At 68.9% G+C, this 57,270-nt stretch carries 46 protein-coding genes and 3 tRNA genes (1 of these 49 only partly in view); 12 read left to right on the top strand and 37 right to left on the bottom strand.

Translation table 11 applies throughout. The features are described 5' to 3' along the window. Both FMQ63_RS11270 and FMQ63_RS11265 read right to left on the bottom strand, forming a co-directional pair. Positions 1 to 2,745: the start of a hybrid non-ribosomal peptide synthetase/type I polyketide synthase gene (locus FMQ63_RS11270; protein ID WP_011553792.1), read on the bottom strand. Its footprint begins 40,080 nt before the window's first position; the window shows 2,745 of its 42,825 coding nt (coding positions 1-2,745); the start codon lies at positions 2,743 to 2,745; its stop codon lies off the left edge, out of view. Between the two features lie 142 nt (positions 2,746 to 2,887). Beyond that, entirely contained in the window at positions 2,888 to 5,206 is a 2,319-nt protein-coding gene (locus tag FMQ63_RS11265; protein WP_011553791.1) for a TIGR02266 family protein, read from the bottom strand. A 174-nt stretch (positions 5,207 to 5,380) separates the two neighbouring features. On the opposite strand from FMQ63_RS11265, the gene guaB reads away from it, so the two are divergent. After that, complete coding sequence (gene guaB / locus FMQ63_RS11260) at positions 5,381 to 6,838, top strand: IMP dehydrogenase (RefSeq protein ID WP_011553790.1); 1,458 nt, start codon at positions 5,381 to 5,383, stop codon at positions 6,836 to 6,838. Between the two features lie 122 nt (positions 6,839 to 6,960). Here guaB and FMQ63_RS11255 read toward each other — a convergent pair whose 3' ends face one another. Beyond that, a complete protein-coding gene (locus FMQ63_RS11255; RefSeq protein ID WP_011553789.1) occupies positions 6,961 to 7,608 on the bottom strand; it encodes a hypothetical protein in 648 nt (215 codons plus the stop codon). A gap of 86 nt (positions 7,609 to 7,694) precedes the next feature. On the opposite strand from FMQ63_RS11255, the gene guaA reads away from it, so the two are divergent. Further along, a complete protein-coding gene (gene guaA / locus FMQ63_RS11250; protein ID WP_011553788.1) occupies positions 7,695 to 9,248 on the top strand; it encodes a glutamine-hydrolyzing GMP synthase in 1,554 nt (517 codons plus the stop codon). Between the two features lie 122 nt (positions 9,249 to 9,370). Here the strand turns inward: guaA and FMQ63_RS11245 are convergent, their stop codons facing one another. Together FMQ63_RS11245 and FMQ63_RS11240 are read right to left on the bottom strand one after the other, a co-directional pair. Beyond that, positions 9,371 to 11,464 carry a S46 family peptidase gene (locus FMQ63_RS11245; RefSeq protein WP_171452228.1) on the bottom strand — a complete coding sequence of 698 codons (2,094 nt, stop codon included), beginning with the start codon at positions 11,462 to 11,464 and terminating at the stop codon, positions 9,371 to 9,373. A gap of 304 nt (positions 11,465 to 11,768) precedes the next feature. After that, positions 11,769 to 14,189, bottom strand: a complete 2,421-nt coding sequence (locus FMQ63_RS11240; protein ID WP_011553786.1) for an ABC transporter permease — start codon at positions 14,187 to 14,189, stop codon at positions 11,769 to 11,771. A gap of 465 nt (positions 14,190 to 14,654) precedes the next feature. On the opposite strand from FMQ63_RS11240, the gene FMQ63_RS11235 reads away from it, so the two are divergent. Beyond that, complete coding sequence (locus FMQ63_RS11235; RefSeq protein ID WP_225909274.1) at positions 14,655 to 15,077, top strand: hypothetical protein; 423 nt, start codon at positions 14,655 to 14,657, stop codon at positions 15,075 to 15,077. 28 nt (positions 15,078 to 15,105) lie between these two features. Here the strand turns inward: FMQ63_RS11235 and FMQ63_RS11230 are convergent, their stop codons facing one another. The 13 genes from FMQ63_RS11230 to FMQ63_RS11170 form a co-directional block, all read right to left on the bottom strand. Beyond that, entirely contained in the window at positions 15,106 to 15,921 is an 816-nt protein-coding gene (locus tag FMQ63_RS11230; protein ID WP_011553784.1) for a DUF3014 domain-containing protein, read from the bottom strand. Between the two features lie 156 nt (positions 15,922 to 16,077). Beyond that, the gene (locus FMQ63_RS11225) at positions 16,078 to 16,959 is read right to left on the bottom strand and encodes a ribonuclease H-like domain-containing protein (protein WP_026114125.1); all 882 of its coding nucleotides are present in this window, start codon (positions 16,957 to 16,959) and stop codon (positions 16,078 to 16,080) included. Continuing rightward, a complete protein-coding gene (locus FMQ63_RS11220) occupies positions 16,959 to 17,384 on the bottom strand; it encodes a (deoxy)nucleoside triphosphate pyrophosphohydrolase (RefSeq protein ID WP_011553782.1) in 426 nt (141 codons plus the stop codon). The genes FMQ63_RS11225 and FMQ63_RS11220 overlap by 1 nt, the downstream gene beginning before the upstream one ends. Then, positions 17,384 to 18,547 (bottom strand): PQQ-binding-like beta-propeller repeat protein, encoded by a 1,164-nt coding sequence (locus FMQ63_RS11215; protein ID WP_011553781.1) that lies wholly within the window; start codon positions 18,545 to 18,547, stop codon positions 17,384 to 17,386. The genes FMQ63_RS11220 and FMQ63_RS11215 overlap by 1 nt, the downstream gene beginning before the upstream one ends. Before the next feature lie 11 nt (positions 18,548 to 18,558). Further along, a complete protein-coding gene (locus FMQ63_RS11210) occupies positions 18,559 to 19,362 on the bottom strand; it encodes a tetratricopeptide repeat protein (RefSeq protein ID WP_011553780.1) in 804 nt (267 codons plus the stop codon). 71 nt (positions 19,363 to 19,433) lie between these two features. Further along, positions 19,434 to 20,813: a ribosome biogenesis GTPase Der gene (gene der / locus FMQ63_RS11205; RefSeq protein ID WP_011553779.1), complete on the bottom strand. Its 1,380-nt coding sequence runs from the start codon at positions 20,811 to 20,813 to the stop codon at positions 19,434 to 19,436. 1 nt (position 20,814) lies between these two features. After that, positions 20,815 to 21,759, bottom strand: coding sequence for a GTPase Era (gene era / locus FMQ63_RS11200; RefSeq protein WP_011553778.1), 945 nt, complete (start codon positions 21,757 to 21,759; stop codon positions 20,815 to 20,817). 121 nt (positions 21,760 to 21,880) lie between these two features. After that, the gene (locus FMQ63_RS11195) at positions 21,881 to 22,477 is read right to left on the bottom strand and encodes a peptidylprolyl isomerase (RefSeq protein WP_011553777.1); all 597 of its coding nucleotides are present in this window, start codon (positions 22,475 to 22,477) and stop codon (positions 21,881 to 21,883) included. Between the two features lie 3 nt (positions 22,478 to 22,480). After that, entirely contained in the window at positions 22,481 to 23,188 is a 708-nt protein-coding gene (locus FMQ63_RS11190) for a peptidylprolyl isomerase (RefSeq protein WP_020478133.1), read from the bottom strand. 47 nt (positions 23,189 to 23,235) lie between these two features. Next, positions 23,236 to 24,018: a ribonuclease III gene (rnc, locus tag FMQ63_RS11185; protein ID WP_011553775.1), complete on the bottom strand. Its 783-nt coding sequence runs from the start codon at positions 24,016 to 24,018 to the stop codon at positions 23,236 to 23,238. After that, positions 24,015 to 24,878, bottom strand: a complete 864-nt coding sequence (locus tag FMQ63_RS11180) for a hypothetical protein (protein WP_171452231.1) — start codon at positions 24,876 to 24,878, stop codon at positions 24,015 to 24,017. Before FMQ63_RS11180 ends, rnc begins: the two co-directional genes overlap by 4 nt. After that, complete coding sequence (locus FMQ63_RS11175) at positions 24,878 to 26,023, bottom strand: acyl-CoA dehydrogenase family protein (RefSeq protein WP_011553773.1); 1,146 nt, start codon at positions 26,021 to 26,023, stop codon at positions 24,878 to 24,880. The genes FMQ63_RS11180 and FMQ63_RS11175 overlap by 1 nt, the downstream gene beginning before the upstream one ends. A 71-nt stretch (positions 26,024 to 26,094) precedes the next feature. Next, positions 26,095 to 27,624 carry an acyl-CoA carboxylase subunit beta gene (locus FMQ63_RS11170; RefSeq protein WP_026114126.1) on the bottom strand — a complete coding sequence of 510 codons (1,530 nt, stop codon included), beginning with the start codon at positions 27,622 to 27,624 and terminating at the stop codon, positions 26,095 to 26,097. A 203-nt stretch (positions 27,625 to 27,827) separates the two neighbouring features. Here FMQ63_RS11170 and FMQ63_RS11165 point away from each other — a divergent pair, with 203 nt between their 5' ends. Continuing rightward, a complete protein-coding gene (locus FMQ63_RS11165; RefSeq protein WP_011553771.1) occupies positions 27,828 to 28,187 on the top strand; it encodes a YtxH domain-containing protein in 360 nt (119 codons plus the stop codon). Between the two features lie 98 nt (positions 28,188 to 28,285). Here the strand turns inward: FMQ63_RS11165 and FMQ63_RS11160 are convergent, their stop codons facing one another. Then, a complete protein-coding gene (locus FMQ63_RS11160) occupies positions 28,286 to 29,062 on the bottom strand; it encodes an enoyl-CoA hydratase-related protein (RefSeq protein WP_011553770.1) in 777 nt (258 codons plus the stop codon). A 105-nt stretch (positions 29,063 to 29,167) separates the two neighbouring features. Here FMQ63_RS11160 and FMQ63_RS11155 point away from each other — a divergent pair, with 105 nt between their 5' ends. After that, complete coding sequence (locus FMQ63_RS11155) at positions 29,168 to 31,132, top strand: TIM44-like domain-containing protein (RefSeq protein WP_011553769.1); 1,965 nt, start codon at positions 29,168 to 29,170, stop codon at positions 31,130 to 31,132. A 75-nt stretch (positions 31,133 to 31,207) separates the two neighbouring features. Here the strand turns inward: FMQ63_RS11155 and FMQ63_RS11150 are convergent, their stop codons facing one another. The 6 genes from FMQ63_RS11150 to FMQ63_RS11125 form a co-directional block, all read right to left on the bottom strand. Continuing rightward, positions 31,208 to 32,767 (bottom strand): methyl-accepting chemotaxis protein, encoded by a 1,560-nt coding sequence (locus FMQ63_RS11150; RefSeq protein ID WP_011553767.1) that lies wholly within the window; start codon positions 32,765 to 32,767, stop codon positions 31,208 to 31,210. A 155-nt stretch (positions 32,768 to 32,922) separates the two neighbouring features. Then, complete coding sequence (locus FMQ63_RS11145; protein ID WP_011553766.1) at positions 32,923 to 33,900, bottom strand: hydroxymethylglutaryl-CoA lyase; 978 nt, start codon at positions 33,898 to 33,900, stop codon at positions 32,923 to 32,925. Beyond that, on the bottom strand, positions 33,893 to 34,621 hold the full coding sequence (locus tag FMQ63_RS11140) for a class I SAM-dependent methyltransferase (RefSeq protein ID WP_011553765.1): 729 nt from the start codon (positions 34,619 to 34,621) through the stop codon (positions 33,893 to 33,895). The genes FMQ63_RS11145 and FMQ63_RS11140 overlap by 8 nt, the downstream gene beginning before the upstream one ends. Continuing rightward, positions 34,618 to 35,808 carry an aminotransferase class I/II-fold pyridoxal phosphate-dependent enzyme gene (locus FMQ63_RS11135; RefSeq protein WP_011553764.1) on the bottom strand — a complete coding sequence of 397 codons (1,191 nt, stop codon included), beginning with the start codon at positions 35,806 to 35,808 and terminating at the stop codon, positions 34,618 to 34,620. Before FMQ63_RS11135 ends, FMQ63_RS11140 begins: the two co-directional genes overlap by 4 nt. Before the next feature lie 36 nt (positions 35,809 to 35,844). Then, a complete protein-coding gene (locus FMQ63_RS11130; RefSeq protein WP_225909273.1) occupies positions 35,845 to 36,792 on the bottom strand; it encodes a phosphatase PAP2 family protein in 948 nt (315 codons plus the stop codon). Continuing rightward, on the bottom strand, positions 36,789 to 39,290 hold the full coding sequence (locus FMQ63_RS11125; RefSeq protein WP_216608700.1) for an RND family transporter: 2,502 nt from the start codon (positions 39,288 to 39,290) through the stop codon (positions 36,789 to 36,791). Before FMQ63_RS11125 ends, FMQ63_RS11130 begins: the two co-directional genes overlap by 4 nt. 431 nt (positions 39,291 to 39,721) lie before the next feature. On the opposite strand from FMQ63_RS11125, the gene FMQ63_RS11120 reads away from it, so the two are divergent. From FMQ63_RS11120 to FMQ63_RS11110, 3 genes are read left to right on the top strand one after another with little or no spacing between them, the layout of a single operon-like run. Further along, positions 39,722 to 41,260, top strand: a complete 1,539-nt coding sequence (locus FMQ63_RS11120) for an aminotransferase class I/II-fold pyridoxal phosphate-dependent enzyme (RefSeq protein WP_011553761.1) — start codon at positions 39,722 to 39,724, stop codon at positions 41,258 to 41,260. 7 nt (positions 41,261 to 41,267) lie between these two features. Then, on the top strand, positions 41,268 to 42,440 hold the full coding sequence (locus FMQ63_RS11115; protein WP_011553760.1) for a hypothetical protein: 1,173 nt from the start codon (positions 41,268 to 41,270) through the stop codon (positions 42,438 to 42,440). Positions 42,441 to 42,467: 27 nt separating this feature from the next. Next, a complete protein-coding gene (locus tag FMQ63_RS11110) occupies positions 42,468 to 43,469 on the top strand; it encodes an NAD(P)-dependent oxidoreductase (protein WP_011553759.1) in 1,002 nt (333 codons plus the stop codon). A gap of 68 nt (positions 43,470 to 43,537) precedes the next feature. On the opposite strand, the gene FMQ63_RS11105 is transcribed toward FMQ63_RS11110, so the two are convergent. Further along, positions 43,538 to 44,143, bottom strand: a complete 606-nt coding sequence (locus FMQ63_RS11105) for a phospholipid-binding protein MlaC (protein ID WP_011553758.1) — start codon at positions 44,141 to 44,143, stop codon at positions 43,538 to 43,540. Positions 44,144 to 44,198: 55 nt separating this feature from the next. Beyond that, the gene (locus FMQ63_RS11100; RefSeq protein WP_171452230.1) at positions 44,199 to 45,950 is read right to left on the bottom strand and encodes a TolC family protein; all 1,752 of its coding nucleotides are present in this window, start codon (positions 45,948 to 45,950) and stop codon (positions 44,199 to 44,201) included. A 247-nt stretch (positions 45,951 to 46,197) separates the two neighbouring features. On the opposite strand from FMQ63_RS11100, the gene FMQ63_RS11095 reads away from it, so the two are divergent. Beyond that, the gene (locus FMQ63_RS11095; RefSeq protein WP_026114127.1) at positions 46,198 to 47,121 is read left to right on the top strand and encodes a class I fructose-bisphosphate aldolase; all 924 of its coding nucleotides are present in this window, start codon (positions 46,198 to 46,200) and stop codon (positions 47,119 to 47,121) included. A gap of 62 nt (positions 47,122 to 47,183) precedes the next feature. Here the strand turns inward: FMQ63_RS11095 and FMQ63_RS11090 are convergent. The 6 genes from FMQ63_RS11090 to FMQ63_RS11060 all read right to left on the bottom strand — a co-directional run bounded on the left by FMQ63_RS11090 (position 47,184) and on the right by FMQ63_RS11060 (position 50,175). Then, positions 47,184 to 47,256, bottom strand: a tRNA-Ala gene (locus tag FMQ63_RS11090). A gap of 80 nt (positions 47,257 to 47,336) precedes the next feature. Next, a tRNA-Ala gene (locus FMQ63_RS11080) sits at positions 47,337 to 47,409 on the bottom strand. Between the two features lie 56 nt (positions 47,410 to 47,465). Then, complete coding sequence (locus FMQ63_RS11075; RefSeq protein ID WP_026114128.1) at positions 47,466 to 47,867, bottom strand: hypothetical protein; 402 nt, start codon at positions 47,865 to 47,867, stop codon at positions 47,466 to 47,468. A gap of 56 nt (positions 47,868 to 47,923) precedes the next feature. After that, positions 47,924 to 49,210, bottom strand: a complete 1,287-nt coding sequence (locus FMQ63_RS11070; protein WP_011553754.1) for an RsmB/NOP family class I SAM-dependent RNA methyltransferase — start codon at positions 49,208 to 49,210, stop codon at positions 47,924 to 47,926. 102 nt (positions 49,211 to 49,312) lie between these two features. Further along, positions 49,313 to 49,987 carry a response regulator gene (locus tag FMQ63_RS11065; RefSeq protein WP_011553753.1) on the bottom strand — a complete coding sequence of 225 codons (675 nt, stop codon included), beginning with the start codon at positions 49,985 to 49,987 and terminating at the stop codon, positions 49,313 to 49,315. 102 nt (positions 49,988 to 50,089) lie between these two features. Beyond that, positions 50,090 to 50,175, bottom strand: a tRNA-Leu gene (locus FMQ63_RS11060). A 96-nt stretch (positions 50,176 to 50,271) separates the two neighbouring features. On the opposite strand from FMQ63_RS11060, the gene FMQ63_RS11055 reads away from it, so the two are divergent. From FMQ63_RS11055 to FMQ63_RS11045, 3 genes are all read left to right on the top strand, one after another. Continuing rightward, positions 50,272 to 51,015, top strand: a complete 744-nt coding sequence (locus FMQ63_RS11055) for a M48 family metallopeptidase (RefSeq protein ID WP_011553752.1) — start codon at positions 50,272 to 50,274, stop codon at positions 51,013 to 51,015. A 399-nt stretch (positions 51,016 to 51,414) separates the two neighbouring features. After that, positions 51,415 to 52,371 (top strand): diguanylate cyclase, encoded by a 957-nt coding sequence (locus tag FMQ63_RS11050; protein WP_011553751.1) that lies wholly within the window; start codon positions 51,415 to 51,417, stop codon positions 52,369 to 52,371. A 48-nt stretch (positions 52,372 to 52,419) separates the two neighbouring features. Then, positions 52,420 to 54,153: a response regulator gene (locus FMQ63_RS11045; protein WP_011553750.1), complete on the top strand. Its 1,734-nt coding sequence runs from the start codon at positions 52,420 to 52,422 to the stop codon at positions 54,151 to 54,153. On the opposite strand, the gene FMQ63_RS11040 is transcribed toward FMQ63_RS11045, so the two are convergent. The 4 genes from FMQ63_RS11040 to FMQ63_RS11025 form a co-directional block, all read right to left on the bottom strand. Further along, entirely contained in the window at positions 54,141 to 55,067 is a 927-nt protein-coding gene (locus FMQ63_RS11040) for a bestrophin family protein (RefSeq protein WP_043612717.1), read from the bottom strand. The two genes, FMQ63_RS11045 and FMQ63_RS11040, sit on opposite strands and share 13 nt — an antisense overlap. A gap of 118 nt (positions 55,068 to 55,185) precedes the next feature. Then, positions 55,186 to 55,803 (bottom strand): HdeD family acid-resistance protein, encoded by a 618-nt coding sequence (locus tag FMQ63_RS11035; RefSeq protein WP_043612720.1) that lies wholly within the window; start codon positions 55,801 to 55,803, stop codon positions 55,186 to 55,188. A 177-nt stretch (positions 55,804 to 55,980) separates the two neighbouring features. Continuing rightward, positions 55,981 to 56,907, bottom strand: a complete 927-nt coding sequence (gene miaA, locus FMQ63_RS11030) for a tRNA (adenosine(37)-N6)-dimethylallyltransferase MiaA (RefSeq protein WP_011553747.1) — start codon at positions 56,905 to 56,907, stop codon at positions 55,981 to 55,983. After that, the gene (locus FMQ63_RS11025) at positions 56,900 to 57,130 is read right to left on the bottom strand and encodes a hypothetical protein (protein WP_228556405.1); all 231 of its coding nucleotides are present in this window, start codon (positions 57,128 to 57,130) and stop codon (positions 56,900 to 56,902) included. Before FMQ63_RS11025 ends, miaA begins: the two co-directional genes overlap by 8 nt. Positions 57,131 to 57,270 lie beyond the last annotated feature (140 nt).

The following is a 57,270-nucleotide window of genomic DNA, read 5'->3' as shown; positions in this document are numbered from 1 at the left end:
GGACAACCGCTGCGGCCGAGACCGGTCGGTGGGCAGGGCCAGCAACTGGGGCGCGCCGGCCAGCGTCTCCTTCCACCACATCAGCTCCGTGGTGAGCGCATCCGGCGTGAAGTACGCGCGCTGCCACGCGGCGAAGTCTCCATACTGGAACTCCGGCTCCGCCAACGGCGACGGCCGTCCCTCCACGAACGCGCCGTAAAGGGCCGCCAGCTCGCGCATGAACAGCGCGACGGACGTGCCGTCCACCACCAGGTGGTGCAGGACGGTCAGCAGGACGTGGTCCTCCGGGCCGAAGCGCAGCAGGGAGCACCGCACCAGCGGGCCTGCCTCCAGGTCCATGGGGTGTTGCGCATCGAGCACTGCCTGGGCTTCGAGCGTCGCCTGCCGCGCGTCACCCCTCACGCCCATGAAGTCCAGGCACGGCAGGGAGACGGGGCCCGCCGCCTGCACGCGCTGAAGCAGCGCGCCATCGCGGGACGCGAAGCGGGTGCGCAGCACCTCGTGCCGGCGCAGCACCTCCGACAGGGCCCGTTCCAGCGCCGCCACGTCGAGCGTCCCGCGCAGCGTCAGCGCCACCGGAATCTGGTTCGACGTCCAGGATGGATCCAGTTGGAGGAGGTACCACAGCCGCTCCTGCGTGAAGGACGCGGGGGTGGGCGCGTCACCCGCGGGACGGCGCTGGAGCGGGGGCAACCGGCGCCCCGTGCCCTCCGCGGACACGGACTCCGCCAGCGACCGCAGACTCAGGTCCTGCAACAGCGCGGCGATGGAGACGCGCACCCCCAGCCGCTTCTCCACGCGGCCTTGGAGGTCGGCGGCCCCCAGCGAGTCCAGGCCCAGCAACGTCAGCGGCGTGCTGGCGTCCTGTCCAACGGCCTCGGCGCCGAGCACCGCCACCAGTTCCTCACGCAGCGCCGTCTCCAGTTCCTCCTGGGAGAGCGCGGGCTGGATGGCCGGAGCGGGCGCGGGCAGGGACGCGGGCCCCGAGATGACACCCGTCCCGCTGCGCCACACGATGGGCAGCTCGCCGGACACCAGGGCGGCACGGCAGGCGAAGCGCTGGATCTTCCCGCTCGACGTCTTCATCACCGAGCCCGGCGGCAGCAGCGCCAGTGTGTGCGGCTGGACCTGAAGCTCCGCGACAATGGCCTTCCGCAGCGTGTCCGCCACGGCGCCCAGCGCGGCCGGGTCCGCGCCCTCCGCCACGTCTCGCGACACCTCCGCGACCACCGCCAGGGCCTCGCCCTCTGGAGTCTCGATGGCGAACGCCGCGATGCAGCCTGGACGCACCTTGCGGTGGGCCCGCTCCACGATGCTCTCCACGTCCTGCGGATACAGGTTCCGGCCCCGCAGGATGATGAGGTCCTTGCGCCGGCCGGTGACGATGAGCTGCCCGTCCTCCAGCAGCAGCCCCAGGTCGCCGGTGCGCAGGTACTTCGGACCGGCCTCAGCCCCCACCGGGACCGCCTGGAAGATGTCCACGCTGTCCTCGGGCTTGCGCCAGTAGCCCTGCGCGACGCTTCCACCGGAGACCCAGATTTCGCCCACCTGACCCGGCGCACATGGCACGCGCGACTCCGGGTCCACGATCAGCAGCCGCTGCTCGGCCAACGTGGAGCCGCAACCGATATGGGGCCTCGAACCTTCGGAGCCGGGCTCGACGCGGACCGCCTGCCCTCGGCCGAGCGCGGCGTCCTGCAGGACGTGCACCCGCGGCACGCGGCCCTTCTCCTCACCCGTGACGATGAGCGTGCCTTCGGCCAGGCCGTAGCAGGGGTAGAAGGCCTCACGGCGGAACCCGCTGGGCGCGAACACCTCCGCGAAGCGATCCAACGTGGCGGCGCGAATGGGCTCCGCGCCGCAGAAGGCCACGTCCCAGGCCCGCAGGTCGAGCGCCTGGATGTCCTCGGGCGTGGCCCGCCGCGCGCACAGCTCGAACGCGAAGTTGGGTCCACCGCTGATGGTGCCGCCATACCGGGACACGGCCTCCAGCCAGCGCATGGGCCGCTGGAGGAAGGACATGGGCGACATGAGCGTCACGGGGAAGCCCGCGAACAGCGGCTGGAGGATGCCTCCGATGAGGCCCATGTCGTGGTACGGCGGCAGCCAGATGACGCCCGAGCTTTGCGGCCCCGTCTGGAAGGCGCCGGCAATCAGCCCCAGGTTGTGAATCAGGTTCGCGTGGCTGAGCATCACGCCCTTGGGCGTGCCCGTGGAGCCAGACGTGTACTGGAGGAACGCCAGCGTATCCGGGCTCACCTGGGGCTCAATCCACGACGACTCCCCGCCCGCGGGCAGCTCATCCGTCGCCAGCCACTTCAGCGCCCGGAAGTCCGGCGCCTGTTCGAAGACGAAGTCCGCGAGTGAGAGGATGCCGGACGTGGTGAGCACCACCGTGGCCTCGGCGTCCTGGATGATGGCGCGAAGGCGGGGCAGGGTGCGCTCCAGCCGCACCGGGTCCGGCGGATAGGCGGGCACCGCCACCGCCCCCGCGTAGAGGCAGCCGAAGAAGCCCGCCACGTAGTCCAGCCCCGGCGGGTACAACAGCAACACACGCTGGCCCTGCGCGCCCTGTGCCTGCAACAGCGCGCCGATGCGCGCCGCCTGCGCGTGAAGCTCCCTCGCGCTCAGGGAGGCTTCCTCACCTTCTGAATCGCCGAGAAAGGCGTACTGTTTCCGGTGCGCCGTCTCGCTGAAGGCGCGTTGGGTCAGGACTTCGAGGAGGGTTCGCGGAGTCTCGTGCATGGGAGCGCGCTCGTCTGTCCGGAAGGAAGCGAGGCGCTACATAGCAGGCAAATCCGACCTTCTAGGGTCTGGCCAGGTTCACCGGAAAATTCCCGGAACTACACATGACACGGAGTGCGAGCAGGGCACGCAGTGCGCGTTTTCAGGCTCTTCCGAACAACCCCTTGAGCCACCCCATGAAGCCCTTCTGCTTGGGTGCAACAGCCACACTGACAGAGGGAATCGAGGACACGGGAGCCGATGACGCGGGCCGAACGAGCACCGGCCGCGCGGCCGACGCGGAGGCGGCCGTGGCCATGGGCACCTTCACCGGAGCGGCTGGCCCCGTGGCCGTGGCCCCGGCGTGGCCCGCGCTCCGTGCCGCGGCTGCCGGCCCAGGCGCCGGCGGCGCCTCCGACTCGAGCTGCGCCAGCCGCGCCTTCACGGCCTCCGGGGTGTCGCGTGTGGTGAAGGTGCTCGTCACCTCGCGGCCCGACGAGGCCTCGCGCGCGGTGACCTTCAGCAGCGACTCGTTGCTGACCTCGAAGGTGACGTTCACCTGCACGGCGCCACGCGGGAGCTTCGGCAGGCCCTCCAGCTTCAGCGTGCCCAGGTACTCGTTGTCAGCGGCCTTGTCGGAGTCGCCCTGGAACACCGTGAGCTCCAGCTCCGTCTGGCCGTCGCGGTGCGTGGCCAGGGTGTAGCTCTTCGTCGACGGCAGCGACGTGTTGCGCTCCATCACCGCCTTGAAGCGGCCACCAGGCAGGCCCACGCCAATGGCCATGGGCAGCACGTCGATGAGCACCACGCCTTCCAACTGCCCCAGGCTGTGGGCCAGCAGCGCCGCGCCCAGCGCCACGGCCTCGTCCGGGTGCACGCCCTTGCTGGGCGGCTTGCCGAAGAACTTCGTGATCTTCTCGTGCACCAGCGGGAAGCGGCTCTGCCCACCGACGAGGATGACCTCGTCGATGTCCTGCGGCGTCACCTTCTTCGCGCGGAGGACCTCCTCGCAGACCTGGAGGGTGCGATCCACCAACCCCTCCGTCAGCTCCACCAGCTTCTGCCGCGAGAGCATGACGTCCAGGTCGCACGGCTTGCTGTCGATCATCGTCACGAACGCGACGTGCACCCGCACCTCCGAACGCTCCGACAGCGCGCACTTGGCGCGCTCGGCCGCGTCGTTGATGCGCTGCAGGGCCACCCGGTCCCCTTGGAACGCGCGGCCCGTGGTCTTCTGGAACTCGTCCAGGAGGTACGTGACAAGGGAGGAGTCGAAGTCGATGCCGCCCAGGAACGTGTCGCCGCCGGTGGAGATGACCTCGTAGACGTTGTCGTTCAGCTCCAGCACCGACGCGTCGAACGTGCCACCGCCCAGGTCATAGACGAGCACGCGCTGGTTCAGCTTGCGGCCGAAGCCATAGGCCAGCGCCGCCGAGGTGGGCTCGTTGAGGATGCGCTCGATGTACAGGCCCGCCAGCTTCCCGGCCTCGCGCACCGCCTGGCGCTGGTTGTCGTTGTAGTAGGCGGGAACGGTGACGACCGCGCGGGACACCTGATGGCCCAACTGGTTCTGCGCCACCTCCCGGACCTCCCGGAGGATGAGCGCGGAGATTTGTTGGAGCGTGTAGACGTCCTCGCCCAGCTTCACGCCCGCGTCGCCATTCTCACTGGCCGCGATCTCATAGTGGAAGCGGTCCTTGAGCTGCTCCACCACCGGGGACGCGAAGGGCCGGCCCACCAGCCGCTTGGCGCCGTACACCGTCTGGCGCGGATTGGTGAGCATCTGCCCCTTGGCGGGGTGGCCCACCACCAGCTTGCCGCGCGTGTTGACGGCGATGATGGAGGGCACCGTGTTGTGGCCCTCGCGGCTGGGCAGCACGCCCGGCTTGCCGTTGCGGACGTAGGCCGCGCACGAGTTCGTCGTCCCCAGGTCGATGCCGATGACGACACCGGCGCGCTTCGGGTCCTCCGAGCTGAGGTTCAACGCCGCGTTGGAGATCATCCGCGGCGGCGCGGCGGCTGCCTCGGCTGAAGCACTGCCTGGCACGGGGGCCGGCGCGTAGAGCTCGGAGGCGAGTGCGACGGGCGCCTGCTCCGTGGGTGTGACGGTGTAGTCCGGTGGCCCTACATTGGGAGGAACCGGGGGAACATCCGACTGGGCGTGGGGCAGGGTGACGACCAGCGAATCCAGGAACCGGCGGGTGGGCGCATCCGCGTTCAGGAAGCGCAGGCCCATGCCGAGCACACCCTGGCCGCCCTGACCTGTGACGTAGTGAACGACAGCCGCCGCGTGGATGATGCGTTCCCCGCCCGCCAGCTTGAGATCCAAGGTGACGGCCGTCCCCGGCGGCTTCACCGCGCGTGCGCGCAGGTAGATGCCACCCCGGCTCACATTCGGGCCGTACTTCGCCAGGAACTCCTCGGGCGTCGCGAAGGGCAGCTTCACGACGAGCCCGACCGCCGCCTGATTCGATTCCGTCAATGCCCGGTTCCTGAGACGCGAGGGGATACTGGGTTGCGATTATCGCCCGAACTCCGAGGGAACGGGCGTCAAAATCAGCGCCCTTCTCCGTTGCGCCGGGGCAGCGTACCTCGTATGGAACCGCACCCGCGGGCTGTGGTGCCCCGCGGGCACCTGCCCACGGGAGCGCCGCTCATGCTCAACCCCGATATCCGGCTCGCCCTCACTTTCGACGACGTCCTGCTGGTCCCGGGCGAGAGCTCGGTCGTCCCCAAGGACGTCGACCTGACGACCCGGCTCACTCGCAATCTCCGTCTCAACATCCCCCTCCTGTCGGCGGCCATGGACACCGTCACGGAGTCCCGGACCGCCATCGCCATGGCCCAGGAGGGCGGCATTGGTGTCATCCACAAGAACATGACGCCCGAGCAGCAGGCGCTCGAGGTCCTCAAGGTCAAGAAGTTCGAAAGCGGCATGGTGGTGGACCCCGTCACCATCGAACCGGAGGCCCCGCTGGGCCGCGCGCTGGAGCTGATGCGCCTTCACGGCGTGTCCGGCATCCCGGTGGTGAAGGGCCAGCGACTGGTGGGCATCGTCACCAGCCGCGACGTGCGCTTCGAGACCAACTTCACCCAGACGGTGGAGTCGATGATGACGCGCAAGCTCGTCACCGGCCGCGAAGGCATCACGCAGGAAGATGCGCAGAAGCTGCTGCACGAGCACCGCATCGAGAAGCTCCTCGTCGTCAATGACGCCTTCGAGCTCAAGGGCCTCATCACCATCAAGGACATCGAGAAGCGCCGCACGCACCCCAACGCGGCCAAGGACGGCATGGGCCGCCTGCTGTGCGCCGCCGCCGTGGGTGTGTCCGCGGACCGCGAGGCCCGCGTGGAGGCGCTCATCAAGGCCGGCGTGGACGTCATCGTCGTGGACACCGCGCACGGTCACTCCACCGCGGTGCTGGATGGCGTGCGCGACACCCGGAAGAACTTCCAGGGCTTCGAGCTCATCGCCGGCAACGTCGCCACCGCCGAGGCCACCCGCGCGCTCATCCAGGCCGGCGTGGACGCGGTGAAGGTGGGCATCGGCCCCGGCTCCATCTGCACCACCCGCGTGGTGGCCGGCGTGGGCGTGCCCCAGGTGACGGCCGTGGATGACTGCGTCCGCGAGGCCCAGAAGCACGACGTGCCCATCATCTCCGACGGCGGCATCAAGTACTCGGGCGACATCGTCAAGGCGCTGGCCGCGGGCGCCAACACGGTGATGGTCGGCTCGCTCTTCGCAGGCACCGAGGAGTCCCCGGGCGACGTCATCCTGTACCAGGGCCGCAGCTACAAGAGCTACCGCGGCATGGGCAGCCTGGGCGCCATGAAGCAGGGCGCCAAGGACCGCTACTTCCAGGCGGACGTGGAGGCCGTGAAGCTGGTGCCCGAGGGCATCGAGGGCCGCGTGCCGTACAAGGGCACCCTGGCGATGAACGTCCACCAGATGCTGGGCGGCATCCGCAGCGGCATGGGCTACGTGGGCTGCCGCACCATCGACGAGCTGCGCACCCAGGCCACCTTCGTCCGCATCACCTCGGCCGGGCTCAAGGAGAGCCACGTGCACGACGTCATCATCACCGAGGAAGCACCGAACTACCGCGTCGGGTAGTCCGGAGGGCGCCAGGAGCGCGGTGGCCCGTCCTCCCGCTCCGCGTCCTGATGCCATGAAAAAGGGCCCGCGCCTCTCGGCGGGGCCCTGGGTGTCCAGCCAGAAACGGCCGGAGCGCGTACTTACCGGCCGCGCTTGCGGCCACCACCCGACGCGGGGGCGGACTCATCGCCCGCGGGGGTCGACGGGGCCACGCGCTTCTCCGCGGCGTTCACCTGGTTGAGCAGCGTGTCCTTGTCGTCCGGCTCCAGCGTCTCGATGGCCTGGCGCAGGGTGTTGAAGTCGAGCCGGGCGATGGTGACGGTGTTGCCGCCCTTGATTTCCTGGACGGTGGGCACGCCCACCAGCTCCCGCATGTAGGTCTCGAACTCCACCCGGACGTCGGCCGTCTGCTGGATGCAGTTGTCCTTGGCGTTGACCAGGTGCTGGGTGCCCTCGCGGTAGCTCAGGTCCGGGTTGCGGTTCATCGCATCCTCGAACGTGGCGGTCCGCTTGCGGAGGGAGGAGTACAGCTCGATGTAGTCCACCAGCCGGTCCGTCTCCGGCCGGTTCACATTGCGTGCCTTGATGAGCGCCTCGGTGGAGTCCTCACAGGTGAGCTTCTCCAGCTCGGCCGCACCCGGCATCTCCTTCGCGGAGAGATTCTGGGTTTCGCGGTCCAGCCGCTCATCCGAGGAGATCTCCTTCACGCATCCGGAGGCGGACAGCAGGAGTAGGGTCGCAGCAGCGGTAGGGGCGGACAGGCGGCGGAGCATCCAGGCCTCGAACAATTGAAGGTACTTGGGCGTTGTATTCCGGAAGTTTGTAGCGATAAGGGCCCCCAGCCGTCAACGACGCCCCTCTTGGAGACTCCCAGGTGGACCTGCACGCCGAAAAAATCCTGATCCTCGATTTCGGGAGCCAGTACACCCAGCTCATCGCCCGGCGCGTCCGCGAGCTGGGCGTCTATTGCGAAATCCACCGCCCGGACCTCCCGGCGGAGGACATCCGCAAGTACGCTCCCCGCGGCATCATCCTCTCTGGCGGACCGGCGTCCGTGGAGGCCCCGGACTCCCCCCGGTGCGACCCGTTCGTCTTCGAAGCCGGCGTCCCCGTGCTGGGCATCTGCTACGGCCTCCAGCTCACCGCCAAGCTGCTGGGCGGCAAGATTGACCGGAGCGCCCACCGCGAGTTCGGCAACGCGGAGGTGGAGGTGCTGGCCCGCCGCGGCCCCTTCGCCGAATTCACCCCCGGGGACAGGGTCCAGGTCTGGATGAGCCACGGCGACCGGGTGGAGGCGCTGCCCCCCGGCTTCGAGGCCATTGGCCGCAGCGGCAATTCGCCCTTCGCCGCCACCGCCCACGCGACGAAGCCCTGGTTCGGCGTCCAGTTCCACCCGGAGGTGGTCCACACGCCGCAGGGCAAGGCCATGCTGCGCGCCTTCGTCTTCAACGAGTGCAAGGTCAGCGGCTCGTGGACGATGAAGGGCTTCATCGACGAGGCCGTGGGCACCATCCGCCGCCAGGTGGGTGAGCACGGCCGGGTCATCTGCGCGCTGTCGGGCGGCGTGGACAGCTCCGTGGCCGCGCTGCTGCTGCACCGGGCCATTGGCCCCCGGCTCCAGTGCATCTTCGTGGACAACGGGGTGCTGCGGCAGAACGAGCGCGCCCAGGTGGAGGCGCTCTTCGTGGACCGCTTCCACGTCCCGCTGAAGACGGTGGATGCCCGCCAGCGCTTCCTGGACAAGCTGGCCGGAGTGACGGACCCGGAGAAGAAGCGGAAGATCATCGGCCGCGAGTTCATCGCCGTGTTCGAGGAGGCCGCGCGCGACGTGCAGGACGCGGAGTTCCTGGCCCAGGGCACGCTGTACCCGGACGTCATCGAGTCCGTGTCGTACAAGGGCCCCTCCGTCACCATCAAGAGCCACCACAACGTGGGCGGCCTGCCGGAGACGATGAAGCTCAAGCTGGTGGAGCCACTGCGCGAGCTCTTCAAGGACGAGGTCCGCGCCCTGGGCCGCGAGCTGGGGCTGCCGGATGAGATGGTGTCCCGCCAGCCGTTCCCCGGCCCGGGTCTGGCCATCCGCGTCCTGGGCGAAGTCACCGAGCAGCGCCTGGAGCTGGTGCGGCGCGCGGATGCCATCGTCCAGGAGGAGATTCGCAGCGCCGGCCTCTACAAGGAGGTCTGGCAGGCCTTCGCGGTGCTGCTGCCGGTGCAGAGCGTGGGCGTCATGGGCGACGAGCGCACCTACGAGTCCACCTGCGTGCTGCGCGCCGTCACCAGCGTGGACGGCATGACGGCGGACTGGGCCCGGCTGCCGTTCCCCGTGCTGGAGCGCATCTCCACGCGCATCACGAACGAGGTGCGCGGCATCAACCGCGTCGCCTACGACATCTCGTCCAAGCCCCCCGCGACCATCGAATGGGAGTAGGGCGGTAGGGCGTTTGACGCCCTGACGCGAAAGAGGCTGCCCGGGACATGTGCCGGGCAGCCTCTTCGTGTTTCAGGGGCCCTGGCCGACCGCGCCGGGGCCCCCATCTTCGCCCGAAGGCATTACTTCGCCGGGCTGGCCTTCACGGGCGGGACCTTGGTGCTGCCGGGACGCAGCTCCTCGAGCAGCCGCGTGGCGCCGTAGATCTTCGTCAGCGACTCGATGATGGCCTGGCTGTGGACGCTGACCGAGCGGTTGACGCTCTCGTCGAAGCCGTACTCGCCGCCCAGGGACTGGATGTTGCCGTCGAACACGATGCCGACGATCTCCGCGTCCTTGTTGATGACCGGCGAGCCGGAGTTGCCACCGATGATGTCGTTGGTGGAGACGAAGTTCATCGGCGTGGTGCCGTCCAGCGCCTTCTCGTTCTTCAGCCAGGACTTCGGCAGCGCGAAGGGCTCCTCACCCGTGGCGTGCTCGAAGGTGCCCGCCATCTGGGTGATGGGGCTGACCTGCTTGCCGTTCTCCGAGTAGCCCTTCACCGCGCCGTAGGACAGGCGCAGGCTGAACGTCGCGTCCGGGTACTGGTTGGTGCCGTAGATTTCGAACTTGGACTTGGCCACCAGCTCGCTGTTCTTGCGGATGACGGACTCCACGTTCTCCTCGTACGACTTGCGGACGGCGCGCATGTCCGGGTCCAGCGCGACGGCCAGCTGGATCATCGGGTCCTTGGAGGCCGCGATGGCCGCCTTGCCGCCCTTGTAGAGCGCCTGGCGGGCCTTCACGTCGCGCAGCTTGGTGCCCTTCACCAACCGGGCGGCCAGCTTCTCCGGGGACTCCTTGCCCAGCACCTTCTTCACGAAGGGGTGGTCGGAGCCCAGCTCCTCGCGCATCTTGGTGAGGCTGAACGTCAGGCGGGCAATCTCCAGCTCCGGGTAGACAGGCGCCGGGCTGAACAGCTGGGCCTCCAGCGCCGGGACGTTGGCCTGGTTGAACTCACGCAGACGCTCGCCGTTCGCCTTCGGGAACTCCTCGGCGCCGCGCACCAGCGTGCGGGCCACCTGGAAGAGCGTGGAGGACAGGCCGCCGCCGTTCTCCATGAACGTCAGGTCCTGACGGATGTTGCGCAGCTGCGCCTGGGCCTTGGCGATCTCATCCCACGCCGCGGCGTACTTCTTCTTCATCTCCGGGTTGGCTTCGACCTTCTTGCGCAGATCCTGCTCCGCGGCGACCTTCTGCGCGAAGAACGTCTTGTCCAGCAGGGCCTCGTGACGGCCCTTGAGCGCCTTCACCGAGTTCTCCACGCCGAACAGCAGGTTGGTGGAGATGCGGCGCTGCTCGGCGCCACGGCGGCCGAACTCCGTCAGCATGCCGCGCATCTCGGAGAGCGTCATCAGCGTCTTGGGCAGCACCACGTCACGCTGGAACTCCAGCTCCGCGATGGTGAGGCCACGCGAGGTGCGGCCCGGGTGGCCGGAGATGAAGGTCAGCTCGCCTTCCTGAGCGCCCTTGTCGGACCACTTGAAGAAATTGTTCGTCGTCGCCGGCTTGCCGTCCTCGTAGACGCGCAGGAACGTCACGTCGAGGTCGTAGCGGGGGAACTCGAAGTTGTCCGGGTCGCCGCCGAAGAACGCGATGGCGTGCTCGGGCGCCATCACCAGGCGGACGTCCTGGAAGCGCTTGTACTCGTAGAGGTTGTACTGGCCGCCCTGGTACAGGGTGACCACGTCACAGCGCGCCTTGGCGTTGCCGGCGGAGCAGGCCTGCTCCAGCTCGGACATCTTCGCCTTCAGCGTGTCAGCGTACTTCTTACCGGTCAGGCCCTGGGTGGCCTTGTTCAGCGTCTCCGTGACGTCGGTGATCTTGACCAGCTGGTTGATCTCCATCGCCGGACACTGGGTCTCCTCGCCCTGCGCCTTCGCGTAGAAACCGTTGGCGATGTAGTCCTTCTTCGCCGTGGAGAGCTGGTCGATGCAGCCGCGCGCGCAGTGGTGATTCGTCATCACCAGGCCGTTGGCGGACACGAAGCTGGCCGAGCATCCACCCGCCAGACGCGCCGAGGACAGGCGCACGTTGTCCAGCCACTGCTGGGAAGGCTCGAAGCCGTACTTCTCCTTCACCTTCGCGGAGGGAAAGTTGTTGTAGGTCCACATGCCCTCGTCGGCCATCGCGGGAGCCGCGCCGAGGAGGGTGGCAATCACGAACAAACGCTTCATGAAACGGTCCTTTCCAGGGCCATGAGTGTCGCGGTTCTGCGGGAAGCTCATGGCTGGGTCAAGCCAGTAAAAAACAGGGAAGATTTCCCGGGGAACCCAACATGCGAGCAGGCTTCTGATTCCCGCCGCCAGAGGTTGGATTCCGAGGAGAAACCGGCCTTGAACCAGGCCCAATGAGGAACAACGTGACGCGGAGGAAAAAGTCGCATTCGCGTCTGGATTTCCCGTCAACGCGACGTGTCATCCGGCGGCGTTCCATGACTGGGATTCCGCATCCCGCGCATGGGACGCGGAAGTCCCGACGTCATTCCTTCCGGAGCGCCTGAAGCGGGTCCATCCGTATCGCCCGCCGGGCCGGAATCCAACAGGCGAGCAACGCCACGGCCGCCAGCAGCGCCGCCACGGCCCCGAACGTCCACGGATCCCGCGCGCTGACGCCGTGAAGCTGGCTTGCGAGTACCTGGGACAGGGCCCACGCGGCCCCAAGTCCCACCCCGAGGCCCACGGCTGTCATGCCCGCGCCCTGGCCCAGGACGAGCCGGAGCACGTCCGCGGGCCGGGCACCGAGCGCCATCCGGACGCCCAGCTCCCGCGTGCGCTGGACGACCCGGAGCGAGATGACCCCGTAGAGGCCGTAGGCGGCGAGCAGGACGGCGAGGACCGCAAAACCGCCGAGCAGCCCCAGGACGAGTCTGCGCATCGCCAGGGATTGCGAGATGACCTGTTCCAGGGTGAGCGCCCGGTAGACGGGCACGGTGCCATCCACGCGGCGGATGGCCTCCTGGATGGCCGGCAGCAGCGTCTCCGGCTGCACCGAGGTGCGCGTGACCAGGACGAGCCCGTCATCGCCCCAGGGCCTGCCATGGGGGACGTGGAACTCGGCGAGCGGTTCGCGCTCCAGTCCCGCCTGGCGGACATCGCCCACGACGCCGACGATGGTGTACGGCGTCGCCCCGATGCGCAGCTGGTGGCCCAGGGCACCTCCTGCCGGAAAGTGCCGGCGGGCCAGGGTTTCATTGACGATGACGACGCCGGGCTGGTCCGGCGCGGCGTCCAGGGACGTGAAATCGCGCCCCTGGCGAAGGGGGATGCCCATGGCGGCGAAGTAGCCCGGACTGGAGGCGCGGCGCTCGGCGCGAGGTTCGTCGCCGGGCTCTGGCAGAGGCGCTCCTTCGAGCTGATACCGAGCGTTGTTCCAGGCCCGTTGGATGGGGAGCACGGACGTCATGCCCGCCGCGGTGACGCCCGGGAGCGCGCGAACCGCCTCCAGCACCGGCTCCAAGAGCCGTCCCGGCAGCTCCGCGTCCAGGGCGCCATCCTTGAAGAACCGGTCGTCTGGGATGGACAGGTGCAGCGTGAGGACCTGGCCAGGGGCAAGTCCGGTGGAAGTCCCCAGCAGGTGCAGAAAGCCGCGTCCGAGCAGGCCCGCGCCGACGAGCAGCACCAGCGATAGGGCGATCTCCACAACCACCAGCGAGGCCCCCAGGCGACGGCCGAAACCCGGCACCGTGCTGCCATCGCCCGCGGCGGCGAGCCCACCACGGACGTCCAGCCGGGAGACCTGGAGGGCCGGAAGCAGCCCGAAGGCCAGGCCGCTGACGCTGGTGATTGCGAGGAGGAACAGGAAGGCCGTTCCGTCCAACACGATGTCCTGGCGCCGGGGCAGGCTCTCCGGCGCCAGGGCGAGCAGCGCGTCCAGGCCCCAACGCGCCAGCAAGGCCGCCAGCACGCCGCCCAGGAACGCCAGCAGGAGGCTTTCGACCAGGAGCTGCTGGACGACCCGGGCCCGGCTGGCGCCCAGGGCCAGACGAACGGCCAGCTCGCGCCGCCGGGTGCCCGCGCGGGCCAGCAGCAGATTCGCGACGTTCGTACACGCGATGAGGAGCACCAGGGCGACGGCGCCCAGCAGGACCTGGAGCGGCGCCCGCCAGGACTGCGTCTGGCTTTCATCGAGCGGAATGACCCGGGCGCTCCGGTCCCGGTGGGATTCCGCCTGGGCCGCCGCGGAGTTCGCGGCGACTTGCTTCAACTGGGCCTCGGCGGAGGCCAGCGAAACGCCTGGCGCCAGCCGGGCCCGGAGGGTCAGCACCGTGGACCGGGTCCGAGCGGCGGCGTCCGGCGGAGCCACCAGGGGCAGCCACACGTCGGTGGACGCATCGAAAGACGCGGGCATCACGCCAATGACGGTGTGGGCCAGGCCATCCAGGCTCACGGAACGGCCGAGGACGGCTGGGTCGGCGCCAAAACGGGCGCGCCAGAGGCGCTCGCTGAGGACCGCGACCGGGGCCTGGCCGGGCAGGTCCTCGTCGAGCGCGAAAGTCCGGCCCAGCAAGGGCGGCACGCCATGAACCGTGAAGAAGTCAGCCGTCCCGCGAAGAGCCTGGAGGCGTTCAGGCGCATCCTGGGCCTGGAGGGTGACGCCGCCGCCTGTGAATGCCGCCATCTGTTCGAAGGCCGGGCTGTGTTGGCGCCAGGCCCAGAACGTGGGCCAGGACACCGGGCCGCCATAGCCCTGGGGGCGCACCTCGACGAGACTAACCAGCCGCTCGGGTTCCGCGTACGGCAGCGGCCGGAGGAGGACCCCGTGAACCACGCTGAAGATGACGGCGTTGGCGCCAATACCCAGCGCCAGGCACATCACGGCGGCGGCGACGAAGCCGGGTGAGCGGCGGAAGGTGCGGAGCGCGAAGCGAACATCCGCGGCGAGCGAATCGAAGAAGGTCATGGCGGGCGTCGGGAGTGGAGATCTTGCCGGATTCGACTGCAATCGACGGACCCGAAACCGGCCCGGACGGCCCAGAAACCAGGGCGGGGAACGGCCTGAATCGACCCCAGGTTTCGCGCCCGCTTAGTTTACATAACGCATGTTATCGGACCTTCTTTCAGAGGGAGAGGTCACGTCCTGGACGGTTATCCGCGAGCCCATTGCCGCCAACCCACGGCCCGGCTGGCTGCCCGGCACTCGGTGCTTTCCGGCGTCCATCCAGGCGCATACCGTGGCCGCCACATGCGTCTTCTTCGATTCGGACTCGTCGCCGCCACATGCTGTGGCGCTCTCGTCCTCTCGGGCTGCCCGGACAAGCCGGCCGCCACCCCGGACTCAGGGGTCGCCGAGATCCCTCAGGTTCCCGCGACGCCGCCGCCGACCCGGTTCTCACTCAGCTACCAGGCGCCGCCCAGCGCCCCCTCCGTGGCACCCGCCAACGACGCAGGCCTCGCCGAGGACGCTGGAATCGCCGCCGCGGGCCTCACGGAGATCGCCCCGGCCCCCGACGACGCCACCATCATTGAGCCCACGTCGTTCCTGGAGCTCCGGACGTCCAGCCCGCTCAAGAACTACCGGGTCCGGCTGTTCGACGAAGTCGACCGGGCCATGGTGTCCGATGACGACGTCGAGGAATCCGAAACCGGCCTCGTCTACCGAATCCAGCTCCCGAAGCCGCTCAAGTCCGGCTTCAAGTACACCCTGGTCGTGGATGCCCAGACCGGCACCGCGTTCACCGACGGCCTGGGCCGTGACGTCGACGAGTTCCGCCAGACCCTTCAAATCGCTGGCGAAAAGGAAAAGCCAGCCCCTCCGCCCAAGCCCGCCGGCAAGAAGAAACGCCGTTGAGGCTGGGCGGCCCGGGACTGGCTTTGAATCAGCGGTCCGCGACCGGCGGCAGACCCAGCGAGCTCTTCAGTTCCCGCAGCTTGGCCTGGATGAGCTGCATGTTCTGGGGCCCCATGCGCAGCAGATGCTTCTGCGCGGGGCTCAGGCCCTCGAACTCCGGAGCCGCATAGGCATACAGCGCGCCTTCGGGAACGACCTCCACCGGACCTTCCTGCACGGGCACCTTGAGCAGATGTTGGACGGCCGCGCTCAAGGCGCTGCTGAATGTCTGTCCCGGCGGCGCAATCTCCGCGTGGGCCTGGTCAATCAGCGGCTTCAGCTCACGGTACACGCTGGCCGCGGACTGCGTGTCGATGGAGCCAATCACGCGGGCCACGGTGTCGTAGCGTGCGTAGCTTGCCGGATCGATGACCGTGGTGCCGTCCACCTGGGTCACCTGGAAAGCCCCCGTGGGCGCCAGGAACCCGAGCACCGTGCGCGGGCTCGAACCCTCCGCGATGTTGTTCACCGCGGCCGTGAAGCGACGTACCAGGTCTTTTTCGTCCATCCACCGCGCGAGCTCGGGGTCAGGCGAAAGCTGGCTCGCCAGGCTGCGGACCTCGGCGTCCCGTTCCGGCAGCGACGTTTCGGGCATCGCCGGGGGCGCCGCGGCCGTCTCGCCAACAGGCTCCATCGGAATCGTGGGCACCTCCTCCACGGGCAGTGATTCCTGACGCCGCAGACCGAAATACGACGCCACCAACGCAAGGCCCGCCAGCCCCAGGACGACGGCCAGCGTCTTGCTCTTGGAGCTCTGAGCGGATTCGGGAACCTCGGCCGGCGTCGGATTCGTCGGGTCGTTCATTCATTCCTCCGTAGGTGGACCCTTCAACCTACAAACGCCTCCCCAGGTCATTCCACCAAACCGCGACACGTCGCACGCACAGGTGTTCACCGTCCGGTACTCGCGATTGCACGGCCGCTGCCAGGACGGTGAACCGGGCACAGTCACCCTGCCCGCTCAGCCGCCCTGCTCCATGGCCCGGACGCGAGCAAGGGTCTGCAGATCGCGCTCGGTTGGCCCCAACTCCAGGATGATGCGGCTCACGTCGTAAAGCACGTCGCCACGCTCGAAGACTGGCAGCCGGGGAACATCCTGGTTCAAGTCGTCGGCGCCGCGGTTGTATGCCACGTCCATCAGCGTCCGGAGCTGAAAGGCGTCGTACAGGTTGTACTCGACGAGGAACCGGAGGGCCTCCACATCGCCGCGGCGCTGGTACGCGCGCCACAGCAGCACCGCGTCGTAGCCATTCACGCCCTTCATGTGCGGCGGACGCTCGGCGCCAATCTTCCCTTCGATTTCCTTCAGGCCACCGCCCATGCCCAGGCGCCGCGTCACGAACCGCAAGTCGATGTGCGCATCCGGCACCGGAAATCGCGCGGGGCCAAAGTAGTCACGCAAGACAGGTACGTCGAAGCACGAGCCGTTGAACGTCACCCACAGCCGCCGGGCCGCCATGGCCTCCGGCAGCGCGTCCATGTTCCGGCCCTGGATGAAGACGTGAAGGCCCTTCGAATCGAACAGGCTCACCACCGTGGGCGCCTGGGCCTCCCGGCCGTCCGTCTCGATATCGAAATAGACGGCGTCGTCCTGGAACTCCGGGTACAGCCGCCAGTGCTCCCGGCCCGGAAGCAGCTCCGCGAGCTTGCGCAAGTCCCGGCGGGCCAGCGCGTCCTTCGCCTCGGCGATGCGCGCCCGGGCCACGTCGTCGGACTTCCGGTTGAGCGCCACCCCCTGGCCAGCTTCCGGAAAGTCATCCCAGGTGCGGATGCCGCGGGACCACAGATCCTTCTCCCGCCAGGGACCGACATTTGGGATGTGCTGGAACGTCCGCTGCAGCATCAATCGAGCGCGCCCAACCTTCCCGCCACCAGGTCGTCCAGGAGCGGGATGTCCGCCTCGCAGAACGGCAGTGACTGCATCTGCGCCGGCGTGTGGAACGCCAGCGCGTGGGCGCCCAGGGGCCGGGGCTCGCCCGAGACAATCCGGGCCAGGAACAACACCAACTCCACCGTCAGGTCCGGATAGGAGTGCTGGCCCTCCCAGAGCCGCCGGCCCACGGCGAGCTCCACGTCCAGTTCCTCGCGGCACTCACGGGCCAGCGCGGCCGCGTCCGTCTCCCCGGCCTCCACCTTGCCGCCGGGGAACTCCCACAGCAAGGCGCGGCTTCCACCGGGGAGCCGCTGCTGCACCAGGAACTGGCGTCCATCCTCCGGCCGCGGAATCAGCGCCGCCACCACGCGGACCGTCCTGCGAGCCGGAACCATCACCCGTCAATCCCGTTCATGTTCAGGGAGTACAGGTAGCCGTTGTTCGACAGCACGAACACCTGCCTGCCCGCCGCGAAGGGCGGCGCGGTGATGCCACTCCCGGGGTTCCACGACACGCGCGAGCGCCCCGTCTTGGGCTCCAGGAACAGCAGCGAACTGGACGTGGGCACGAGCAGCATTCCCTGGGCGAACACCGGAGCGAAGGCTGCCCGTTCCCCCAGGGGATGCGACCAGAGGAGCCGTCCCGTCTCCGCCAGGTAGGCATCCACACGGCCGTCACCCGCGGCGAAGAGCACCTGGCCGCTGACCAGCAGCGACGTCATGCCGGCCACGGCGGTGTTCCACACCAGGTCGCCCGACTCCGACTCGAGCGCGAAGATGCCACTCTTGTACGACGCGACGTAGAGCTGCCCGGCGGCGTCCATCACCGGGCTGCTGTCCACGTCCAGGAACTCGGAGCCAGCGCCGGACAGCGAGCGCTCCCAGGTGACACCGCCGTCGTCGACACTGAGCGCCACCACGAAGCCGTCGGAGAAGCCGACGTAGGCCACGCCTTCGCGCACCAGGGGCCGCGAAGCGCCGCGGACGGTGAAGCCGGTGGGCGGATCCCGGCGGTACTGCCAGGCCCACTGCCCATCCGCGATCTTCACCGCGAAGAGCGTGTCGCTCTCCGAGGCCACGAGCACCAGGCCATTCGCGACCACGGGCACCGTGGCCAGGGCCTCACCCGCGACGTACTTCCACTTCTCCTCGCCCGAGGCCGCGTCCAGCGCGTACAGCACGCCGTCCCCGCCCGGAACATAGGCCACGCCGTCCACCACCCGGGCCCCGGCGTTGAAGCGGCTGCCCGTCTTGTACTTCCACTTCACCTGGCCGTCGGGACCCACGCCGCGGGCGAACCCGTCCCGCGTGAGCGCGACGGTCGTCCGGCTGACGGCGTCATAGGCCGGCGTCGCCGTCTCACGCGGCCCGTACTCCAGCGTCTGCGGGGGCGCGAGCGGCGCCCACCAATTGACGGAGAAGTACTCCAGCGGCGTGTTCGACGGCGGCCGGGGCAACTCCGGGTTGCCGTAGTACCGCACGCCACCGCAGCCGCCCAGAAGCCCTGCCGCCACAGCGCCACCCAGCCAACGCTTCCAGCTCACGAGCCGCATCGTCATGGCGTGTGTTTCTACCCCGCGTCCGGAACGGGTGCAGCCGCCGGAGCCTCCGGGGCAGGAACCTTCACACCTTCGGACGCCAGCACCGCCAGGCGCTCACCGGCCTGACGCGCCGCCGCCGTGTTCGGCTGCGTCGTGGTCAGCTTCGACAGCACCTGGGCCGCCTCTTCCTTCTTGCCCAGGAGGATGAGCATCCGGGCCTTGTGGTAGTCGCCCATGCCCACCAGGAACGGGCCACCCGCGGCGCCCATCTGCTCGAAGGCCTTGATGGCGTCCTCGTACTTGCCGTCCGCCTCGAGCGCGTAGCCCTGGCCCTCGAAGGCCTCCGCGCGAAGCGGATCGTTCTGGGCCGCGCCCTTGAGGTACTCGCCGAAGGCCGTCTGCGCCGCGGCGTAGTTGCCCAGCCGGAACTGCGCCTTGCCCTCGGCCAGGGCGGCCGTCACCGCGGCCGGGGTGCCGCCGTGCTGCTGGCGGAACTCGCCCAGCGACTTCACCACGGCCTCGTCGCGCTCCTTCACCGACTTGAAGGGGGGCTCCGTGTCACCGGGCTGCGCGGGCTCCACGCCCTCCACGGGCCGGTCGAGCACGGTCAGCGCCTGTCCCAGCGCCTGAGAGGCCTTCTCCTCACCGCGCTTGGACACTTCGCTGGCGATGGCCACGCCCACGCCGCCCAGGATGAGCACGCCCGCGGCGAGCCCGATGATCTTCTGGCGCTGCGCAAGCCAGTCGCTCGCCTCGGTGCCCACCTTCTGGAAGGAGTCCGGCTGGCTGAGCTCTTTCTGGCGAATCTTCTCGGTCTTGGTGGTTCCGGCCACGTCTGGAAACCTCTTTTAAAGAGCGGCGCACTGTATGGAGCGCGCGCCGCGAGTGTCAACGCACTGACGCCTCAGCGCTTCCCCTGGCGTTGAGGCCGCTTGCGGGCCTCGCGCTTGGCCTGCCCGGGCCGGCCCTTGAAGATGAGCCGGATGGGCACGCGCAGGTCGAACGTCTTGCGCAGCTGGTTGGTGATGTACCGCTTGTACATGTCCGGAACGCCGTCCGGATGATTCACGGTGATGGTGAAGGTCGGCGGCGCCGCGGCCACCTGGGCGATGTAGTACATGCGCAGCGGCTTGCCCCGGACGATGGGCGCCGGGTGGTTGTCCACCATGTGGTCCAGCAGCCGGTTGAGCTGTGGGGTGGGCGCCCGGAAGCGGAACTGGTCGGCGAGCTCCGTCGCCACATCCACGACCTTCTCCACCTTGGAGCCCGTCAGCGCGGAGGTGAAGAGGATGGGCGCGTAGCCCACGAACTTGAGTGAGTGCTTGAGGGACTCGCGGTAGGTCTCCTGCCGGCGCTGGTCCGCGCCCACCAGGTCCCACTTGTTCACCACGATGACCAGGGCGCGGCCCCGCTCCTCGGCCAGGCCCGCAAGCTTGGCGTCCTGGTCCACCGCCGGCTCCGTGGCGTCCATCAGCAGCACCGCCACGTCGCTGCGCTCCATCACCTTGAGCGCGGCCACGACGGAGAACTGCTCCACGCGCTGGGCAATGGACTTCTTGCGCCGGATGCCCGCCGTGTCGGTGAGCAGCAGCTTGCGGTCCTTGTACGTGAGCTCGGAGTCCACCGGGTCCCGCGTGGTCCCCGCCACGTCACTGGCCACCACCCGCTTCTCCTTCAGGATGGCGTTGACCAGGGTGCTCTTGCCCACGTTGGGCCGGCCGATGATGGCCAGGCGGATGATGCCGTCGTCGGGCGGCGCCTCCGCGTCCTCGCCCTCTTCCTTGGGCGGCAGCCTGGCGACGACCGAGTCGAACAGCTCCTGCATGCCCAGGCCATGCTCGGCGGACAGGGCCTGCACGTCGCCCAGGCCCAGGCGGTAGAACTCACCGGCCAGCGCCTGCATCTGCCCGGACGTGTTGTCCAGCTTGTTGGCGGCCAGCACCACCGGCTTGCCGCTCTTGCGCAGGTAGTTGGCCACGGCCTCGTCCGCGGCGGTGAGTCCCGCCCGGGCGTCGGTGACGAAGACGATGACGTCACACTCGTCCACGGCCAGTTGCGCCTGCTCCCGCACCTGCTGGAGGAGTTGGTCCTCGTCACCGGGCACGAAGCCGCCGGTGTCGATGAAGGTGAACTGGCGGCCTTCCCACTCCGCGTCCGCGTAGTGGCGATCCCGCGTCACGCCGGGCTCGTCCTGCACCAGCGCGATGCGCCGGCCCACCAGCCGATTGAACAGCGTGCTCTTGCCCACGTTGGGGCGTCCGACAATTGCGACCAGGGGCTTCATTTCAGTCGTATCCCAGCTTCTTGAGGCCTTCGGGGCGCTCGCTCCAGCGCGGCTCCACGCGGACGCGAAGGTCCAGGTACACATGCGCGCCCAGCAACCGCTGCACGGACTTGCGCGCGTCAGTGCCAATGGTCTTCAGCATCTGCCCCTGCTTGCCGATGATGATGGCCTTCTGGCTGTCGCGCTCCACGAAGATGGACGCGGCGATGCGAATGAGCCCGCCCAGTTGGTTCGGCGGCGTGCCCGGCCGGGGCTCGCGCTCGGATTCGTCGAAGATGTCCACCACCACGGCCGTGGAGTACGGAATCTCCTGGCGGCAGTGCCGCAGCACCTGCTCGCGGATGTACTCGGCCACCAGCGCGCGCTCCTGCTGGTCGGTGAGCATATCCTCGTCGAAGACGTTCTCGCCTTCCGGCAGGTGTCCCAGGACGGTGTGGAACAGCCGCTCCACGCCGTCCTTCTCCCGGGCGGAGATGGGGACCACCTCCGCGAAGGGGAACTCCTGGCGGTACAGGTCGATGAGCGGCAGGAGCTGCGACTTGGGGACGCTATCGATCTTGTTGATGACCAGGAAGGTCGGTTTGCCGATCTTCTGCAGCCGGTCGAGGATGGCGCGGTTGCCCGGGCTCACCTCGGGCTTCTCGCTCGCTGGCGGCTCGATGAGGAAGAGGACCAGGTCCACCTCCTCCGCCGCCTGGAGCGCCACCTCGACCATGTAGCGGTTCAGCTCGCCCTTGGCCTGGTGGATGCCCGGCGTGTCGATGAACGCCACCTGTCCTTCCGGACGGGTGACGACGCCGAGGATGCGGTTGCGCGTCGTCTGGGGCTTGGGGGAGACGATGGCGATTTTTTCGCCCGTCAGTGCATTGAGCAGCGTGCTCTTGCCCACGTTGGGGCGCCCGATGAGAGCGGCGAAGCCGCTGCGGTGTGTCTTGGGGGGGGCCATTGCTTCGGAGGTGATCTGGGACGCCGCGTACCGCGGAGGCCCGAAAAGGGAACGTCTGGACAGCGCCTATAACAACCCACCGCCCGCCCGGTCATGCCAGGACGGGCGGCGATCGGACAGGCTACGGCTGGGTCGTCGAAATGGTCAGCTTGTTGATGACCACGGGCTGGCGGGGGCGGTCATCCCCGTCGCGCGGAACGCCGGCGATCTTCTCCACCACATCGTAGCCGCTGAGCACCTCACCGAAGATGGTGTGCTTGTTGTTGAGGTAGGTCGGCTTGGACGTGGTGATGAAGAACTGGCTGCCGTTGGTGTTGGGGCGGCCGATGTTCGCCGTGGCCAGCAGACCCACTTTGTCGAAGGTCCGGCCGCTCTGGTACTCGTCGTCCACGTTGAAGCCCGGGCCGCCGCGGCCGGTGCCCGTGGGGTCACCGCCCTGAATCATGAAGCCCGGAATCACGCGGTGGAAGATGATGCCGTCGTAGTACGGGCGCTGCGTCTTCTCACCCGTCTTCGGGTCCTGGAAGGGCAGCTCGCCCGTCGCCAGGCCCACGAAGCTGCTCACCGTCTTCGGCGCATCCTTCGCGAACAGCTTCACCACGATCTGCCCCTGCGTGGTGTCGAAGGTGGCGTAAAGGTCATTGCCCGCGCGGGCCTCGTCCAACAATCCCATGCTACCCTCCCGTGTGGGGGCCCGTCCGAGGACGAACCCGGTCATGTGTCACGGCCTTGGTGAAACCGTCTTCGCGCCCGCGTCCTTCTTGGGCGCCGCTCCCTTGCTCGCCGCGGGGGCCGTCACGCCCGCGGGAGCCTTGTCGCCCAGCACCACGCGGGTGAGCACCACCGCGGTGCGCGGGCGGTCCCGGTTGTCCCGAGGACGATTGCTGATCTTCTCCACCACGTCATAGCCGCTGAGCACCTCACCGAAGATGGTGTGCTTGCCGGCGAGGTGTCCGGGCGTGGAGGTGGTGATGAAGAACTGGCTGCCGTTGGTGTTGGGCCCCGCGTTGGCCATGGCCAGCAGGCCCACCTTGTCGAACGTGCGGCCGCTCTGGAACTCGTCCGCGAAGCGGTAGCCCGGATCGCCGAAGCCGGTGCCCGTGGGGTCCCCGCCCTGAATCATGAAGCCCGGAATCACGCGGTGGAACACCGTGCCGTCATACAGCGGCTCCTTCGACATCTTCCCCGTCTTCGGGTCCCGCCATGCCTTCTCACCGGCGGCCAGGCCCACGAAGTTGGCCACCGTCTTGGGCGCGTCCTTGGCGAAGAGCCGGACGACGATGGTGCCCTCGCTCGTCTGGAGCGTGGCGTAGAGGTCCTTGCCGGCCGCGGCCTTCCGGGTCCATTTGCCGGAATCAGCGGCGAGGACGGAGCCCGCCAGCAGGCAGGTCACCAGCGCGAGCGTCTTTCGGAGGGAGGCGGGGGGCATGTCGGCGCGGCACCTTACGCGCCGCCCCCTGCCCCATCCAAGGGGTTTCACGCCGGGGTGTCGTGTCGCGGCGTTCCGGGCGGGGGGGAGGTGGGACACGCAGCGTCTTCCCGCAGCTTCTCCAGCGTCGCTTGCGCGGCGGACTGCTCCGCCTCCTTCTTGCTCCGGCCGGTGGCCCGGGCGAAGGCCGTCTCCCCCAGCATCAGCTCCACCTCGAACACCTTGGAGTGTTCCGGACCGGACTCCGAGACGACGCGGTAGCGGGGCTGGAGCTTGAGCCGCTCGTGGGCCATCTCCTGGAGCAGCGTCTTGTAGTCGAGCCGCCCCTGGCCGCTGGAGACCTCGTCCAGCAGGTCCGCGAAATACCGGTCCACCAGCGTCACCGCGGCGTCCAGGCCGCTGGTGAGGAACACCGCGCCGAAGACGGCCTCCAGCGCGTCCGCCAGGACGGAGTTCTTCTCCCGGCCGCCGGACATGAGCTCGCCCCGCCCCAGCAGCAGCAGGTCGCCCAGCGGGATGGTCCGGGCCACGCGGGCCAGGCCGTCCTCGTTGACGACGCGGGCGCGCATCTTCGTCAGGTCGCCTTCGGGCAGCCCCGGGCAGCGCGCCATCAACCGGTGGCTGACGGCCAGGTTGACCACCGAGTCGCCCAGGAACTCCAGGCGCTGGTTGTCCTTCAGCTCCTTGTCCCGCGTCTCATTGACGTACGTCTTGTGCGTCAGGGCCTCCAGCGCCGTCTCCATCCGGGAGAAGCTCAACCCCAACCGCGACTCCAACAACTGCACCCGCTCGGACGGGCTCATCTTGTCCGCACCACTCAAACGCATCACTCCTGAGGTGCGTCCGGGCCCACCAGCCTCACGGCCGCGGGAGGGACCTTCAACAGGTCCGCCACCATCCGCACGATGCCTGGGAACTCATCCAGCTCGAACCGACCCGCCCACTCCTTGCCCTGCGGCCCCGCCAGCAGCCCCCGGAAGGTGCGGCCCGCCACCCTGGCGGCGGCGAAGCGGTACGGGCGGCCCTCCACCTGCAACTGCGCCAGCAGCTCCAGGCTGCTGCGGGGAGGCAAGAGCGCCTCCGCGCCGAACTTCTCCACGATGTCGGAGAAGCGCACCAGCCCGGCGCCCACCGGCGCGGCCTGAGGACGGGCCGCCGGCTCACCAAAGAGCGCGACCAGGTAGCCCGTCAGCGCCGCCCGCTCGCGGAACTCCGACAGCTCCAGCGTGTGGCCGCCGCCCGTGGCCAGGTCTTCCTTCCCCCGGGCCACGCGGGCCACGCGGAAGTTGCCCAGCCGGTCCGACACCAACGTGACGGCCAGCTCACCGTCCACGACCTCCGTGGACAGCTCCAGCGTCTCCGGCTCCACGCGCGGCGTCAGCCCCAGCACCTGGAGCTCCGCGGAGCGGCGCTGGACGTGGAAGATGTGCTCGTTGAATGCGTCCGCGAGCAGCGCCTCGATGTCGGCGACGTCGCTGAGCGCGCCCACCAGAATGGGGGCCAGCCCCACCACGGCGGGCGGCGCGATGGGGATGAGACGGTCCCCCATCACCTGGAAGGTCACCTCTGGGATGAAGGCCCGGGTGACGGGATTGACCAGCGGGGACGACTCAAGGTCCAGCACCGCCTCGGTGCCGGCCGCGTCCTCCCGCAACTGCAGCCCGAGACCTTCCAGCCGCGCGGTGTCCATCAAGCCCCTTTGAAGGTTTCCCGGGCGATGATTGTACGCTGGATCTCGCTGGTTCCCTCGCCGATCTCACACAGCTTGGCGTCGCGCAGGTAGCGCTCGACCGGGAATTCGCGGGTGTAACCGTACCCACCGTGGATCTGCACGGCCTTGTTGCAAGCCCGCATGGCGGCCTCGGAGGCGAACAGCTTCCCCATGGAGGCCTCGCGCGAGTACGGCTTGCCTTCGTCGGCCAGCTTGGCAGCGCGGTGGACCAGGAGCCGGGCGGCGTCCAGCTCCGTCTTCATGTCCGCCATCATCCAGCGCAGTCCCTGGAACTCGCTGATGGGCTGGCCGAACGCGGTGCGCTCGCGCGAGTAGCCAATGGACTCCTCCAGGGCGCCCCGGCCCAGACCCACCGCCAGCGCGCCGATGGTGATGCGGCCGCGGTCCAGGATCTTCATCGTGTCGATGAAGCCGTGGTCCAGCTCACCCACGCGCGCCGAGTCCGGCACCTCCACGTTCTCCAGGACGAGCTCGGCCGTGTCCGACGAGCGCATGCCCAGCTTCCCGTGGATGGCGCGCTGGCTGAAGCCCGGCAGGCCCTTCTCCAGCAGGAAGGCGGTGATGCCCTTCTGCCGCTTCTGCGGCGAGGTGACGGCCAGCACCACGAACACGTCACCCACCGTGCCCTGGGTGATGAACATCTTGGCGCCGTTGAGTACCCAGCCGTCGCCCTTGCGCATGGCCGTGGTCTTCATGCTCGACGCGTCCGAGCCGGACCCCGGCTCCGTCAGGCCCCATGCGCCCAGGTACTCACCCGTGGCCAGCTTGGGCAGGTACTTCTGGCGCTGCGCGTCCGAACCGAAGACGCGCAGGTGGCTGGTGCCCAGGCCGTTGTGGCTGGCCACCGTCAGCGCCAGCGAGCCGTCGTAGCGGGCGATCTCTTCCACCGCCACCGCCACGGCGAGCGAGTCCATGGCCGCTCCGCCGAACTCCTCGGCGACGAGCATGCCCATCACCCCGAGCTGCCCCAGCTCCCGGACAACTTCCATGGGGAACGTCTCGTCCTTGTCCCACTCACGGGCATACGGCTTCACCCGCCGTTCGCAGAAGTCACGGATGGAGGACTGGAGGGCGCGATGGCTTTCTGGAAGGTCAAAATCCATGGTGTCAGCAGGATCTATAGCAGACGGCCCAAGCGCAGCCCGGGCCTTGGAGGTGGGGTAACGCTACCTACTCAAACCGGATAGACACCGTGTTTCTTTTCCGCACGGGGCTGATGCCGCTGGGAGTAGACGCTGTAGCGCTGGGTGAGCTCTTGACGCAGCCGGTCACCCGGGACGATGTCGTCGATGACCAGCTCGCTGGCCAGCTTGTAGATGTCCACGTCCTGCTTGTACTCGTCGCGCAGCTTCTGGACGTAGGCGGGCCGCTCGGCCTCCGGCAGCTCCTGGATCTTGTTGTAGTAGACAGCGTTCACCGCCGCCTCCGGGCCCATGACGGCGATCATCGCTCCGGGCAGCGCGATGGTGGCGTCCGGGGCGAAGCCGGGGCCGCTCATGGCGTAGAGGCCGGCGCCGTAGGCCTTGCGGACCACCACGCAGATGCGCGGCACGCTGGCCTCGGACACCGCGGAGATCATCTTCGCGCCGGCGCGGATGATACCCGCGCGCTCCACCTTGGTGCCAATCATGAAGCCCGGCACGTCCGCCAGATAGAGCAGCGGGATGTTGAAGGCATCACACAGCCAGATGAAGCGGGCCGCCTTGTCCGCGCTGTCCACGAACAGCACGCCGCCCTTGTACTTGGGCTGGTTGGCGACGATGCCCACCGGGCGGCCGTCGATGCGAGCCAGTCCCGTGACGAGCTCCTGGGCGAAGAGCTTCTTCACCTCGAACCAGCTCCCCTCGTCGATGAGCTCGTTGATGAGCTCATGCATGTTGAAGGGCTTGTTCTGGTCGACAGGGACAATCTCTTCCACCTTCTTGCCGCCGGCCTTGGGGGCCTTGGGCTCGGCGCGCGGCGGCGCCTGGGAGAAGTTCTCCGGGAAGTAGCCGATGTACTTCTTCGCCGCCTCGATGGCCTCCTGCTCCGTCTTCACCAGCACGTCGCCGACGCCGGAGATGGAGCAGTGCATCTTCGCGCCACCCATCTCCTCCAGGGTGACCTTCTCGCCGATGACCATCTCCGCCATGCGCGGGCTGCCCAGGTACATGGAGGCATTGCCTTCCACCATGATGACCAGGTCGCAGAACGCGGGGATGTACGCGCCACCGGCGGCGGACGGGCCGAAGAGCAGGCACACCTGCGGCACGAAGCCGGACATGTGCACCTCGTTGTAGAAGATGCGGCCGGCGCCCCGCCGCCCGGGGAACATCTCCACCTGGTCGGTGATGCGGGCACCGGCGGAGTCCACCAGGTAGAACAGCGGGCAGCGCAGGTCTCGGGCCGTCTCCTGGATGCGGAGGATCTTCTCCACCGTGCGGGCGCCCCAGCTCCCGGCCTTCACCGTGGAGTCGTTGGCCATGATGGCCACGGTGCGCCCGGCCACCTTGCCCACGCCGATGACGACACCATCCGAGGGCAGGTCCGGGTCCAGGTTGTTGGCGAGCTTCGCGTCCTCCACGAAGGAGCCTTCATCCACCAGCAGACGGATGCGCTCGCGGGCGAAGAGCTTGCCCGCCTCCGCGTTCTTGGCGTGGTACTTCTGCGCGCCACCCTTCTCCACCTGGGCGATCTTCTCCAGCAGTCTCGAGTCTTGGGACATGGCCCGTGGCACATAGCAGAAAGGGCTACGGCTGGCTGCCCTCTCGCTGAGGGACCGGCGCGGCGTGACAGGCAGACGACGCACCGCGCAGAACGGTCCCCGCAGGGGATGCCGCTCCAGGCTCCCCTGCCTACCTTGGTGCTCAACGGGGGCGTGCTCGCGATTGATGCGCACCCGGCAACCATCGGGCCCAGGAGGGACGCATGTTCGCAGCGAAGAAAGGCAAGTGGATGGCCAAGGGAATCGCCCGGAGCGAGCTGTACCGCAAGTGGCTGGCCCATAAGCTCATCAATGACCTGCCGCGCGTGGCGCGGAACCGCTGGGATGACTTCGAGCCGGATGACGTGCTGCGGCATGTCGGATTGACCACCTACAAGCCGGCGCGCGCGGGCCTGGGCGGCCTGGGCATCTTCCTCCTCGGCGTGGCCGCGGGTGGCGTGGCGGCCCTGCTGCTGGCCCCGAAGACGGGCACCGAGCTGCGGACCACCGTGAAGGACAAGGCCACGGCCTACATGAACAAACAGAACGTCAACATGGGCCAGGAGCGCACCGCGAACGCCTGACCGGCGCGCGTGGCCTTCGCGCCATGTGACGTGACGCACTTCGGGGACGGGGCACCGGTGAGTACCGGGCCTTCCGTCCCCGATTTCGTCCGTGCGGGCTAGCGGCCCTTGTAGACGGGCGCGCGCTTCTCCGCGAAGGCGCGCAGGCCCTCCAGGCGGTCCTCCGTCTTGAGAATCTCCTCGTACTTGCGCAGCTCCAGCGCCAGCGCATCGTCCAGCTCCAGGCCCGTGCCCTCGTCGATGGCGTGCTTGGCCGTGGCCACGGCGATGGGCGCGTTCTCCACCACCGACTCCGCCAACCCGTACGCCACGGCCAGCAGGTGCCCCTCCGGCGCCAATCGGTTCGCCAGGCCCACGCTGAAGGCCTCTGCGGCGTTGATGCGGCGGGCGGTGAGGATGAGGTCCTTCGCGCGGCCCGGGCCCACCAGGCGCGCCAGGCGCTGCGTGCCTCCGCCGCCGGGGATGATGCCCAGCTTCACCTCGGTGAGACCCAGCTCCGCGGCCGGGGCGGCCACGCGCAAATCACACGCGAGCGCCAGCTCTGTGCCACCGCCCAAGGCCGCGCCGTTGATGGCGGCGATGAAGACGCAGTCGCTCTTCTCGATCGCGCGGAAGGTGCGGCGCAGCCCGTCCAGGAAGGCGCGGACCTCGTCCTCGGCCATGGTGGCGCGCTCCTTCAGGTCGGCGCCGGCGCAGAAGGCCTTGTCGCCCGCGCCGGTGATGACGACGGCGCGCACGTCACGGCTGGAAGACACGCGGGTCACCAGCTCGCCCAACTCCTTCAGCATGGCGCGGCTGATGGCATTGCGGCGGCTCTCGCCGTCGATGGTCCAGATTTCGATGGGACCGCGTGCGTCGACCTTGAATTCCGGCATGTTCGCTCCCCTTTTCCCGGCCTGGCAGGCGGGCTGCTCTGAGCCGCGGCAGAGTGCGGCCATAAGCCGGGTCTGGCAAGGCGGAAACGGTTAGCATGGGGGGACATGGCCACGCCTCTGCGCTCCATCTCGCACCGACTCTCCCGGTGGGCCCCCTGGCTGCCCGCCATCGCCTACGTGGCGCTCCTGCTTCCGCTCGAAGCCTTGGGACGCGGAGGTGGCGGCGAGCACTACTCCCGCCCCTCGTCCGGCAACGGTGGTGGCCGCGGCGGCGGCGACGGGGACGGCGTCGCGCTCTGGGTCGTCTACCAGCTCTTCAGCCTGGTCTTCCGCTACCCCAAGGTCATGCTGCCGCTGCTCTGCATTGGCGGCATCGTATACTGGCTGTACCGCCGCAACCTGCACCCGGACGCCACCACCCGGAAGGCCCTGGAGCAGCGCGAGGCGTATCAGCGCACCCAGGTGTCCCAGCGTGACGTGCAAGGCTGGGTGAACGCCCTGAAGCTGAAGGACCCCGCTTTCGAGCTGGAGCCGATGCTCGACAAGACGAAGTGGCTGTTCATGGAGCTGCAGCAGGCGTGGTTCCTCCGGGACATGACGCCGGTGCGGCCCTTCCTGTCGGACGCCACCTTCCAGCGCTTCGGCGTGCAACTGGAGCTCATGCGCGCGCAGGGCGTGCGGGACGCCATCACCGACTTCGAGGTGCTGGACCTCCAGCTCATCGGCCTGGACCAGAGCCAGTGGTTCGACAGCATCCACGTCCGTGTCCACGCGCGGATGCGAGACACCGACGTGCCCGTGTCCTTCAGCGACGCGCAGGCCACCGAGGCCGCGCGCAAGGTCCCCAGCGAGGCCTTCACGGAGGTCTGGACCTTCGTGCGCAAGCCGGGGGCGCAGACGCGCATCGGCGCGGACCTGTTCCAGGGCAAGTGCCCCAACTGCGGCGCGCCGTTCAACGGTGGCGCGGCCAATAGCTGCGAGTTCTGCGGCGCGGTGGTGAACTCGGGTAACTACGACTGGACGCTGTCCGAAATCACGCAGGGCATCGAGCACGCGCCGTACCACAAGACGGTGGACGGGCTGATGCAGGCACGTGAGTCGGACCCGGCGCTCAACCTGGAGATGCTGGAGGACCGCGCGTCGCTGCTGTTCTGGAAGTGGATTGACGCGCAGAGCCGCGGCGACACGAAGCCGCTGGCCAAGGTGGCCCGGACGGACACCGTGCAACGGCTGGAAACGGAGCTGGAGGGCCTGCGACGCCAGGGGTTCCGCCGCGTGTTCCTGGAGTGCGCCGTGGGCTCCGCGGACGTGCGTGCGTTCCAGGTGGACCCACAGGGCCAGGACGTGGCGCACGTGGAGATTCGCTGGAGCGCGCGCATGGGCGTGGGTCCCGCCAGCGAGCGGCCCCGCTCCCTGCCCACCGTGCCCCAGCGCTACATCTTCACGCTGACGCGCAAGCACGGCGCGCAGACGAATACCGCCAACGGCATGTCCACGAACCGGTGCCCACAGTGCAACGCGCCGCTGACGAACAGCGCCGCCACGGACTGCGAATACTGCGGCACGCCGCTGGCCACCGGTGAGCGGGATTGGGTGCTCGCGGCGGCGCGCACGTTCGAGGCGTGGAACGCGGCCGAGGACGCGCGGTTCCGGGCCCTCCCTCCACGCCAGTCCGCGCCGCAACAGCGCATGGGTGGCCATGACCACACGCCGCAGCCCGAGGACGCGGTGATGGACGTCCAGGAGCGGCAGCGCCTGCTGTACATGATGGCCGCCATCGCCGCCGCCGACGGCGAGGTGACGTCCGCGGAGCGCAAGCTGCTGAAGCTGTGCTCGGAGCGCTGGGGCGTGGTGTGGGACAACGTGGAGCTGGCGCTGAGCATGGGGCCACAGCTCTTCGACCGCCTCGTGGAGAAGGGCAGCCCCGAAGCGGAGGTGTTCCTGCGCAACATCGTGGAGATGGCGCTGGTGGACGGCCGCATCGACCGCAAGGAGCGGCGGATGCTGGTGAGTGCAGCCGCCCACCTCGGACTTCAGGACCGGCTGGAGTCCATGCTCGACGGACACTGAGGCGAAGGAGCGGGCTCCGGGGCGCGGCGACACCGCGCGCCCCGGCCGGCAACCTCACACGCGGCGGACGCCCGCTTAAGCGTCCCGTCTGAACGCAATCACCCGGCCCGCATCGTTCGCTGGCGGCACCTCATCCGTCCTGGTGCCTTGATAGGTGTCGATGACGCCATGGACACGGCCCGTCACCACGCGAAGCGTCTGGGCGGCGGTGGTCGTCTGTTCGACACGCCCCAGCGTCTGTTTCATCATCGCGGACAGCTCATCCACCGCGCCGGAGATCCGCGCCACGCCCGCGGCCTGTCGCGCCACCGCCACTGAAATCTGCTGCACGCCCTCCGTGCTGGTGCGCAGCACGGTGGACAGCCCCCGCAGGCGCTCTCCCGACGCGCGCACCACCTCGATGTCCCGCGCCATCCGCTCCGCCCCCACCAGGGAGAGCTCCACGACGTGCTGGATCGACTGGTGCGCGGTGTCCAGGATGCCGCTCACCTGCCCCGCCGCCCGGACGGACTGCTGCGCGAGCCGCCGCATCTCCGTGGCCACCACCGCGAAGCCCTTGCCGTGCACTCCCGCGCGCGCCGCCTCGATGGCCGCGTTCACCGCCACCATGTGGGACTGGTCCGCCAGGTCCTTCACCGCCAGGGTGACGCTCGAGAGCTGCCGCGCCTGGCCGTCCAATCCACGCAGGAGCCCGGCCATCTCCATCACCTGTGCGCGAATGGCCTCCAGGCCCTCCATGCTCTGGCCCAGCATGGCCTCGGCGTCAGCCCCCACGTCCCCCGCCTGGAGCGTGGAGGCGAGGATGGCATCCGCCTGATGAGAGGCCGTGGAAGACGCCCGCTGCATCTCGTTCGTCGCCACCTGCGTATCCGTGAGCGCCGCGGACTGGCGCGCCAGCATCGCGCGCTGGTCATCCGTGCTCGACACGAGCGAATGGGTCGCCTCCGTCAGCGCCCGCGCCGAGTCCACCAGCGGCTCCACCACGCGCGTGCGAACCTCTCCCTGAGACAACTCCAACCAGGCCTGTCGCGCCGCCAGCGCCCGGGCATCCTTCACCGCGCCTCGCCCGCCAATCAGGAGGAACACGTTCTCGAACACCACCCAGCCGATGTGCTCCCACGCGCGCCAGGCACTGGCGGACTCCACGCCGAAGATGGACAGGGGCCAGTACTGGCCGCGAAGCAGGTGGTCCACCGCCACCAGCGCCGAGTAGAGGAACAGCACCCGCGCGTCCCGGTACATGGCCAGCAGCGCCAGGGACCCGAAGATGTGGAAGTGCGTCTCGATGCGCCCGTCCGTCAGATGGATGAGCAGCCCGGACACCAATGCCTGCGCCGTGGCGATGACGAAGCGCGTGACCTCCCGACCCGGCAACGCCCACGCCATGGCCACCGGCAGGCTCGCCAGGAGGGCTCCCAGGCCGGCCGCCGCCCAGACGTGTGGATGGACCTGACTGGACGTCCCACTCCACGTGCGGGGGGACAGCGCCAGGGCCACCACCAGCCCGCCAACCCACTGGAGCCCCATCAGCACGGCGAACATCCGGTCCGTGCGACGGCTCAGCGCCACCTGGTGGGTGTCGAACAGGGATTGCGAACGTCTCGCGAGGACGTCGGCATCGAGCGAGACGTTCATCCGGCACTTTCCGTTGAGGCAGCAAGCGGGGTCAAAACAACCCCAACCCTACCCGCTCACCACCTCGAAACGTAAGTCCGAACAGAATTTTTCGATGATGCCCGGATTTTAGGACTGCCGGGTATTTCATGACCTCGACACTGGGTAGGGCCCGCTCACGTCTGAGCCCGGCGGGCGGCTTTCTTCTCACGCTCGCCCAGCGCGGCCTGGAGGTACTTGCCCGCCAGCTTCCGGCCAATCAGCTCCTGGGCAATCTCCCCGGCCTCCACCAGCCGGTCCAGGTTGATGCCTGTGTCCACGCCCATGCCGTGGAGCATGAAGACGGCGTCCTCGGTGGCCAGGTTCCCCGCCGCTCCCGGGGCGTAGGGGCACCCACCCAGGCCGCCAATGCTGGCGTCGAAGGTCGTCACCCCCGCGGACAGGCCCACGAGCGCGTTCGCCAGCGCGGTGCCGCGTGTGTCGTGCAGGTGCAGCGCCAGCTTCTCCACGGGGATGTGCTTCAGCAGCGCCTCGAGGATGACCTCGGTCTGGCGCGGCGTGCCGATGCCAATCGTGTCTCCCAGGCTGAGCTGGTAGATGCCCGCGTCCACGAGCTGCCGGCAGATGTCCACCACGCGCTCCACCGGAACGTCACCCTCGTAGGGGCAGCCCCACACGGTGGACAGGTAGCCGCGCACGCGCATGCCCGCCTGGAGCGCGGAGGCCGTCACCTCGCGCGCGCCCACCACGGCCTCGGCGATGCTCTTGTTGATGTTCTTCTTCGAGTGCGCCTCGGAGGCGGAGATGAAGACGGCGGCCTCCTCCAGGCCCGCCTCCTTCGCGCGCTCCAGGCCCTTGAGGTTGGGCACCAGCGCGGAGAACACGACGCCGTCGCGACGGCCCACCAGCCGCAGCAGCTCCTCGGCGTCCGCGAGCTGGGGAATCCACTTGGGTGACACGAACGACGTCACCTCGATGCGCTTCTCCCCCGCGGCCACCAGTGCGTTGATGAGGCGCGCCTTGTCCCGCGTGGGCAGCGTGCGCAGCTCGTTCTGCAAGCCGTCCCGGGGACCGACTTCGTAGACGTCGACCTGCTTGGGCAACTGGCCCAGCCAGCCCAACCTCGCCCTGGAGTGTTCCTGCATCTCAGCCATGGCGCCGCTCCGCTCCCACGATCAGGTCGGTTGACTGCGCGTCCAGCGGACCACCCGCCAGGCCACCGTGCACCCAGACGACGGAAAATCCCGTGCTTTCCAACAGCCGCACCCAATCCGCAAGGGGATAGTAACGAAGGGAATAGGATGCGCGCAGGCATCGACCCTCCGGGGAGGTCAGCGTCCGACGTCCCTCGTCCCGCCCCGTCGAGGCGTCGAAGCAGCTCTCCTCCTCCAGGACGCTTCCATCCGGCAGCGTCTCGCGGAAGGCCGCCCCGGGGGACGCCGCCAGTCGCTCGAACGGCACCGTCTGGAACACCCACCGTCCTCCTGGCCGCAGCACGCGCGCGACCTCGCGGAGGATGTGTATGTGCTCGGCGTCCGTGAAGGCGGCCAGCGTCGAGTACCACGCGTAGGCCCCCGCCAGGGACGCCTCGCGAAACGGCAGGGCCCGCAGGTCCCCCTGGATCGCCGGGAAGCCCGGGCGCCGCATGGCCAACGACAGTGCGTCCAACTCCAGCCCGATGACGCGCCCCGCCAGAGGCCCCACCGCGTTCAGCCGCGCCGCGTGGCGGCCATGGCCGCACCCCAGGTCCACCACCGGCGCCGGCCCCGCCACGTCCGCGAAGGCTCGGGCCAGGTAGTCCGCCTCACGCGCGGTGACGGCCTCCGACAGGAACGGCAGCGTGCTGCGAAGGTAGAGCTCTCCGAAGAAGCTCATCGCGGCGACAGGCCCGCGCGCAGGCGGCGCACGGCTTCGTCCAGCACCGCATCCGTCTTGCAGAAGGCGAAACGGGCCAGCCCCTGCCCCAGGTGCCGGTGCGCCGGGCCATAGAAGACGCTGGGCGGAATGGCCGCCACGCCCACCTTGGACACCAGGTGGCGGCAGAAGGCCACGTCATCGGCGAAGCCCTGGCGCGTGATGTCCGCGAGGATGAAGTAGCTGCCCTCCGGGGCGAACGCCGTCAGCCCGGCCTCGCGCAGCCCGGTGAGCAGCCGCTCCCGCTTCGCCGCGTAGGACGCCGTCAGCTCCGTGAAGTACGCGTCCGGCAACCGCAGCGCCTCCGCCATGGCGGCCTGCAGCGGCGCGGCGGTGGCGAAGGTCACGAACTGGTGGGCCCGCTGCACCGCGTCCCGCAGCGGCGGCGGCGCGATGACCCAGCCCACCTTCCAGCCGGTGAGGCTGAACGTCTTCCCGCCGCTGCTCACCGTCACGGTGCGCTCGGCCAGCCCGGGCAGCGTGGCCGGACGCAGGTGGCGCGCGGGCTCGAAGACGAGGTGCTCGTACACCTCGTCGGAGAGGACCTTCACATCGAACTCGGCGCACAGCTCGCCCAGGAACGTCAGCTCATCGCGGGTGAACACCTTCCCCGTCGGGTTGTGCGGCGTGTTGAGGATGAGCAGCCGGGTGCGCGGGCTGAAGGCGGCGCGGACCTCGTCCCGGTCGAACCACCACTGCGCGTGGTCCGCGTCCGGCGGGCGCAGCGGCACGAAGCGCGCGGTGGCCCCCACGAAGGTGATGTTGGCGTCGTAGGAGTCGTAGAAGGGCTCGAAGGCCACCACCTCGTCGCCCGGGTCCACCAGCCCCAGCAGCGTGTCGAGGATGGCCTCGGTGGCGCCGCTGGTCACCGTCACCATGGTGTCCGGGTCCACCGTCTGGCCGTAGAAGCGCGCCGAGTGCTCGGCGATGGCCACGCGCAGCTCCCGGGCGCCCGCGCCCATGGCGTACTGGTTGCCCCCGTCGCGGATGGCGCGCTGCGCCGCTTCCTTGATGGCCGCCGGGCCGTCGAAGTCAGGGAACCCCTGCCCCAGGTTCACCGCGCCGTGGCGGGCGGCCAGGGCGCTGAACTCGGAGAAGACAGTAGTGGCGAACCGGGTGACTCGCTGCGCGGCTACGGGCCTGGACATGGACGTCGGCTCCTCGCGCCGCCAACGTCCGGGCGCTCAGGGCCTGACGATAGCGTCCACCGGCACGGAACGCGCGTCCTTCGCCACTTCGCGCTGCCGGGCCGCCCGGGAAACGCCCAGCGCCAGCCCCGTCACCACCATGACCATGGGCACCGCGCAGAGCAGGTCCGTGGCGTAGTGGAAACGGCCCACCAGCGTGGCAGCGATGAGCCCCAGGCCCGGCAGCAACATCACCCAGAAGACGCGGCGGGAGAACCGCCAAGCATAATACAGCACCAACATCGTGGCGCCGGTGTGTCCCGACGGAAAGCAGTCACGCGCGAACAGCGGCTTGCGCATGAGTGAATCCAGCAGCGGCGCCAGCGTGCCCTGGAGTGGCCCATCGAACGCGTCGACCAGGAAGTAGCGAGGCCCCACCGCGGGCACCAGCGCATAGGCCGCGTAGTTGAGGAAGAAAAGCAGCCCCAACGCGGTGAGGTACTCGTCGTACTCCGCGCCGCCCGGGCGCCGGTAGAGCACCAGCCCCATCACCAGCGCCCAGATGAAGTGGCCGTAGTAGCAGACCAGCAGGATGTCGTTGAGCCACGCCGGGACGACGCGTGACAGCACCACCGCCGCCTGCATGCCGAAGAGCCGCTGGTCGGCCGCCACCAACTGCGCGTCCTTGAGGAGGGGGTTCACCGTGTCCACCACGGGAGACAGCCAGCCGTGCGTCATCACCGCCGTGGGCAGCAGCCACCAATCCGCGAGGACATGGATCCACCGGTGCCCCGGGAACGACGCGGCCAGCGTCCGGAGGACGAGCGGCCCCACGCCCACCACCGCGAACAATCCCGCGCAGCGCAGCGCATCCGGCGCCCACCGGCCCGGCCCCAGCAGGAGCAGCGAAGCCAACGCGCAGGACACGACGATGATGAGGTCCACGGTGGTGAGCTGGACGCGCACCGCCTCACCGCGAACGCTTTGGGAAACCCAGGAACTCACGCCGACTTACGCTCCCCCGGCGGCGCGGCTTGCGCGCCAGAATCGCCGAGTTCGAGGCTCTGAACGACCGCTCCCTTCCCCGCCACCACATTCTCGCGCCCCCTCCACCGCTCCAGCAAGGCAAGCAGCGCGGGGAAGAAGACCGTGGTCCCCAAGAAGGTGCACATGACCCCCAGCAGCGCAATCTGACCGATACTCCGCAGGCCCTGGTGGTTGGCGACCAGTAGCGCGCCATACCCGGCCGCGTTGGACAGCGTGGCCACCACGGCCGCCAGCCCCGTGTGGCGCACCACCTTGCCGAGCGAGCCGGGCCCCTCTTCCTCGTACCGGTGGAAGAGATGCACCGAGTTGTCCACGGCGATGGCCAGCAGGTTCGGCAGGACCACCGCGTTGATGAAGTTGAGCTGGACGTCGAAGAGGTACATGCCACCCGCCAGGCACGTCATGCCCAGGAACAGCGGCCCGGTGACGAGCAACGCGCGCTTGAAGCTGCGCAGGCTCACCAGGATGACGACGAACACCACCGCGGCGGCGGACCACAGGATGAGCGGCCCGTCCGCGCTCACCAGCGCGAAGATGCGCGCGGCGATGCGGTTGCTGTCCAGCACGGCCATGTCGATGCCGCGCGCCTTCACGCCCTCCACCACCTGGTCGATCTGCGTGGCCCAGCGCCGCAGCTCCTCGGTGTCGGAGTTGGAGACGGAGGGGAACAGGAGCAGGAAGGTGCCCTTCCCGTCCGTGGCCTCGAAGCGCCGGCGCACCTCCACCGGCAACGCATCCAGGCCGTAGGGCTTCGCCTCCAGCATCCGCTGGAACTCCTGGAGCCGCGCGTCCTCGCGAAGCTCCGCGGGCAGGTCCTCCAGGCCCTGGAAGGCCTCGCGCAGGGCCGCCAGCTCCACCTCCCGGCGCTCTACATCGGTAGGCAACAAGTCGTTGAGAGACGCGGAGTCGAGGATGGCCGAGTCCGCGCCGTTGCGCTGCTTCACCTCCGCGATGACGGCCTCCACCTGCGCCGCCTGCGCCACGTCATCCACCAGGAAGATGGCCGGGTTGAGGGGCTGGCCCAACTGTTCGGTGACGCGGTCATCCAGGCGCGATGCCGGGGACTCGCCCTTGAGCTTGCGCATGTCCGTCTCGAAGCCCAGTTGAGGCGCCACGGAGACGGAGAACGCGGCGAAGCCCACCACCGACAGCGCCAGCACGGCGATGGCGCCCGTGGGCCAGCGCCGCCACGCCCGCTCCGGCTGGGATACCTGGGGCGCGGTGGCTTCGGCCGCCACGTCCACGCGGGCCGGGCGCAGGCGCTCCGCGAGGGCCAGCAGCGACGGCCCCATCGCATACGTCGCCAGCACGGCGAGCAGCACGCCCAGGCCCGCCAGCAGGCCGAACTGGTTGAAGGCCTGGAACTGGGCCAGCAGCAGCACGAAGAACGCCGCCGCGTTCGTCACCGCGGACGTCACCGCGCCGCTGAAGGTGCCGCGCACCGCCGTGACGATGGCCTCGCGGGCCGGGTGAGCGCGCCGCTCCTCCCAGTACCGCATGCACAGGTGGACGCCGTACTCGATGCCCAGGCCAATCAAGATGGCGACGAGGAACCCCGTCACGATGTTGAGGTGGCCAATGGCGAGCTGCGCCGCCGCGAACGTCAACACCACGCCCACCATGACGGGGATGCCGACCACGGCCAGCGCCGCGACACGCCGCGTGGCGAGCAGGATGAGTCCCACCGCGATGAGCGCCGACAACGTACCGGCGCGCGACAGGTCGCCGCGCATCACCGCGTCCTCTTCGATGCGCCCCTGAAAGTTGCCCGTGGCTTGCAGCGTCACGCCCGGATAGCGCTGCGCCGCGAGCGTGCCTCCGGTGCCCATGGCCTGGTCCACGAAGCGCCGCGCGAACCCCAAATCCCCGGCCGTCCCGGACGGCTTGATCATCAAATAGACTTCAGTGCCGTCCGCGCTGGCCAACGTCGCGCGCATGGGCGCGTCCGGCGCGTACTTCTTCGCGATGGCCTCGAAGTCCGGCGGCTCCGACGTGCCCCCCAAATCGAAGAAGAACGGGTTGGCGCGTTGCCGCTCGTAACGCACACGCGCCGTCAGGTCCTGGCGCAGCGCAGCGAGTTTCTCGATGGGCAATAACAGCAGCGCATTTCGACGGAAGAAGTCCACGTCATAGCGGTGCTCGACGTAGCGGACCTCGGGCATCGCTTCCAATTGCGTCTGCAATTCGGCCGCGTATGCCTCCAGGCGCTCCGGAGTGTCTCCCTTTGCCACGAGGACCAGGTAGCCGTCCCCGCCTGCCTTCTCTGACACGCGTGTCAGATCCCGCACTTCTTGGGATCCCTGAGGGAGCAACTCCACGAACGATCCGCGGAACTCCAAGCGCGACGCCAGTGCCATACCGCCCAGCGCGAGCAGTGAGAACACGAGCAACACCTGCCAGGGACGCGAGACCGCGGCCTGGATGAAGCCTTCGAACCACCGTTGTGACCTGGTCAACGTCGACTCCTCGGGGACCGGCGACCGAGCAAATTCCCGGCCAGTCAGCGGCGTCCTTGAACAGCGGGTGAAGCGGAGGGCTTCCAGGCGCGTCACGCCCACTGCAGGTGTGCAGCCCGATGCACACCTTGCGCTCCAGTATCGACTGGAGAACACCGTGTGTCAGACGGCGGGGTGCCATCAAAGTCTCAGTGCTGTCAAGGCGAGCCCGGATACGAGGGGCGACAGCGGGATGGACGGCGCGGCGCTTGCCTTGACACTGCCGCGCTCCCTCTTTATTCACGGCCCCGCGTCCCCCGTGGGAGGCCGCCGGACGCAGAAATCCCCGAAGCGGAACGTTCCTTCAATCGGGGGAGTCGCGACTGGAGAGCCCCAGGCTCCCGGGCCGGTCCATGCCTCCCGACGCAGCCTGAGAGAAAGACCGATCACCCATGAGCGACGTCTTCGACAAGTGCCGTAACTGGAAGGACTACCGTATCGCGAAGGCTACGGGTCTCTATCCGTACTTCCGTGCCATCGAAGCGTCGCACGGTGCCACCGAGGTGGAGATCGAAGGCAAGCGCGTCATCATGGTCGGGTCCAACAACTACCTGGGCCTGTCCGCCGATCCGCGCGTGAAGGAAGCGGCCATCAAGGCGACGGAGAAGTTCGGCACCACCAGCTCCGGCTCGCGACTGCTCAACGGCACACTGGCGCTGCACGAGGAGCTGGAAGCGCGGTTGGCGAAGTTCCTCAACCGCGAGTCCGCCATCGTCATCTCCACGGGCTTCCAGACGAACCTGGCGCTGGCGTCCATCCTGGGCCGGCACGACATCGTCTTCAGCGACCGGCAGAACCACGCGTCGCTGGTGGACGGAATCCGCCTGTCCTTCGCCACCGAGCGCAAGTTCCGCCACAACGACATGGACCACCTGGAGCAGCTGCTGTCCCAGGCGGATCCGGACGCGGGCAAGATCATCGTCACCGACGGCGTCTTCTCCATGGAGGGCGACATCTGCAACCTGCCCCGCATCGTGGAGCTGGCGAAGCACTACAACGCGCGGGTGATGACGGATGACGCGCACGCCATGGGCGTGCTGGGCACGCGGGGCCGGGGCACCTCCGAGTACTTCGACCTGGAGAAGGAGACGGACCTCGTCATGGGGACCTTCTCCAAGAGCTTCGCGTCGCTGGGCGGCGTGCTGGCCGGTCCCTTCGAGGTCATCAACTACATCCGCCACAAGGCGCGCTCGGTCATCTTCTCCGCGTCCATGACGCCGGGCTCCATCGCCGCGGCGCTCAAGGCGCTGGAGATCATCGAAGCGGAGCCGGAGCGCCGCGCCCGCCTGCTGGACATCGCGGAGAAGATGCACAACGGCTTCCGCGCCATGGGCTTCGACACGGGTGTGTCGGTGACGCCGGTGGTGCCGGTGCACATCGGCGACCAGGTGAAGTGCTTCCGATTCTGGCGCGCGCTGCATGAGGCCGGCGTCTTCGCCAACCCGGTGATTCCGCCGGCGGTGGAGCCGGGCCACGCGCTCATCCGCACCTCGTACATGGCCACGCACACGGACGCGCAACTGGACCGCGTGCTCGACACCTTCGAGACCATTGGCCGGAAGCTGGGCGTGATTCCGGAGACGCGCCCCTCCGTCTACGAGCCGGTGCAGATTGCCCGCCCGGGCACCCGCATCCTGTCCAACCGCGCGAGCGAGAAGTGGGCCGCGGGCTCGAACGGCCTGCTGGCGGACAAGGGCGGCATCACCCTGGACCAACTGTCGCGCATGTCGTCGCGCGAGGTGGCCGGACGCCTGTTCGACGCGGTGGAGCAGCTCACGTGGCGCGCGGCCAATCTCCAGCCGGAGGACCTGCGGAAGCTGGGCAACGCGCCGATGAAGCTGTGGGAGAAGCGCGGCGAGCTGCCGGGCTTGTTGTTGGAGAAGGGCGCTCACTTCTTCATGCGCAACGGCGCCCACTCCGACCGGAACTGAACCGCCCATGGCCCTCCACGCCGAGCCAACCCACGCGTCTTCGTCCATGCCCTCGGACGTGCAGGTGACCCCTGTCCGCGGCGAGGCGGAGCGGATGCAGTTCATCCGACTCCCCTACGCCCTCTACCGGAGCGACCCGCACTGGGTTCCTCCGCTGGAGATGGAGCGCCGGGACTTCCTGGACCCGAAGAAGAACCCCTTCTTCGAGTACGGCGAACTGGAGCTGTTCCTCGCCCGGCGCGGCCCGGACGTCGTGGGCCGCATCGCCGCCATCCGCAATCCGCGGCACATGGAGATTCACGGCACGAAGGAGGGCTTCTTCGGTCTCTTCGAGTGCGTGAATGACGCGGGCGTCGCCCGGACCCTGCTGGAATCCGCCGCGACCTGGCTGCGCCTGCGGGGCATGGACGCCATGCTGGGGCCGGCGAACCTGTCCTCCAACCAGGACTGGGGCCTGCTCATCGACGGCTTCGATACGCCGCCCGCCGTGATGATGCCGCACAACCCGCCCTACTACGCGGCGCTGCTGGAGGCCTGCGGCCTGACGAAGGCCAAGGACCTGTACGCCTACGAGCTGTCGTCGTCCGCGCAGCCGCCGGAGAAGGTGGTGCGCATCGCGGAGAAGATTCGCGTGCGCGACGGCGTCGTCGTGCGTCCGGTCAACATGAAGGACCTGGACGCCGAGGTGAAGCGCATCCGCGACATCTACAACTCGGCGTGGGAGAAGAACTGGGGCTTCGTGCCCTTCACCGATGCGGAGTTCGACCACCTGGCCAAGGAGCTCAAGACGGTCGTCCGGCCGGACCTCGCGCTCATGGCGGAGGTCCAGGGCGAGCCGGTGGCCTTCTCCCTGACGGTGCCGGATGCCAACCAGGCCATCCGCGCGGCCAACGGGCGGCTCACCACGTTCGGCCTGCCCATCGGCCTGGTGAAGCTGGCGCTGGCCTCGCGCCGCATCAACCGGCTGCGCCTCATCATCCTCGGCATCAAGGAGGGCTACCGGCGCCGCGGCCTGGACGCCATCCTGTACCTGGACACCCTGCGCACGGCGAAGCGGCTGGGCTACGTGGGCGGGGAGATCTCCTGGACGCTCGAGGACAACCACCTGGTCAACCGCGCCATCGAGTCCATGGGCGCCCAGCGCTCCAAGACGTACCGCGTCTACACGCGCGCGCTCTGACCACAGCCCGACTCCGAGGAGTCTTCCTTGCGATTCCTGCTCACTGGCGGCACCGGGTTCATTGGCCAGCGGCTCGCGCGCCGCATCGTGGAACGTGGCGACACGCTGACCCTCATGGTGCGTGCCAGTTCGCGCCGTGGCCCCCTTGAGGGACTGGGCGCCCGCTTCGTGGTGGCGGACCTGACAACGGGCGCGGGACTGGCCGAAGCCGTGCGCGACGTGGACTGCGTGCTGCACCTGGCGGGTGTCACCAAGTCCCGCGAGCCCGAGGGCTACATCGAGGGCAACGCGAAGGGTACCCGCCGCCTGGTGGAGGCCATGGCCGCCCTGCCCCACCCTCCCCGGCTGGTGTACTGCTCGTCGCTGGCCGCCGCCGGCCCGTCCACGCCGGAGCGCCCGCGCCGCGAGGAGGACCCGCCCGCGCCCGTGTCCATCTACGGCCGCAGCAAGCTGGGCGGCGAGGAGGCGGTACGGGCGTTCGCGGACCGGGTTCCGTCCGTCATCGTCCGGCCGCCCATCGTCTACGGGCCCGGTGACGTGGAGTTCCTCCCGTCGCTGCTGCCCATGGCCAAGCTGGGGCTGGCTCTGAAGAGCGGCTTCGGGCCCAAGCGCTACTCACTCATCCACGTGGATGACCTCTGCACCGCCCTGCTCGCGGCCGCGGATCGCGGCCCCACGGTGTCGAAGGAAGACCCGGCGCGCGGCGTGTACGCCGTGTCCGACGGCGTGGAGCACTCCTGGGAGGACGTCTGCACGGCCATGGCCGGGGCGCTCGGCAAGGGCCGGCCCGCCGTGCTGCCCGTGCCGCAGACGGTCAGCTACGTGGTGGGGCTGGGCTCGGAAGCCGTGGCCCGCCTGCGCGGCACGGTGCCCATCCTCAACCGGGACAAGGTGCGGGAGATGCGGTGCCCCGCGTGGACATGCTCCACCGAGCGCGCGAATCGGGAGCTGGGCTTCCTGCCCACCATCCCCCTGGCCCAGGGACTGGCCGGCACCCTGGCCGCATACCGCGAGGCGGGCGGGCGCTGAAAAGACGAAGGCCGAGGCACCCTGGAGGGCACCTCGGCCTGGACACGTGACGCGGACCGCGCTGGGCCTCAGGGGACCGCGGTCTGCCCCGCGCTCTTCTGCGCCGACGTCGCGTTCTCCTTCTCCAACTGCGTCCGCTTGCTCTTCAGCGTGGACAGCAGGCCGTCGAAGCCCTTGTCGGCGAGCAGCTTGCGGAACTGCCCCTTGTACGTGTCCACCAGGGACACTTCGTCGGTGATGACGTCGTAGATGCGCCACGCCCCGGTCGCCGACGTGCGGTACAGGCGGTACTCGACGGGGATGGCGTCCTTCTTCACTGTCACCGTGGTGCCCACGGAGGCCTCGTTACCGTCGATGCCCTCCTCGCCGTACTTCACCTGGGCTTGCGCCTGCCCCAGCGCCTTCTGGGCATAGGACGCGCGCAGCAGGCCCGTCATCGTCTCGGTGAACTCCTTGCGCTGGGCGGGCTGGAGGCCGGCCCAGGTCTTGTCACCCAGCGCACGCTTCGCCAGCTCCTCGAAGTCGACGAACTTCTCCACGACGGTGGCCAGCGACTGCGCGGTGGCACCGGGCGCGTTGGCGGCCTTCTGCACGTCCGCATTCCCGGATTGGACGACCGTCAGTGGGCCGGGCGCGGCGGCAAGCAGGGTGGCGGCAAGCAGGGACGCAATCATTCAATGGGCTCCGAGTGATGAAAGGACGACAGGGAAGACTGTGGTGAGCGCATGGTTATTCACCCGGAGCCAGCGGCGCCCCGGTTACCCGCGCGAGGGCGGCCATACCTACTCGAACGTCGTGCCAGCTCTTGCCTTTGTCACCTGAAGCCTGGGCATAGGCCGTGAAAGCGTCCACCAGGTCACGAGTGTCACCGGTCCCCAGGTCGAACGCGGTGAAGGCGGCCGTCACCCACCGGCGGGCGCTCCGCTCCGCCTCGCCAAAGGCCCGGGCGCGACTCCAGGCGGCCACCAGCTCGCCGTGCACCTTGGAGACCTCCAGGCGGATGCCCGCGCGAATCTGCTTCTCCTGCGCGCGCAGCTTGTCCAGCTCCGCGCGGGCCTGCTCGAGCTGGGCGTCCTTGATGGGAATGTCGAACGTCCCCCGCATCACCAGGCCCACGCCCCCGGTGCGGTCGTTGTACGGATCAAACGCGAAGGGCGTGCGCTGCCGCGTGGTGCTGGTGGTGAAGCGCACATCATAGAAGCCAGCCAGACCCAGGTCCGGGTAGTAGCTGCGCTCGCGGATGAAGACCTCCTGCTCGCGAGCGGCGATGCCGGCGGCGACGGCCGTCAATTCCGGACGGGACTGCTCCGCGCGCACCATGGCCTGCTCCAGGCTGGGCACCGGCACGTCCTCTTCGAGCTCCAGGTCTTCGTCCACCACCGTCACTGCGTCTTCGGGCCCCACGTTCGCCAGCAGGCCGATGGCGGCGAGCGCGAACTGACGTCCCTGCAGAGCCTCCGCCCTGCGCGCTTCGACAATCTGCCGGAAGAAGCGGACCTTGTACGAGTCCACCGCGGACACCTGGGCCGAGTCCTCCTTGAGCAGCCGTTCGATGCGCTGGGCAGCGTCCTCCAACCGCTTCGAGACCTCTTCAATCTGCTGAAGCCCGTTCCGCGCCAACTGGTAGCCGAAGTACGCCTGCGCGGCCTGGAAGCCGACCTCGTTGCGCGTGCGCTCGCGGAGCGCGGCCCCCAGCACCGGCCCCTGCGCGCCCGCCTTCTCCAGCGCCGTCAGCTTGCCGAAGGTGTAGAGCGGCAGCACCGCGTTGCCGGTGGAGAACATCGTCACGCCGACGCGGCCGAAGTTCAGGTCTCCCTTATAGGTGGCCTCCGTGGTGGGAGGTCCACCCAGGCCGTCGTTGCGGGCCTCCGGCGTGGGGCCTCCCGCGCCCACGGTGATTTCGAACTTGGGGAACCAGGCCCACCGCGCCTGTTGGTAGAGCGCCTGGAACTTGCGCAGCTCCGCCGTCGCCTCCTCCACCCGGGAGTCCGCTTCGCGAGCCCGCGCCACCAGCCGCGCCAGCGTCAGCGGCTCCCTCCGCGCGGGTTTCTCCTCCGAGTCCGGCGCACCCGTGACGCCCTCCTTCACCTGCTCCGCCTCGGCGGAGGGTTCCAGGGCTGGCGCGGGTGAAATGGCCCGCCCCGGCTGGGAGGAACCCGGCGTCTCCTCAATCGAGCTCGGCGCAATGCCCGGCGGACTCGGCGGCAGGTCCCGCCCCCCGGTCCCCACGCGAGGCGTGGGCCGCGTCCCTCCCGGCGCCCCAGTGCCAGGCACCGCCGTCGGCGCGTCGGAGCCCGGCGTCCCCAGGTCCGGCGTCTCCGGCGCTTGCGTAGTGCCGGGCGTGGAGGGGGCCGGCGTGCTTCCGGTGCCGGTTGAAGGGCTGCTCCCCGTCCCGGCCGAGCCGGGGGTGAGCTGCGCTCCGGCAACGCCCGCCGCGAGCATCAGCGCCACTGTCACGCCATGATCCAGGTGTCTGCGCATCAAGCCGCCTTGTGTAGCTCCCCATAGCCGAGAACCTCACGGCGGCGCAGCATGTCCGTTCGGCAGCGGGCCGTCACCGGTGTTGTGCGTCCCACGGCACCAGCCGGAGATTGTGGACGGACGCGCCGAAAGGCACGGGGGATGTGCACTGTCGTGGAACCCGTGACACTCGCGCGCGAAAAGGAGTTGGTAGGACGTGGCGCATGCAGCAGATTGCGACTGTTCCCGAGACAGAGGATCCCCACACATGCCCCATACCGATCGCGTCAAGCAGATCCTGTCGTGGTACCCGTCTGACAACCCCGGCACGCTGACCAACCTGGCCCGGCTGCTGAACAGCGGCACGCTGGCCGGCACGGGCAAGCTCGTCATCCTCCCGGTGGATCAGGGCTTCGAGCACGGCCCGGCCCGCTCCTTCGGTCCGAACCCCGCAGGCTATGACCCGGACTACCACATCAACCTGGCCATCGAGTCGGGCTGCAACGCCTATGCAGCGCCGCTGGGCTTCCTGGAGGCGGTGGCCGGCAGGTACGCGGGTGAGATTCCCCTCATCCTCAAGGTCAACAACTCCGACACCCTGGCCAAGGTGGCCAACCCCATGTCCGCGGTGACGAGCTCCGTGAAGGACGCCGTCCGCCTGGGCTGCACCGCCGTCGGCTACACCATCTACCCGGGCTCCGGGGCGCGCAACGAGCAGTACGAGGACCTCCGCGACATCATCGCCGAGGCCAAGTCCTACGGCCTGCCCACCGTGCTCTGGGCCTACCCCCGCGGCAACCTGTCCAAGGAGGGTGAGACGGGCATCGACGTGGTGGCGTACGCGGCGCAGATCAGCGCCCAGCTCGGCGCCCACGTCATCAAGGTGAAGCCGCCGCAGGACCACATCGAGCAGGCCGAGGCGAAGAAGGCCTTCGAGAAGGCCGGCATCCCCACCAAGACGCTGGCGGACCGCGTCCGCGAGGTCGTCCGCTCCGCCTTCAACGGCAAGCGCATCGTCATCTTCTCCGGCGGCGAGGCCAAGGGCACCGACGCCCTGCTGGAGGAGATCAAGCAGATCAACGCCGGCGGCGGCTTCGGCTCCATCATGGGCCGCAACGCCTTCCAGCGTCCGCATGGCGAGTCCATCAAGCTCCTCAAGGACGTGATGGCCATCTTCGCCGGCAAGGCGTAATCGGCTCGGTGGAAAACAAAGAAGCCCGCCAGGTTTCCCTGGCGGGCCTCTTCATTTCAGAGTGGAGCTAATCGGGATCGAACCGATGACCTCTTGAATGCCATTCAAGCGCTCTCCCAGCTGAGCTATAGCCCCGTCTTCTGCTGTGGGTGTCGCCTACCGCTTCAATACAAAAGGCCCGCCAAGTCTCCCTGGCGGGCCTTTTCATTTCAGAGTGGAGCTAATCGGGATCGAACCGATGACCTCTTGAATGCCATTCAAGCGCTCTCCCAGCTGAGCTATAGCCCCGTCTTTTGCTGCTGAGCCGCTTTGGGGAGCGGCCCGACCGGCGAAGTGGGTGCCTTCTACCGTTTCTTCGCTCCAGGCACCAGAACTCTTTGAGGCCTCGGCGCGTTTTTTTGTTCATTCAACCGCTGCGCCACTTCTTCCCCTTCCCGGAGGAGGTCGGTGAGCTCACGCGCGTGGGCCTCGACCGCCTGCTCCGCTGCTTCCACCGCCTTGAGGGCGACGCCGAAACCCGCCGGAAGGTCCAGCCGACCCTTCTGGACCTGACGCCAGACGGCTTCGCCCAACTCCTTGAGCGCCTTCTCCTTCTGATCCTTCAACACGGTGGTGCGAGCGTTCGCCCGGGCCAGGTCCGTGTTGCGCTCCACGGCCTCGCGAAGCTGGGCCAACCGGTCCTGCGCCGCCTGGAAGGCCTCGTTGATCTGCTTCACCACCTCGGACTGCTTCGAGTCGGCCGCCAAGTCAGTCACACTCCTTGAGAAATCAACGATTGCGTAGCGTGCGTTCTCGGAGCCTGTCAACCCGGCCCCGCCCCTGTCCTCCGCAGCCGGGCCGCGAAGAATCCTCCCCCGGGAACCTTGGGAGGCAACGCCTTCAGATAGGGCCCCTGCGCGGCGAGCGCCGCCCGCTCCGCGCCGAGTACGTCCTCGACCGGCTCCAGCGTGAAGTCCGGATGCTTCGCGAGGAAGGCCTCCACCACCGCCTCGTCCTCCTCCGGCATCACCGAGCAGGTCGCATAGACGATGAGTGCCCCCGGCTTCGCCTGGCGTGACACCTCATCCAGCAACTCTGACTGCGTGGCCTGGTACTTGGCGATTTCCTGAGCGGTGAGCTTCCACTTCTGATCCGGCTCGCGCGCCAGGGAACCCGTGCCGCTGCACGGCGCATCGATCAGAAGGACGTCCGCGTCGGACAGCGGAAGCGGATGCGGAAAGGCGACCTGCCGGAGAGAGAAGTGGCGCACGCGCTCGCGCGCCTCAGCCAGCCGACGCCGCGAACGGTCCCCAGCCAGCACCCTGCCCTGGGGCCCGACGAAGTCCGCCAACGCCAGCGTCTTGCCGCCCGCGCCGGCGCACACGTCCGCCACGGTGAAGCCCTCCAGCGAGCCCTCCCGGGGACGGCACAGCTCGGAGATGAGCTGGCTGCCCACGTCCTGCACCTGGAGCCGGCCGGACTTCATCATCCGAGTCTCGAAGACGCGGTGGCTGGAGTCCGTCACCCGCACAGCATCCGGCGCCGCGGCCACCGGTTCGGCGTTGACGCCCTCTTCCTTCAGCGCCGCCAGCACCGCGTCCCGGGTCCCCGGGGGCCGCACGCGGAAGTGCAGCGACGGCTCCTCATCGAGCGACGCCAGCAGCCCTTCCAGCACATCCTCCGGGTACACCTGGGCCAGGCGCTGCACCAACCAGTTGGGGAACGAGTAGCGAATGGCCAGCCGCTCCGTCTGGGACTCCGGGAGCGGCGCCTCCGGCAGCGGCTGTTCCACCACGCGCTGGAGCAGATCGTCCTTGATGGTGCGCGGACGCACGGGCCCCGGCAAGCGGACCTCGGGACCGATGCGGGCCCAGCCCTCACCACAGAAGATGCGGCGCCAGAGGGCGTAGCGCACCAGCGCCTGGTCCTCCGTCAACCCCACCTTACCCATGGTGTGGCCCAGCAACCGGGCCGCCAGGTCCAACAAGCGCTGGTGCCGGGACAGCTCGCGCACGGCCATGGCGGCGAAGCGCCGCTCCTGGCCGCCCAGGCCATTGGCCTCTCGCAAGGCGTTGGCAAGCGCGGCCTTCAAAGGCTCGCCGCGAAGCACCGCGATGTGCGCTTCGAGTGCCGCCGTCGCACCACGACGGGAAGGACGACCCAGGCGGTCCGGGTCTACGGGCGTTACCGGCCAGACGGAATCCACGTTGCCTCAGCCCTGCCCTTTCAGTCCCACTGCCACGACCAGGCAGCCCTCCGGGCTGCGCATCCGAGGCGCCTGCCCGGCCCCCAGGAAGAAATATCCGGGCGCCGAGTACGACACGTCATCCACTTCGAGGACACCTTCGACCACCTGAACCCCCACGCCCGAGGGCGTCGGGTGGAACGTCCAGCCGAAGTCGCCGCCGGCCGTCACGGACACCCACATTGCCCTCAACGCGTCTTCCCGCGCGATCTGAACGTGGGCGCCCCGCGGCGACCAGACGCTCGCGGCAGGCCGCTGCCCCTGGGTGGCCAGTTGCTCCACGTCCTGACGCAGCGCGATGAAGCGCTCCACCAGGGCGTAGATGTCGTCGATCTGGAACGGCTTGAGGAGCATGGCGTCCGCCACCTGCGGCTGGACGGCCTGGATCACCTCGTCCGGCGTCGCGGCGCTGACAATGGCCACCGCCTGATGACGCTTCCGGGCGGCCTCGACGACCGTCCGGCCGCCCAGCTCACCTCCGGAGATGCGCAGATCACTGATGACCAGGACGAAGCGCCCGGCCTCGAGGGCCTCGACCGCTTCCTCCCCGGTGCTGACCGCGTGGACCTGCGCGAGCTCTGAGATGAGCTCGCCCATGCCTTCCCGCAGGCTCGCGTCATCCTCGACCAGCAACACCCTCATTAACGGGGGACCTCCGCCGCCCCTACCTGCTGGAGCCTGTCCTTTACCAGGACCGGGCGCTTCCAGCGGAAGACCACCTCGCCGGTCCTGCCCTTCGGATGATGGCCCTCCCCGGACTCGAACCGGGACGCGGGGTCAGCCGCAGCGGATTTTGAGTCCGCCTCGTCTACCAATTTCGACAGAGGGCCCCCTGCTGTCGCGACGAGCAGACGTATACCGCGACTTGAAACCAAGTGCATCCGAAGATTGCGGTGCTCCACGCACATCGCTAAGAGGGGCCCCCCATGTACAACCTTCTCATCTCCCTCGGTGTGGGAATCGCCGTCGCGCTCCTGGTGAAGGTGGCCGGCTTCTCCATCTGGGCGGGGCTCGTCCCCGGAATCCTGGCCCTCGTCGGCACCTACATCGTGCTCGCTCGCCGGGTGGCCAGCCGCGTGCAGTCGCTGATGACGGTGGTCCAGAAGGACCTCCAGTCCCAGCCCACCAGCCAGAAGGACGCCCAGTCGCGGGTGGACCGGGCGGTGAAGACGCTGGAGCAGGGGCTCGTCTACGACAAGTGGCAGTTCCTGGTCGGTCCGGAGCTCCACTCCCAGATCGGCATGCTGAAGTACATGGTGAAGGACCATGAGGGCGCCAAGGCCGCCTTCGAGAAGGGCAGCGGCCGCAACTACATGGCCAAGGCCATGGAAGGCGCCCTGTACTTCCAGCGTAAGGACTTCGACGCCATGAAGAAGGCGTTCGAGTCCGCCACGAAGAGCGGCAAGAAGGAGTCCATTGTCTGGGCGGCCTATGCCTGGTGCCTGATGCAGAACAAGGACAAGGACGGCGCGCTGCGCGTGCTCGCCCGGGGCGTAGAGCAGAACCCCAAGGACGAGAAGCTCAAGGGCAGCCTCGCCCAGCTCCAGAACGACAAGCGCCTGAAGATGAAGCCGTACGAGCCCACGTGGTGGCAGTTCGGGCTCGAGGCTCCGCCGCCGGTCATGCCCCCCATGGGCGGCCGCCGCATGCAGTTCAGCACCCGACGCTAGCGACCCGTCGCGCGGCCACCGAGCGTCCGCCCGCGCACGGGAATATCTACCGGTTTGCCCCTCAGCGCGCTGCAACGTCTTCCGACCCTGTACAACAGGGCGACGCAGAGGGTGTGCAACCGCCCGGAAACACTCTGACTGCCCTCCCCCACCGCGGGGCATGGTGCTTGCTCCCGCACCATGCTCACGGATGACGGGGAAAGGCCTCGTCTCGCGGAGCCTGACAGGCTTGGCAGCCGGAGGTCTCGGGTGAAGGTTGTGGGCGTTGGGGTGTGCTTGCAGGACCGGGCGGCGGCGGGTGCGCGTGGGGCGCAGGGGCGTTGGGAGCACACGGAAGGGCGTGGCACCCGAGACTTTCGGCCTGCCATTTCGCAGCAGCCGAATGAAGCGGAGTGGTGCATGGAACGGCGCGGCCGGACCTCCGAGCGGTCCCTTCTGCTCATCATCGAGGATGACGCACAGGTCCGCGAGAGCCTCGTAGACCTGCTCTCCGTACGCTTCGACGTGCTCGCCGCTCCGGATTCGAATGAGGGGCTGGAGCTGGCGCGGGAGCACCACCCGGACCTCATCCTCCTGGACAGGTTCCTTCCCAGCGGAGACGGGCTCGCGGTGCTCGAGTTGCTCCAGCGCGAGTCGTGCACGGAAGCCGTGCCCGTCATCTTCCTGACGGGCGACGCGGACGAGGCCACGCTGGAGCGCTGCCTGGAGATGGGCGCCGTGGACTTCATCCACAAGCCGGCCAGCGCGCGGGAGTTGCTGGCCCGTATCGACCGGGCGCTGCGCCAGAGCGAGCAGCAGCGCCGACTGCAGATCCTCGCGCAGACGGACGGCCTCACGGGGCTCGCCAACTTCCGTGCGCTGAGCATCCGGATGGAAGAAGAGTTCCGCCGGGCCCAGCGCTACCAGTACCCGCTGAGCGTCGTCATCATCGACCTGGACCACCTCAAGGCCATCAACGACGGCATGGGCCATGACGTGGGCAACCGGGCGATTCTCGCGCTGGCCACCCAGTTGAAGCACGAGCTGCGTGAGTCGGACTTCGCGGCCCGCTTCGGTGGAGACGAGTTCGTCGCGCTGCTGCCGCACCAGACGGCGTTGGAAGCAGCCGTCTTCGCCGAGCGCATCCGCACCGGGCTGCGCGCCGTCGGCGTCCAGAAGAGCGACGGCCGCCCCGCTCCCTTCGGACTGAGCGTGAGCGTGGGCATCGCCGACCATACCTTCGAAGGGCCTCGCGAGGACACCGAGTCGCTGATGAAGGCGGCGGACGCGGCCCTCTACGAGGCAAAGCGCGAGGGGCGGGATCGGGTCGTCGTGTTCGGCCGGCCCGCGAATTCGCCTCCGGCGCAGCGGCACTGAACGGGGCGAGGTGAGGCAGGCAACGGCGGGGCAGCAGCGAGGGCGCGGATGATGCTGGGGAACAGACTGGCGACGGGTTCGAGGGTGGCGGTGGTGGGAGGCGGCATTGCCGGAGCGGGGCTTGCCGCCTCACTCCTTTTCAACGGGAGGGCTCGCGGGCTGGCGCTGGACGTGCGCGTCTACTCCGGAGGAACACAGGAGCGCACCGCACCGCCGGCGGTGCTGACGCCGGAGTGCCGCTCACGCCTGGCCGCGCTGGGCTGCCGCATCCCCTCCGAATGGCGTGCCCATGAGCTGCGCGGTGTTGAGATCATCGCCGAGGGCCGGCGCGAGCTGCTGTCCTCCACGCCCGGTGGACTCTGGGTGGTGGACGGCTGGCCCCAGGGGTTGGGCGGCCTCGAGCAGGTGCGGGATGTGCTCGCCACCGCGGCCAGCGCCCAGGGCGCTCGCTTCCTTCCCCGCCACGTCGAGCGCGTGGAGCGACAGGCCCCCGCGCCGGATGCGCCCGCCGCGGTGCGCGGCGCGGGTTCGTTGGTGGTACGCGCCCAGGGAAGTGGCGATCGCTTTCATGCGGTGGCGCTGGCCTCGGGCGCCGGGCCGCTGATGGGAGACGCCTTCTTCAAGGGCTTCCGCCCCGCCCCCACCATCCCGGCGGTGCAGGCCCGCCTGCGCCACGCTTCGCCTCGGCTGGAACTGGCTCCGGTGGCCCGGCTGTGGATTGCGCCCCTGCCAGCGGTCGATGGCCTGTTCCTGCTGCCTGGCGCCAACTCGGTGTACGCGCTGGCCTTCGGGCCGGCGGTGACGCCCGCGGACCTGTGCCAGGTGCTGATGATGGCCGCGCGTGACGGCCTGGTGGAGGAAGGCTTCGAGCTGGCGGCCCTGGAGACCACCCGCCTGCCCTACGGACCGGGCCGGACGCTGGTCGCGCCGGGGCAGATCGCGGTCGGGCCCGCGGCCTTCGGCCACCCGCTCCAGGTGGGATTGTCGGAGACACTGGCTTCGTGCAGCCGCGCGGCGGTGGCGCTACTCGACGGCGGGCTGGACACGGGCCTCCTGGAGCGCCGCTACGTGCGCGAAGGCCTGGGCGAAATGCTGGAGGACGCCGCCGCGGGAGCCCGGACGATGACCTGGCTGCGCCGAGCGGGGCCTCGGGCGCCGGAGGCCTTCGTCAGGGCGAAGGGGCGACGGACGCTGGGTGGCACCTTCGGCGGCGGGGTGCTGGGCCTGAGCGGACCCTCGCCCATCGCGCTCCTGGGCGCCGCGCGCTGGGAGGGACTCAAGGAGCTGGTGGGCTCCTGGCTGCGCACCACGGTGGAGCCGGTGCCCTCGGTGGTGCCGGAGTTGGAGCCGGACCTCTACTACGTCGTAGATGACGACCCGGACGCACGCGAGGCGCTCACGGCGCTGCTCGAGAGCACCGGAGCCACGGTGGTGTCCTTCGCCGACGAGCTGGCCCTCTTCTGCGCGGTGGCCCGGCGGCCACCCACGGCCATCCTCCTGGACGTGGTGCTGCACTGGGTGGACGGCCTGCGGCTGGCCGAGGGCCTGAAGCAGCATCCCCTCACCCGGAACACCCGCGTGCTGGTGATGAGTGGCCTCAACCGGCCGCATGTCCGGCAGCGGGCCCTGGACGCAGGGGCGGAGGCCTTCTTGCCCAAGCCCGTGGACCCAGACCGGCTGCTGCGCATCCTCACCGGCCGAGTCCCCGTCCTGGAGCCCGCGCCCGCGCCGCATGCCGCGGACGACACGCGCGAGCTGGCCGCGGACCGCTACGCGTCCTGACCACCGCCGGGAATGGCGACCACGGAGACCGGGGCGTGGATGGCCTCGGCGCTCCCGGGCATCAGCGCCTTGAGGTTGCCGTGGATCGTCTCGCAGATCCGCTCCAGCGGCAGGTCGTTGTCGTCGTGGCCGAACGGGTCCTCGATCTCCACGCCAATCTCCTCGATGCCGAAGAAGACGTAGGCGACGACGAACGTGGCCGGCACCGTTATCCAGCCGAACGAATCCACCAGCGCGAACGGCAGCGTGTAGCAGTAGACCATCAGCGCTCGCCGCAGGTGCATCATGTAGGCGAACGGCATGGGCGTCTTGTGAATGCGCTCGCAGCCGCCGATGTAGTCGATGAGCAGTTGGACATTCTGGTCGAGCTGCATCTGGACGTGTTCGGGGTAGTAGCCCCGCAGCCGGCCCTCATCGAGCACGGCGGACATCTTCTGCGACACCGCGAGCGGGACGTGCTGGCTGCCCAGCACGGCGTCCGCTTCGTCGCGCGGCAGCTCGGAGGCGACGGGGCCCAGGTCTCGCTCCCCTCGCAGTGACGCGGCGGCGGCATAGGGGAAGGCGCTGATCCACCGCACCAGCGTGCCGTAGAGCCCGGCGTCCCGACGCATGAAGACGCTGGATGCACGAGCCAGGTTGCGCGTCTCGTTGACGATGCCGCCCCACAGCTTCCGGCCTTCCCAGAAGCGGTCGTAGGAGGCGTTGGTCCGGAAGACGAGCAACAAGCTGAGCGAGATGCCCGCCAGCGTGTGCACCGTGGCCGGGATGTCCAGGGGCTTGGTGTGGTGATGAACCGCGGTGACGCCCACGGCCCACAACACACAGATGAGGACCCGGGCCACAATCTCGCGGACCATGGAACCGCGGAGGTAATGGAAGTAACTCCACCAACGGTGCGGGTCATAGTCGATCATATTGTCGCAGGGCGCATACGCTGCCGCGCCTGCGCGGGGCGTGGCAAGCGCCAATCCAGGGGGACACGTGGGATGTGTCCGCCCTGGACGGGAGCTGGTGCCCTTGGCCGCCTGCCCGTCAATGGGAGATGGAGGCAGGCGTCGTCGGACCGCCCGAGCGGAGCACCTTGCGCACGGTGAGGGCGCCCGCCATCAGCGCCACGCCCCGGAAGAAGATGCCGATTCCCACCAGCGTGCCCACCAGCCAGACGGCGGAGATGGGCCACTGCCGCATCACGACGATGCCCAGGAAGATGGACACGGCGCCGTAGAAGAAGTCCCAGCCCCACCGGGGATAGCGGTCCATCACCGAGGTGACGGCGTGAAAGAGCCCGCTGGCGAAGAAGTAGCCCGCCAGCAGCAGGGTCATGGCCCCCAGTCCCGCCGCCGGGTAGACAAGGATGAACAGACCCACGACGACGGAGAGGATGCCGCTGAGCAGGTACAGCCAGAACGGCCCGCCCTCCTTGCGCGTCCGGAAGGCGGAGATGACTTCCATGACGCCTGCCGCGGCCAGCATCGCGCCGAAGAGGATGGCCGACACCAGGCTGGTGAAGAAGGCGGCCCCCAGCGCGACAATCCCCAGCAGCACCATCAAAATCCCCATGATGAAGGGGCCACCCCAGGCCGCCGAGTTCACCCTCGGCCTCGAGTCAGGGGTCAGGATTTCCGGTTTGCGTTCATCGGTGAAGGCCATGGTGACTGCTCCCGAAGCGAGTGCACTTCGGAGGCCGAGCCGCCTCGCGTCTCGCCCGCCTGTCGGCAGGCGACAAAGGAACCCGGCACATCCATCGCCGAACATGGGCTCCCGCGTTGGAGCCGACAACGCTCGCTGACACCGCTCCGTCCCCCGCCCGCCCCGACCTTTGGGCCGTCAGGGCGAGCAACAGCCGCCGAGCGGAAGCGCCGCCTCGTACGGGGGAGCCAGGAAGACAGCCCCGGGCTCCTTCCGGAACCACGTCAACTGCCGCTTGGCGTAGCGGCGCGTCTCCTGCGCGGTGTCGTGAATGGCCTCTTCGCGCGTCATCCGCCCCTCAACGACGGCGCGCGCCTGCACATAGCCCACGCTGCGCATGGGCGCCGAATCGGCGTACCCCCGCGCCAGCAGCTCGCGGGTCTCCTCGACGAGCCCACGCTCGAACAACATCCGCGTGCGCGTGTTGATGAGCCCGTACAGCACGTCGCGCGGTGGCGACAGAACGTACAGTTGGAAGGGATAGCGGTCCGGCGCGAAGGCATGGGCCTTCCGGAACGCCGAGGCGGGCACGCCTGTCTGCGCATGAATCTCCAGCGCCCGGATGACGCGGACCAGGTCCTGCGGAGGAAGCTTCGCCGCCGTCTCCGGGTCCACCTCCGCCAGCCTCCGATGCACCGCCTCGCGCCCCTCACCGGCCGCCAGCGCCTCCAGCTCCGCCCTCAACTCCGGCAAGGCCCCGGGCGCCTCGAGCACACCGTGAAGCAACACGCGCAAATACAGCCCGGTGCCACCCACGACGAAGACAGGCCGGCCGCGTGCGGCAATCTCCGCGATGACGGCGTCCGCACGGCGCTGGTACTCGACAGCGGAGAACGCCTCCATCGGGTCCACGGCGGACACCAGGTGATGAGGCACCGCAGCCAGCTCCTCCGAGGAGGGCTTCGCCGTGCCGATATCGAAGTGCCGATACACCTGCTGCGAGTCCGCGCTGACAATCTCGCCACCAGCACGCTGAGCCAGCGCAATCGCCAGCGCCGTCTTCCCCGACGCCGTCGGCCCGGCAATCACCGTCAACAGTGGCCGCTGCGCTCCACCCTCACCCATTCGCCAACGCTCCCTGAATCACCGCCGCCGCGGACGCATCACGCGCGAACACCAACCGCACGGGCGAAACCTCTGACAGCAACCGTCCCGCCGCGCCAAGCAGCCCACCTCGCCCCACGGGCGTCGCCTCGGGCAGCAGGGCATTGACGAGCAGCATCCGTCCGACGTCGCCAGCGGCCTGCGGCTCCCACCGCGACACGCCGTCCCACGCCAGCGTCCCCACCGCGTTCAACTCCGCCTCGGCGACGGCCCCCTACTCTCCGCCCGCCTGGAGAGCATCCTATGGGCCTTCCGTCCGGTCATGCTCGGCAGCGCGGTGAGTTTTGACGAGCCCGGCGAGAGCGCCTCCGCTCCAGCCCGCGC

Source organism: Myxococcus sp. CA005 (assembly GCF_006518205.1).
Taxonomy (GTDB): domain Bacteria; phylum Myxococcota; class Myxococcia; order Myxococcales; family Myxococcaceae; genus Myxococcus; species Myxococcus xanthus.
The sequence above is the reverse complement of the archived record's forward strand: the minus strand, read 5'-3'. Positions and strand labels throughout refer to the sequence as shown.

What these genes read in the sequence shown, in the direction of transcription:
- guaB (WP_011553790.1), top strand. Translation starts at nt 5,381, where the DNA reads ATGCTCAACCCCGATATCCGGCTCGCCCTCACTTTCGACGACGTCCTG.
- FMQ63_RS11245 (WP_171452228.1), bottom strand. Translation starts at nt 11,464, where the DNA reads ATGAAGCGTTTGTTCGTGATTGCCACCCTCCTCGGCGCGGCTCCCGCG.
- FMQ63_RS11240 (WP_011553786.1), bottom strand. Translation starts at nt 14,189, where the DNA reads ATGACCTTCTTCGATTCGCTCGCCGCGGATGTTCGCTTCGCGCTCCGC.
- FMQ63_RS11230 (WP_011553784.1), bottom strand. Translation starts at nt 15,921, where the DNA reads ATGAACGACCCGACGAATCCGACGCCGGCCGAGGTTCCCGAATCCGCT.
- FMQ63_RS11225 (WP_026114125.1), bottom strand. Translation starts at nt 16,959, where the DNA reads ATGCTGCAGCGGACGTTCCAGCACATCCCAAATGTCGGTCCCTGGCGG.
- FMQ63_RS11220 (WP_011553782.1), bottom strand. Translation starts at nt 17,384, where the DNA reads ATGGTTCCGGCTCGCAGGACGGTCCGCGTGGTGGCGGCGCTGATTCCG.
- FMQ63_RS11215 (WP_011553781.1), bottom strand. Translation starts at nt 18,547, where the DNA reads ATGACGATGCGGCTCGTGAGCTGGAAGCGTTGGCTGGGTGGCGCTGTG.
- der (WP_011553779.1), bottom strand. Translation starts at nt 20,813, where the DNA reads ATGAAGCCCCTGGTCGCAATTGTCGGACGCCCCAACGTGGGCAAGAGC.
- era (WP_011553778.1), bottom strand. Translation starts at nt 21,759, where the DNA reads ATGGCCCCCCCCAAGACACACCGCAGCGGCTTCGCCGCTCTCATCGGG.
- FMQ63_RS11195 (WP_011553777.1), bottom strand. Translation starts at nt 22,477, where the DNA reads ATGACCGGGTTCGTCCTCGGACGGGCCCCCACACGGGAGGGTAGCATG.
- FMQ63_RS11190 (WP_020478133.1), bottom strand. Translation starts at nt 23,188, where the DNA reads ATGCCCCCCGCCTCCCTCCGAAAGACGCTCGCGCTGGTGACCTGCCTG.
- FMQ63_RS11180 (WP_171452231.1), bottom strand. Translation starts at nt 24,878, where the DNA reads ATGGACACCGCGCGGCTGGAAGGTCTCGGGCTGCAGTTGCGGGAGGAC.
- FMQ63_RS11175 (WP_011553773.1), bottom strand. Translation starts at nt 26,023, where the DNA reads ATGGATTTTGACCTTCCAGAAAGCCATCGCGCCCTCCAGTCCTCCATC.
- FMQ63_RS11170 (WP_026114126.1), bottom strand. Translation starts at nt 27,624, where the DNA reads ATGTCCCAAGACTCGAGACTGCTGGAGAAGATCGCCCAGGTGGAGAAG.
- FMQ63_RS11165 (WP_011553771.1), top strand. Translation starts at nt 27,828, where the DNA reads ATGTTCGCAGCGAAGAAAGGCAAGTGGATGGCCAAGGGAATCGCCCGG.
- FMQ63_RS11160 (WP_011553770.1), bottom strand. Translation starts at nt 29,062, where the DNA reads ATGCCGGAATTCAAGGTCGACGCACGCGGTCCCATCGAAATCTGGACC.
- FMQ63_RS11155 (WP_011553769.1), top strand. Translation starts at nt 29,168, where the DNA reads ATGGCCACGCCTCTGCGCTCCATCTCGCACCGACTCTCCCGGTGGGCC.
- FMQ63_RS11150 (WP_011553767.1), bottom strand. Translation starts at nt 32,767, where the DNA reads ATGAACGTCTCGCTCGATGCCGACGTCCTCGCGAGACGTTCGCAATCC.
- FMQ63_RS11145 (WP_011553766.1), bottom strand. Translation starts at nt 33,900, where the DNA reads ATGGCTGAGATGCAGGAACACTCCAGGGCGAGGTTGGGCTGGCTGGGC.
- FMQ63_RS11140 (WP_011553765.1), bottom strand. Translation starts at nt 34,621, where the DNA reads ATGAGCTTCTTCGGAGAGCTCTACCTTCGCAGCACGCTGCCGTTCCTG.
- FMQ63_RS11135 (WP_011553764.1), bottom strand. Translation starts at nt 35,808, where the DNA reads ATGTCCAGGCCCGTAGCCGCGCAGCGAGTCACCCGGTTCGCCACTACT.
- FMQ63_RS11120 (WP_011553761.1), top strand. Translation starts at nt 39,722, where the DNA reads ATGAGCGACGTCTTCGACAAGTGCCGTAACTGGAAGGACTACCGTATC.
- FMQ63_RS11115 (WP_011553760.1), top strand. Translation starts at nt 41,268, where the DNA reads ATGGCCCTCCACGCCGAGCCAACCCACGCGTCTTCGTCCATGCCCTCG.
- FMQ63_RS11105 (WP_011553758.1), bottom strand. Translation starts at nt 44,143, where the DNA reads ATGATTGCGTCCCTGCTTGCCGCCACCCTGCTTGCCGCCGCGCCCGGC.
- FMQ63_RS11100 (WP_171452230.1), bottom strand. Translation starts at nt 45,950, where the DNA reads ATGCGCAGACACCTGGATCATGGCGTGACAGTGGCGCTGATGCTCGCG.
- FMQ63_RS11095 (WP_026114127.1), top strand. Translation starts at nt 46,198, where the DNA reads ATGCCCCATACCGATCGCGTCAAGCAGATCCTGTCGTGGTACCCGTCT.
- FMQ63_RS11065 (WP_011553753.1), bottom strand. Translation starts at nt 49,987, where the DNA reads ATGAGGGTGTTGCTGGTCGAGGATGACGCGAGCCTGCGGGAAGGCATG.
- FMQ63_RS11055 (WP_011553752.1), top strand. Translation starts at nt 50,272, where the DNA reads ATGTACAACCTTCTCATCTCCCTCGGTGTGGGAATCGCCGTCGCGCTC.
- FMQ63_RS11050 (WP_011553751.1), top strand. Translation starts at nt 51,415, where the DNA reads ATGGAACGGCGCGGCCGGACCTCCGAGCGGTCCCTTCTGCTCATCATC.
- FMQ63_RS11045 (WP_011553750.1), top strand. Translation starts at nt 52,420, where the DNA reads ATGATGCTGGGGAACAGACTGGCGACGGGTTCGAGGGTGGCGGTGGTG.
- FMQ63_RS11040 (WP_043612717.1), bottom strand. Translation starts at nt 55,067, where the DNA reads ATGATCGACTATGACCCGCACCGTTGGTGGAGTTACTTCCATTACCTC.
- FMQ63_RS11035 (WP_043612720.1), bottom strand. Translation starts at nt 55,803, where the DNA reads ATGGCCTTCACCGATGAACGCAAACCGGAAATCCTGACCCCTGACTCG.
- miaA (WP_011553747.1), bottom strand. Translation starts at nt 56,907, where the DNA reads ATGGGTGAGGGTGGAGCGCAGCGGCCACTGTTGACGGTGATTGCCGGG.